Annotated in this window: 52 protein-coding genes and 2 pseudogenes (1 of these 54 running past the window's edge); 19 read left to right on the top strand and 35 right to left on the bottom strand. The window is 48.0% G+C overall.

Annotated features, from left to right (window positions below):
* The 6 genes from NTW12_07115 to NTW12_07090 form a co-directional block, all read left to right on the top strand.
* Window positions 1-838, top strand: partial view of an FAD-dependent oxidoreductase gene (locus NTW12_07115; protein MCX5846113.1) — the 3' portion only. 362 nt of this gene lie to the left of the window's left edge; the window shows 838 of its 1,200 coding nt (coding positions 363-1,200); its start codon lies beyond the left edge, outside the window; the stop codon is at window positions 836-838.
* A gap of 161 nt (window positions 839-999) precedes the next feature.
* The gene (locus tag NTW12_07110) at window positions 1,000-1,770 is read left to right on the top strand and encodes an RNA methyltransferase (GenBank protein MCX5846112.1); all 771 of its coding nucleotides are present in this window, start codon (window positions 1,000-1,002) and stop codon (window positions 1,768-1,770) included.
* Window positions 1,771-1,795: 25 nt separating this feature from the next.
* Complete coding sequence (locus tag NTW12_07105) at window positions 1,796-2,119, top strand: divalent-cation tolerance protein CutA (protein MCX5846111.1); 324 nt, start codon at window positions 1,796-1,798, stop codon at window positions 2,117-2,119.
* A 30-nt stretch (window positions 2,120-2,149) separates the two neighbouring features.
* Complete coding sequence (gene glk, locus NTW12_07100) at window positions 2,150-3,142, top strand: glucokinase (protein ID MCX5846110.1); 993 nt, start codon at window positions 2,150-2,152, stop codon at window positions 3,140-3,142.
* 41 nt (window positions 3,143-3,183) lie between these two features.
* On the top strand, window positions 3,184-3,870 hold the full coding sequence (locus tag NTW12_07095; protein ID MCX5846109.1) for a LytR C-terminal domain-containing protein: 687 nt from the start codon (window positions 3,184-3,186) through the stop codon (window positions 3,868-3,870).
* A gap of 82 nt (window positions 3,871-3,952) precedes the next feature.
* Window positions 3,953-4,162: an SAP domain-containing protein gene (locus NTW12_07090; protein ID MCX5846108.1), complete on the top strand. Its 210-nt coding sequence runs from the start codon at window positions 3,953-3,955 to the stop codon at window positions 4,160-4,162.
* 6 nt (window positions 4,163-4,168) lie between these two features.
* On the opposite strand, the gene NTW12_07085 is transcribed toward NTW12_07090, so the two are convergent.
* From NTW12_07085 to NTW12_07060, 6 genes are all read right to left on the bottom strand, one after another.
* Window positions 4,169-5,098: a patatin-like phospholipase family protein gene (locus NTW12_07085; GenBank protein MCX5846107.1), complete on the bottom strand. Its 930-nt coding sequence runs from the start codon at window positions 5,096-5,098 to the stop codon at window positions 4,169-4,171.
* A gap of 21 nt (window positions 5,099-5,119) precedes the next feature.
* Window positions 5,120-5,248, bottom strand: coding sequence for a hypothetical protein (locus NTW12_07080; protein ID MCX5846106.1), 129 nt, complete (start codon window positions 5,246-5,248; stop codon window positions 5,120-5,122).
* Window positions 5,249-5,376: 128 nt separating this feature from the next.
* Window positions 5,377-6,087, bottom strand: a complete 711-nt coding sequence (locus NTW12_07075; GenBank protein ID MCX5846105.1) for a TVP38/TMEM64 family protein — start codon at window positions 6,085-6,087, stop codon at window positions 5,377-5,379.
* Window positions 6,088-6,110: 23 nt separating this feature from the next.
* The gene (locus NTW12_07070) at window positions 6,111-6,311 is read right to left on the bottom strand and encodes a twin-arginine translocase TatA/TatE family subunit (GenBank protein ID MCX5846104.1); all 201 of its coding nucleotides are present in this window, start codon (window positions 6,309-6,311) and stop codon (window positions 6,111-6,113) included.
* 153 nt (window positions 6,312-6,464) lie between these two features.
* Complete coding sequence (locus NTW12_07065) at window positions 6,465-6,782, bottom strand: hypothetical protein (GenBank protein ID MCX5846103.1); 318 nt, start codon at window positions 6,780-6,782, stop codon at window positions 6,465-6,467.
* 69 nt (window positions 6,783-6,851) lie between these two features.
* Window positions 6,852-7,190 (bottom strand): hypothetical protein, encoded by a 339-nt coding sequence (locus NTW12_07060; GenBank protein ID MCX5846102.1) that lies wholly within the window; start codon window positions 7,188-7,190, stop codon window positions 6,852-6,854.
* A 202-nt stretch (window positions 7,191-7,392) separates the two neighbouring features.
* On the opposite strand from NTW12_07060, the gene tkt reads away from it, so the two are divergent.
* From tkt to NTW12_07040, 4 genes are all read left to right on the top strand, one after another.
* On the top strand, window positions 7,393-9,447 hold the full coding sequence (tkt, locus tag NTW12_07055) for a transketolase (GenBank protein ID MCX5846101.1): 2,055 nt from the start codon (window positions 7,393-7,395) through the stop codon (window positions 9,445-9,447).
* A 99-nt stretch (window positions 9,448-9,546) separates the two neighbouring features.
* Window positions 9,547-11,247: a glucose-6-phosphate isomerase gene (locus NTW12_07050; protein ID MCX5846100.1), complete on the top strand. Its 1,701-nt coding sequence runs from the start codon at window positions 9,547-9,549 to the stop codon at window positions 11,245-11,247.
* 9 nt (window positions 11,248-11,256) lie between these two features.
* A complete protein-coding gene (locus NTW12_07045) occupies window positions 11,257-12,141 on the top strand; it encodes a metallophosphoesterase (protein ID MCX5846099.1) in 885 nt (294 codons plus the stop codon).
* Window positions 12,142-12,154: 13 nt separating this feature from the next.
* The gene (locus NTW12_07040) at window positions 12,155-14,272 is read left to right on the top strand and encodes a thioredoxin domain-containing protein (GenBank protein ID MCX5846098.1); all 2,118 of its coding nucleotides are present in this window, start codon (window positions 12,155-12,157) and stop codon (window positions 14,270-14,272) included.
* On the opposite strand, the gene NTW12_07035 is transcribed toward NTW12_07040, so the two are convergent.
* The 8 genes and pseudogenes from NTW12_07035 to NTW12_07000 form a co-directional block, all read right to left on the bottom strand.
* On the bottom strand, window positions 14,269-14,859 hold the full coding sequence (locus NTW12_07035) for a MarC family protein (protein ID MCX5846097.1): 591 nt from the start codon (window positions 14,857-14,859) through the stop codon (window positions 14,269-14,271). The genes NTW12_07040 and NTW12_07035 overlap by 4 nt on opposite strands.
* A 215-nt stretch (window positions 14,860-15,074) precedes the next feature.
* Window positions 15,075-18,746: an AAA family ATPase gene (locus NTW12_07030; protein ID MCX5846096.1), complete on the bottom strand. Its 3,672-nt coding sequence runs from the start codon at window positions 18,744-18,746 to the stop codon at window positions 15,075-15,077.
* 77 nt (window positions 18,747-18,823) lie between these two features.
* The gene (locus tag NTW12_07025) at window positions 18,824-20,053 is read right to left on the bottom strand and encodes an exonuclease SbcCD subunit D C-terminal domain-containing protein (protein ID MCX5846095.1); all 1,230 of its coding nucleotides are present in this window, start codon (window positions 20,051-20,053) and stop codon (window positions 18,824-18,826) included.
* A gap of 148 nt (window positions 20,054-20,201) precedes the next feature.
* The gene (locus tag NTW12_07020; protein MCX5846094.1) at window positions 20,202-20,483 is read right to left on the bottom strand and encodes a type II toxin-antitoxin system Phd/YefM family antitoxin; all 282 of its coding nucleotides are present in this window, start codon (window positions 20,481-20,483) and stop codon (window positions 20,202-20,204) included.
* Window positions 20,484-20,672: 189 nt separating this feature from the next.
* Entirely contained in the window at window positions 20,673-21,236 is a 564-nt protein-coding gene (locus tag NTW12_07015) for a DNA-binding protein (GenBank protein ID MCX5846093.1), read from the bottom strand.
* 2 nt (window positions 21,237-21,238) lie between these two features.
* Window positions 21,239-22,372 carry a helix-turn-helix domain-containing protein gene (locus tag NTW12_07010; GenBank protein MCX5846092.1) on the bottom strand — a complete coding sequence of 378 codons (1,134 nt, stop codon included), beginning with the start codon at window positions 22,370-22,372 and terminating at the stop codon, window positions 21,239-21,241.
* 1,398 nt (window positions 22,373-23,770) lie between these two features.
* Window positions 23,771-25,222: pseudogene (locus tag NTW12_07005) on the bottom strand (class I SAM-dependent DNA methyltransferase).
* A 17-nt stretch (window positions 25,223-25,239) separates the two neighbouring features.
* A pseudogene (locus tag NTW12_07000) lies at window positions 25,240-27,595 on the bottom strand (DEAD/DEAH box helicase family protein).
* Window positions 27,596-27,864: 269 nt separating this feature from the next.
* Here NTW12_07000 and NTW12_06995 point away from each other — a divergent pair.
* Window positions 27,865-28,029, top strand: a complete 165-nt coding sequence (locus tag NTW12_06995) for a hypothetical protein (GenBank protein MCX5846091.1) — start codon at window positions 27,865-27,867, stop codon at window positions 28,027-28,029.
* On the opposite strand, the gene NTW12_06990 is transcribed toward NTW12_06995, so the two are convergent.
* The 15 genes from NTW12_06990 to NTW12_06920 all read right to left on the bottom strand — a co-directional run bounded on the left by NTW12_06990 (window position 28,004) and on the right by NTW12_06920 (window position 43,222).
* Window positions 28,004-29,644 carry a glycogen/starch synthase gene (locus tag NTW12_06990; GenBank protein ID MCX5846090.1) on the bottom strand — a complete coding sequence of 547 codons (1,641 nt, stop codon included), beginning with the start codon at window positions 29,642-29,644 and terminating at the stop codon, window positions 28,004-28,006. The genes NTW12_06995 and NTW12_06990 overlap by 26 nt on opposite strands.
* Window positions 29,641-29,823, bottom strand: coding sequence for a hypothetical protein (locus NTW12_06985; protein MCX5846089.1), 183 nt, complete (start codon window positions 29,821-29,823; stop codon window positions 29,641-29,643). Before NTW12_06985 ends, NTW12_06990 begins: the two co-directional genes overlap by 4 nt.
* A gap of 1 nt (window position 29,824) precedes the next feature.
* Window positions 29,825-30,094, bottom strand: a complete 270-nt coding sequence (locus tag NTW12_06980; protein ID MCX5846088.1) for a hypothetical protein — start codon at window positions 30,092-30,094, stop codon at window positions 29,825-29,827.
* An 84-nt stretch (window positions 30,095-30,178) separates the two neighbouring features.
* Window positions 30,179-30,352 (bottom strand): hypothetical protein, encoded by a 174-nt coding sequence (locus tag NTW12_06975; protein MCX5846087.1) that lies wholly within the window; start codon window positions 30,350-30,352, stop codon window positions 30,179-30,181.
* A gap of 183 nt (window positions 30,353-30,535) precedes the next feature.
* Window positions 30,536-32,614, bottom strand: coding sequence for a PAS domain S-box protein (locus tag NTW12_06970; GenBank protein MCX5846086.1), 2,079 nt, complete (start codon window positions 32,612-32,614; stop codon window positions 30,536-30,538).
* Between the two features lie 333 nt (window positions 32,615-32,947).
* Window positions 32,948-33,169 (bottom strand): hypothetical protein, encoded by a 222-nt coding sequence (locus NTW12_06965; GenBank protein MCX5846085.1) that lies wholly within the window; start codon window positions 33,167-33,169, stop codon window positions 32,948-32,950.
* Between the two features lie 161 nt (window positions 33,170-33,330).
* Window positions 33,331-33,546 (bottom strand): hypothetical protein, encoded by a 216-nt coding sequence (locus tag NTW12_06960; GenBank protein MCX5846084.1) that lies wholly within the window; start codon window positions 33,544-33,546, stop codon window positions 33,331-33,333.
* A gap of 125 nt (window positions 33,547-33,671) precedes the next feature.
* Entirely contained in the window at window positions 33,672-34,802 is a 1,131-nt protein-coding gene (locus NTW12_06955; GenBank protein MCX5846083.1) for an ATP-binding protein, read from the bottom strand.
* Window positions 34,803-34,804: 2 nt separating this feature from the next.
* On the bottom strand, window positions 34,805-35,197 hold the full coding sequence (locus NTW12_06950; GenBank protein MCX5846082.1) for a response regulator: 393 nt from the start codon (window positions 35,195-35,197) through the stop codon (window positions 34,805-34,807).
* 178 nt (window positions 35,198-35,375) lie between these two features.
* A complete protein-coding gene (locus NTW12_06945) occupies window positions 35,376-36,719 on the bottom strand; it encodes a sigma-54 dependent transcriptional regulator (GenBank protein MCX5846081.1) in 1,344 nt (447 codons plus the stop codon).
* Between the two features lie 29 nt (window positions 36,720-36,748).
* A complete protein-coding gene (locus NTW12_06940; GenBank protein MCX5846080.1) occupies window positions 36,749-38,755 on the bottom strand; it encodes a cache domain-containing protein in 2,007 nt (668 codons plus the stop codon).
* 169 nt (window positions 38,756-38,924) lie between these two features.
* Window positions 38,925-39,314, bottom strand: a complete 390-nt coding sequence (locus NTW12_06935; protein ID MCX5846079.1) for a response regulator — start codon at window positions 39,312-39,314, stop codon at window positions 38,925-38,927.
* A gap of 16 nt (window positions 39,315-39,330) precedes the next feature.
* Window positions 39,331-40,347: a 4Fe-4S dicluster domain-containing protein gene (locus NTW12_06930; GenBank protein ID MCX5846078.1), complete on the bottom strand. Its 1,017-nt coding sequence runs from the start codon at window positions 40,345-40,347 to the stop codon at window positions 39,331-39,333.
* The gene (gene fdhF / locus NTW12_06925; protein MCX5846077.1) at window positions 40,344-42,380 is read right to left on the bottom strand and encodes a formate dehydrogenase subunit alpha; all 2,037 of its coding nucleotides are present in this window, start codon (window positions 42,378-42,380) and stop codon (window positions 40,344-40,346) included. Before fdhF ends, NTW12_06930 begins: the two co-directional genes overlap by 4 nt.
* Window positions 42,380-43,222, bottom strand: coding sequence for an FAD/NAD(P)-binding protein (locus NTW12_06920; GenBank protein MCX5846076.1), 843 nt, complete (start codon window positions 43,220-43,222; stop codon window positions 42,380-42,382). The genes fdhF and NTW12_06920 overlap by 1 nt, the downstream gene beginning before the upstream one ends.
* A gap of 436 nt (window positions 43,223-43,658) precedes the next feature.
* Between NTW12_06920 and NTW12_06915 the strand changes: the two genes are divergently transcribed.
* Window positions 43,659-45,296, top strand: a complete 1,638-nt coding sequence (locus NTW12_06915; protein ID MCX5846075.1) for an ATP-binding cassette domain-containing protein — start codon at window positions 43,659-43,661, stop codon at window positions 45,294-45,296.
* A 216-nt stretch (window positions 45,297-45,512) separates the two neighbouring features.
* On the opposite strand, the gene NTW12_06910 is transcribed toward NTW12_06915, so the two are convergent.
* Window positions 45,513-45,836, bottom strand: coding sequence for an HU family DNA-binding protein (locus NTW12_06910; protein MCX5846074.1), 324 nt, complete (start codon window positions 45,834-45,836; stop codon window positions 45,513-45,515).
* A gap of 219 nt (window positions 45,837-46,055) precedes the next feature.
* Between NTW12_06910 and NTW12_06905 the strand changes: the two genes are divergently transcribed.
* The 6 genes from NTW12_06905 (at window position 46,056) to NTW12_06880 (ending at window position 50,719) form a co-directional block, all read left to right on the top strand.
* A complete protein-coding gene (locus NTW12_06905) occupies window positions 46,056-46,889 on the top strand; it encodes a sterol desaturase family protein (GenBank protein MCX5846073.1) in 834 nt (277 codons plus the stop codon).
* Window positions 46,890-46,899: 10 nt separating this feature from the next.
* Window positions 46,900-47,580: a TIGR04282 family arsenosugar biosynthesis glycosyltransferase gene (locus tag NTW12_06900; protein MCX5846072.1), complete on the top strand. Its 681-nt coding sequence runs from the start codon at window positions 46,900-46,902 to the stop codon at window positions 47,578-47,580.
* Between the two features lie 6 nt (window positions 47,581-47,586).
* Window positions 47,587-48,273 carry a TIGR04283 family arsenosugar biosynthesis glycosyltransferase gene (locus NTW12_06895; protein MCX5846071.1) on the top strand — a complete coding sequence of 229 codons (687 nt, stop codon included), beginning with the start codon at window positions 47,587-47,589 and terminating at the stop codon, window positions 48,271-48,273.
* Between the two features lie 169 nt (window positions 48,274-48,442).
* Entirely contained in the window at window positions 48,443-49,693 is a 1,251-nt protein-coding gene (locus tag NTW12_06890; protein MCX5846070.1) for an IS256 family transposase, read from the top strand.
* A gap of 212 nt (window positions 49,694-49,905) precedes the next feature.
* The gene (locus tag NTW12_06885; GenBank protein ID MCX5846069.1) at window positions 49,906-50,385 is read left to right on the top strand and encodes a hypothetical protein; all 480 of its coding nucleotides are present in this window, start codon (window positions 49,906-49,908) and stop codon (window positions 50,383-50,385) included.
* Between the two features lies 1 nt (window position 50,386).
* Complete coding sequence (locus tag NTW12_06880; GenBank protein ID MCX5846068.1) at window positions 50,387-50,719, top strand: hypothetical protein; 333 nt, start codon at window positions 50,387-50,389, stop codon at window positions 50,717-50,719.
* 367 nt (window positions 50,720-51,086) lie between these two features.
* On the opposite strand, the gene NTW12_06875 is transcribed toward NTW12_06880, so the two are convergent.
* The 5 genes from NTW12_06875 to NTW12_06855 form a co-directional block, all read right to left on the bottom strand.
* The gene (locus NTW12_06875) at window positions 51,087-52,640 is read right to left on the bottom strand and encodes an SDR family oxidoreductase (protein ID MCX5846067.1); all 1,554 of its coding nucleotides are present in this window, start codon (window positions 52,638-52,640) and stop codon (window positions 51,087-51,089) included.
* A 568-nt stretch (window positions 52,641-53,208) separates the two neighbouring features.
* A complete protein-coding gene (locus NTW12_06870; GenBank protein ID MCX5846066.1) occupies window positions 53,209-53,775 on the bottom strand; it encodes a Yip1 family protein in 567 nt (188 codons plus the stop codon).
* Window positions 53,776-53,976: 201 nt separating this feature from the next.
* Window positions 53,977-54,636, bottom strand: coding sequence for a TVP38/TMEM64 family protein (locus NTW12_06865; GenBank protein ID MCX5846065.1), 660 nt, complete (start codon window positions 54,634-54,636; stop codon window positions 53,977-53,979).
* A 59-nt stretch (window positions 54,637-54,695) separates the two neighbouring features.
* Window positions 54,696-55,268, bottom strand: a complete 573-nt coding sequence (locus NTW12_06860; protein MCX5846064.1) for a flavin reductase family protein — start codon at window positions 55,266-55,268, stop codon at window positions 54,696-54,698.
* 35 nt (window positions 55,269-55,303) lie between these two features.
* A complete protein-coding gene (locus NTW12_06855; protein MCX5846063.1) occupies window positions 55,304-56,362 on the bottom strand; it encodes a DUF2332 domain-containing protein in 1,059 nt (352 codons plus the stop codon).
* Window positions 56,363-56,638: 276 nt separating this feature from the next.
* Between NTW12_06855 and NTW12_06850 the strand changes: the two genes are divergently transcribed.
* Entirely contained in the window at window positions 56,639-57,463 is an 825-nt protein-coding gene (locus tag NTW12_06850) for a DUF2971 domain-containing protein (GenBank protein MCX5846062.1), read from the top strand.
* Window positions 57,464-57,671 lie beyond the last annotated feature (208 nt).

Genomic DNA, 57,671 nt, shown 5'->3' with positions numbered 1-57,671 from the left:
AACCAGCGGCATTGAGACACAGGTTATTGACCTGGTACCCCGTCCGGCTGCCAGGTGGGATCCTGAATTTTCAAACATGGTCATGGAGGAACTGAACCGCCATGATGTAACCTTTTCCGGGGATACCGGAATGGTAGCAATAGAACAGGGAAAGGATTACGGGCTCCGACTGAGCACAAGTAAGGGTGAAAGGGAAGCAGATATGATCCTGATAGCCATCGGGATCAGACCGAACGTGAAACTGGCAAGCGATTTTGGCCTGCAAATCGGGAAAACGGGAGCCATACAGGTTGATTTCTCCCAAGGCACGTCAAAAGAAGGAATATACGCAGTGGGCGACTGCTGCGAGGTGTATCACCGTGTGAGCCATCGCTGGGTCCATATCCCCCTCGGTGATGTGGCGAACAAACAAGGGCGTGTGGCCGGTCGCAATATCGGGGGAGGTTCCATGATCTTTCCGGGTGTAGTCGGTGCACAGTCTTTCAAGATATTTTCTCTTGAGGCTGCTGCAACCGGACTCGATGAGTCGGAAGCGATAAGCTCAGGATATCATCCTGTCAGCACCATTATCTGGGGAAATGCCATCGCCCGATCTATGCCGGGAGAAAAGAGACTGGGAATAAAACTGGTGGCTGACAGAGCGACGGGAAAACTCCTGGGCGCCCAGGCAGTCGGCACGATAGGTGCGGTCAGCAGGATCAATACCCTCTCCTGTGCCCTTTGGACGGGTATGGGTCTTGATGAAATCGCGTACCTCGACCTCGCCTATTCACCTCCCGTCGGTCCGGCGTGGGATCCCATCCACATTGCGGCGCAGGAGTTAATGCGAAAGTTATAATATAAAGTTCATTGCCAAAAAAGTTGATGGCATCTTCAGGATTCAAGGAGTCCAGGGGTCGAGGATTCAAGTGAAATGCTTAAAAAAACCCCTTGAATCCTCGAATCCTCTTTGCAATGAAATGGGAAAAGAACCTAATATAAACGGGATATGTACTTGATGTGAAGCTGCTGAGACCACTGAGATCACAATTGAAATTGTGGGAAAAGTTAAGTCAGGTCAAGTACCGCCATCAGGAAGGTCTCTTTCTGGCGGAAGGCTACAAGGTAGTCCAGGAGTTACTCAACAGTAAATGGCAAACCAGCGCAATTCTGGTGATCGAGAAAAAAAGGCCACAGTGGGATACTCTCTTATCCACCGTTCCGGAAGGAATCGACGTTTACGGTTTATCAGAAAGGGGGTGGGATACACTAAGTCAGGATAAAGCGCCGGAGGGAATCATGGCTGTCGTTGCCATGCCTCCACGCACCGATGTTGTCGAATTGCTGGAGCATAATACCGGTCATATTTTGCTGCTGCATCAGATCAGCAATCCCAACAATCTGGGCGCCGTGGTACGCACAGCCCACTGGTTTGGCTTCAGAACAATCATACTCAGTACCGGTTCGGCAGATTTTACAAATCCCAAAGTTGTACGGTCCGCCATGGGAAGTCTTTTCCATCTGACCGTGATGCCGGACGTCAATTTTGCTGAAACCCTGCCGGTAATCAAAAAACGTTATTTTCTTATCGGCAGTCACATACGGAAAGGGATAATGCCACATGCGTGTACTCAAAAAACAGCCCTTTTGCTGGGCAGTGAAAGTCACGGCCTGCCGGAATCACTGATCCGTTTGACTGACGAACAATGGTACATCGCCGGTGCAGGAAAGGCGGATTCCCTCAGTCTGCCTCAGGCGGCGGCAATTATGATGTATGAATGCACAAAATAGGGGTCAGGGGACAGGGGTGAGAAAAATGGGGTCGTATATTCAGGTCATTACAACGACGGAAAAGAAGGAAGATGCCGAAAAAATAGCCATGACCCTGGTTGAGAAAAAGCTCGCTGCCTGTGTACAGATTGCGGGACCCATTACCAGCAACTATCGCTGGAAAGGAAACATAGAAACGGCCGAGGAGTGGCAGTGCGTGATAAAAAGCAGGGGTGACCTGTATGAAGAAATTGAAAGGGTCATTAAATCGGTTCACCCTTATGAGGTACCGGAAATCATAGCGGTACCCATTGTCGCAGGCAGCGGAGATTATCTGGAATGGTTACAGGGTGAACTCATCGAAAAATAATGCTTTCACCGTAATTATGTGATGCGAAAAATGACCTTACTCCTTGCCGGTGACATTGGTGGAACAAAGACTCGCCTGGGTATTTTTTCCCGTGAAAGGGGTTTACGTTTACCTCTGGCAGAGGCAGACTATTCCAGTGCACAATTTCCAGACCTCACAACCATCGTCAGAGAATTTGTCGATAGAGTGAATCTCCCGGCAGATGCCGCCTGCTTCGGTGTAGCAGGGCCGGTTGTAGGAGGTCGCTCCAGAGTTACCAATCTGCCGTGGATCATCGATGAGAAGCAACTTATCCAAGATCTGAAGCTGTCGTCTGTAAGACTGTTGAATGATCTGGAAGCGATTGCCTGTGCAGTGCCATTGCTTGAGTCATCGGACCTCTCTACCTTAAACGAAGGCAGGCCGGTTTCCCGGGGAAATTTGGCTGTTATTGCCCCGGGCACCGGTCTTGGCGAGGCATTTCTGACCTGGGACGGAAAACGATACAGAGGACATCCCTCAGAGGGTGGTCATGCGGATTTTGCACCAAACGACGTTCTTGAGACTGAATTGCTGAGTTACCTTCGAGAGAAACTCGGCCACGTCAGTTATGAAAGTGTTTGTTCCGGATTGGGAATATTTAATATTTATTGCTTTCTCCGTGAGAGGCGCTATGCCGAAGAACCATCCTGGCTGTCCGAAACGCTGGCCCGCGAAAAGGACCCTGTACCAGTTATTACAAATAACGCTTTAGATCATGAGAACCGGTGCGATCTCTGCGTAATGACTCTCAACCTCTTTATTTCTATTTTAGGAGCAGAAGCAGGAAATATCGCCCTCAAAGTACTTGCCACAAACGGGGTTTATATAGGGGGGGGCATTCCCCGCCGCATATTGCCGCTTCTGGAAAAGGGACTGTTTATGAAATCATTCAGGCATAAAGGGCGCCTGTCTGACCTGGTTTCACAAATGCCGGTTTTCGTTATTCTTAATCCAAAAGTTGCTCTTTTCGGTGCAGCATGTTATGGTTTTGAATACTGTTAAACCTTTCATATCATAGCACATACTGGAGGTGAACAATGTATATGAGAATATTATGTATTTTTGCTCTGGTATTTTGTTTAACAACTTCGGGCTGCATTTCGCCGAGATATTCCGACAGGAGCGCACGAGAAGAATTGCGAAAGTCCAAGGCGTCAATCGATCAGATCAATGAGCAGATGTCAGCATTAAATAAGGAACTGGAAGCGTTAAAGAAGGAATTGCAACAGATAAAAGAGGTAAAACAAAAAGAAGAGGCAAAAGCGATAACGGAAGAGGAGTCCCTGACCGACCAGGAAGCGCCTGTTAAAGAAAAGCAAGTTGCCGTCAAAGAAAAGTCTGAGGAGGTTTCTGTTCCTGAACTGAAAAAAAAGAAGCAGATCCGAGAGGCAGATATTTCAAAAAAAGATGAAGCAACGAAAATACCCGATAAAAAACCCGCTCTTCAAAGGAAACTGATCGATCTCAAGACTTTTAAAATAAAAGTCTTGAGTGGAAATGGCAAATTGGTTCCTGCACGAGACATGTCAAAGAAACTTATCGGAATGGGTTACAAGATTGAAGACATAGGTATAGCTGCTCGCACAGATTTTAGAGAAAATACAATTTATTATGCTTCGGATTATCAGAAAGAGGCGGAGCAACTGGAGGCCCGGCTAGGAGGAGATACGGTCTCCAGACCTTTAACGTGGACTTCAGTTTATCATATCATTGTTGTGGCGGTGCCATAGCTTCACGGTTATACGTTAACATACTATACGCCTGTTTAGGGAATTTTCGAACAATACTGATTAACGATATCAGGAGGAAATTATGATGAAGTACAACGAAATTCAAAAGATGGCCAAAAAAATGGGCGTCAATACTTTTCAGATGAAAAAAAGGGATATGATCCTGGCAATTCAGAGGTCAGAAAATAATATTGAATGCTTTGGATCCTCCAGAGTGGAACACTGTCAGGAACTAACATGCCTGTGGAGGGATGATTGTGTACCTCTGAACGAAAGCAACAAGACTGCTTAGTCATCATTACTTTTTAATGATTCCTATGGGGGTTACCATATCCTTAATGGAGTTGATCCATGATTTAAAAAAGGACCGTTTATTTTGGATACTGGAAAGCATTTCCCTTGCTGCCTTTTCGCCTTCCTTTACAAGGTCGATAGCCTGAGAAAAACCAGCCCAATGTAGATTCTTTACATCGGGCCGAATAATAATGTCGGCATCCATCAACTCATACTTTTCCAGTTTGCCGGATGTTATTTCACAGGCCCTGGAGTAGATGTCTTTTACTGTTTTTAATTCTTCATCAGTGCGGATGTCACGATCTACGGCTACGGCAATTACAATGTCGGCCCCTTCTTTCCTTGCGACATTAACGGGAACCAGGCTGACGATACCACCGTCGGAAAGAAGTCTTTTCCCCTCCCTGATAGGTTCTATAGCCCCGGGAACAGCGCAGCTTGCCATAACCGCCTGCCTGAGAGACCCCTTAGAAAAAACTATCTGTTCGCCGGTTATCAGATCCGTCGCCACGGCACGAAACGGGATACGGGTGTCCTCTATTTGTATGTCAGGAATGAAATAATTAATCATGAACCGGAAATCGTCGGTTGAAAGGATCCCGGGTTTGAACAACATCTGAACGATATAAAACTGATTCTTCAAAAAACTTTGAATCTTCTGTGTCAGACTCTCCTGCTCCCTGCCATATATATCTGCCATGGCTTTAATAGTTGAAGCTTGAAATTCGGCGCCGTTAACATACTCGTGTACTTTTCGCTCCAGCTCTTCAGACGCAACGCCGCCGGCATAAGCCCCTCCCACCATAGCGCCAACACTGGTCCCCGCAATAACATCGATAGGGATACCTTCCTGTTCAAACACTTTTAACACACCGATATGGCTGAGCCCCCGTGCTCCTCCACCCCCAAGTGCAAGACCAATGCGTTTTCTCAACAGCTTCATTCTCTGATTTGTTTATTTTGTTTTCGGTACGGATTTGGACTGCTGCAAGCGCTGTTTCGCTCTCAGTTTCAGACTTTTTTTCCGTCTGCTCCGTTTGCGGTCAAGTTCTTTTCTCCGTGCGCTTTTCTTGTGTCCTCCCATGCTCGCTCCTTCAGTGTTTATTTGACGCCTGTGAGACGGTGGTAAGGATAGAGGAAGAGTGCTTCTGTGTCAAGTACTAAGGATAACTGTTGAAAGTGGCGTTCGTTATAAGGTTGTATCCGATCTTCTTATTGATCCTGATCATCGTGAGGTTTCTGAGGATTTTTTGAAAGAATATGTCTCTTTTTCAACGCTTCCAACCATTTGTCCTGGTAGAAATAGGCAACTATGACAAAAATACAGCTAATGACGGCAATGATTACAAGTCCTGTATATTGATTGTTGCGGGCACAACTGCCGCTTACAGACAGTAAGATAGTCCCGAGCAAACGCCCGACCGTCGAAATGCCTAAAAAATGCCATGTCTTCATATGGCTTAAGCCCATGATGTAGCAGAGGTAATCTTTGGGAAAACCAGGGATAAGAAAGAGGAGAAAGGAGACAAATAATCCCCGGTGTTCCAGGAAGTGGTCGTATTTCTGAATGATCGCAGGCTTTACAGCCTTCTCGACAAGGGGCAGACCAAAAAATCGGGCAAGCACAAAGGCCATCCAGGAGCCGATTGTGAGACCGATAGTAGAGTAAATCATACCCGGGACGGGACCATAAAGGTACCCGCCAATAAGGCCGGTTACTTCTCCGGGTATTGGGGCAGCTACTACCTGCAGTATCTGAAGGGAAATGAAGATAAGTTCGTCATAGGGATAAGAGCGGATAAATGTTATAACTTTTTGCTTATCTACAAAGAAGAGATAAAGGTCATAGTGAATAAAAAGATAGGTTGTCAGAATAATGGATAGGAAGAAAAATATAATTTTAAAGGCGAGACGTCCATTCATCAAGAGGATTCCGGTGTTCCTTTTTATTCTTTCTTTTCTTCGATCTTCTTAGCTTCTGAGATATTTCCTGATTTCTCTTCCGGCTCGGCCATAGCCTTCTTGAAGCCCTTTATGGCTTTGCCGAGGGAGTTTCCCAGTTCAGGAAGTTTGCCCGGCCCGAAGATAATCAGAACGATCACCAATATCACCAGAAGATGCATTGGCTGAAAAAGACCTTCAAACATGGTCATTGCCTCCTATCGGAGATTAAATAACCCTTGCAATATAGTACGGGCAAGAATTCTTACATATCGCGTTTTATACTCATACATCGTATCGGATGTCCAGAATTTTTCGCAGGCTTAAATAAACGACAATATTTTGCGATGTTAATCAATTTATCGCGGAGAGATTCTCTTATTTAACTTCTCCAGCTCTTCGTCTATTGCCTCGATCTCTTTGGGATCCGTTGTATGATCTCGCAAAGTGGTCAAATATGCATACGCGGATTCGATATCTCCGAGGTTCCGTACTAAAACCGCGGGAAGTATGCGAACAATGGGAGGCGCATAGGGTGCGTTTGCCGCCTTGAGGGCATAGTGATACGCGAGATCGTTGTCCTTGAATTTGATTTTCGCTATGTAAGAGGCCTGCCAGGGCAGTTTCCAATCCTCAGGAAATTTTTCCCGCGACTCATCCAAATAACTGAAAATCAAGCGTCCATCAGAATCGGTTCTGTAACTCAACTTTCGCAGGTGCAAAAAGTTTGTAATATGTTGTATTTATTAATAGTATAGCGTCACAAAGTGTGGCATGAAGGGTTTTATTCGCCAATAAAATCCATTAACCGCAAAGGTGACGCTATGAGCCGCATTGTAACAGAGATTGTTTCCTGTGAAAACCAGATTCATCAGTTCTTTCTCAATCAAAAAATCGGCAGTCTGTTGAAGCGAAGCAACATCAACAAGGAGAAGGGGATTGCTCCCGTTGTCGTGTTCTGTACGCTGTTCACCACGGTCTTTACCGGAAAGAACCTTTTTCGCACGATGGAATCTTCCGATGGAACCTGCTGCCTGGAAGAATTGCAGCCGATTTATAAAGCCCGGTTGCTTCTTCCAGGGCATATACAGACTGTTTCTTGTTAATTATCAATAATGTGGACACACTCAAGGGTGTGCGAAAGTTGAGTAAAATAACTGATCTTGTCAAGTTTTGTAATTCTAATCTTCTTGTCTTACTGTTTGCGTTGTTATATACACTTCGAAACAGGAAAAGGGACTGCCTTCTTCCCGGGAAGAAAATTGTGATTATCAATGGAGATATAAAATGCCTGACCAGAAGATATTAGAAGAACAATGCATTAATACCATACGCTTTCTCGCCGCTGATGCCGTAGAGAAGGCTAAATCGGGACATCCCGGTATGCCCATGGGCGCGGCGGCAATGGCCTATAGTCTCTGGACAAAACACCTGAAACATAATCCTGCAAATCCCCTATGGGCAGATCGGGATCGCTTCGTTCTTTCGGCAGGGCACGCCTCGATGCTCCTTTATGCGATGCTTCATCTCACCGGGTACAATCTGTCTCTCTCAGATTTGGAGTCATTTCGCCAGTGGGACAGCAAGACCCCCGGCCACCCGGAACGTGACAACCGGACAGGCGTTGAGGTAACTACAGGACCCCTCGGCCAGGGTCTCAGCAATGCGGTGGGCATGGCTATCGCAGAGGCTCACCTTGCGGCACGATATAATCGTCCCGGTCACAGGATCGTCGACCACTTCACGTACGTATTTGCCGGTGACGGAGACCTGATGGAAGGTGTTACATCCGAGGCGTGTTCACTGGCCGGGCACCTCGGCCTTGGCAAACTGATCGTCCTATATGACGACAACTGCATTTCGCTTGCCGGGTCAACGGCGCTTACTTTTACCGAAGACGCAGGAAAAAGATTCGAGGCGTACGGGTGGCACATAACCTGCGTTGAAGACGGAAATGACGCCACGTGGATTGATTGCGCCTTACAAGATGCGAAGGCGGAAACGACCCGTCCTTCAATTATTTTTGTTCGTACCACCATCGGTTGCGGGGCGCCGCATAAAGAAGGCACGTTTGAAGCCCATGGCTCACCACTTGGTACGGAGGAGTTGCTGGCGGCAAAGAAATTCCTTGGCTGGCCTGTCGAACCCGCTTTTTTCATTCCCACTGATGCACTTGCCTTTTTCCGGAATTCACTTGAACACGGCCGGGAATGGGAAGGGCGCTGGGCGAAGGATTTCAGCCGGTATCGCGATGACTTTCCCGATCCGGCCGCCGAATTTATGCGCGTCATGGAAGGACGGCTTCCCGACGGGTGGGAATCGCAGCTTCCTCTCTATCCGGACGGATCCAAGGACATAGCGACCCGCAAGGCATCAGAAACCGTAATGCAGGCACTTGCTCCCCTCATGCCGGAGCTTATGGGAGGCTCGGCAGATCTCAACCCGTCTACCTTTACCTGGCTCAAGGGGTTTGGCGATTTCCAGCGTCCCGGTACGCCGGATGGGGATATGCAGGGTGCTGTCGGCGGTGAATGGGGCTACGGCGGCCGTAATATCCATTTCGGTGTGCGTGAACACGCCATGGGCGCCATTGCCGTCGGTATGGCCCTCCACGGAGGGTGCATTCCCTATACGGCTACGTTTTTAACATTCTCCGACTACATGCGGCCGCCTATCCGCCTGGCCGCCCTTATGGGGCTCCGCGTGATCTTTGTCTTCACGCATGACAGCATCGGTCTCGGAGAAGACGGCCCGACACATCAGCCTGTCGAGCAGATCATGAATCTGCGCGCCGTACCCAACATGACCGTTATCCGTCCCGCTGACGCCAATGAAACAGTAGAGGCATGGAAGAACGCACTTCTCAATCAGAAAGGCCCTACCGCGCTTATCTTTACCCGTCAGAACCTCCCCGTCCTGAGCCGGGCAGAACTCTCACCGGCAAGCGGCCTCCAGAGGGGGGGTTACATACTCCGGGATTCCACCCCCGGTAAGCCCGATATACTATTGATCGGTACCGGATCGGAAGTGCCGATCACCCTGGAAGCAGGCAAAAGGCTTTCTTCTGAGGGCTTACGGGTAAGGGTTGTTTCCCTTCCGAGTTGGGAACTGTTTGACCGTCAACCGGCAGAATACCGTAATTATGTGCTCCCTCCCGATGTCAGGGTCAGGATTGCCGTAGAAGCGGGTATTAAGCTGGGCTGGGAACATTATGTGGGGCTGGATGGAGCGGTTGTTGGGATGGACAGTTTCGGCGCCAGCGCCCCTTCCAAGGTGCTGTATGAGAAGTTCGGTATCACTGCTGAACATTTGATGAAGGTAGTAAAAGCATTGATGAAATGAAACCTTCGACACGATCATTTATCCGTGAATCCCGCATATTCACAATAGCTCTATTATGTTAATTGTTCTGTTGAGAACAGTAAAGGAGGAGATCAGGATATGTCAACAGTAACGGGATCGATCAGCCTGGGTTCATACGAGGCTTCAGTTGATATTGCGTTAGATGAAATAAAGAAAAACCGGATCATGGAGCGCATATGGAAAAAAGACCACACCGTCTGGAAACCTGATCCTGCGGAAATCACCAACCGCCTGGGATGGCTGTACAGCCCAAAGTACATGCTGGAGAAGGTCGATGAAATAAACGCCGTCGTGGATGCGGTTCGTGCGGACGGTTACACGCATGCCCTGCTCCTTGGTATGGGAGGGTCAAGTCTGGCCCCTGAGGTCTTTCGCAAGACCTTCGGTGTAAAAAAAGGATTTCTGGAACTGGAAATTCTCGACAGCACCAATCCCGGTGCAGTGCTCGCCTATGCCGAACGGTTCGATGTCCATAAGACGATCTTCATCGTTTCTACCAAATCGGGGGGGACCGTAGAAACCTTTTCCTTTATGAAATACTTTTACAACATCGTGGCGGAAGCCCTGGGCCCCGACCAGGCGGGCAGGCATTTTATCGCCATCACCGACCCGGGAAGCAAACTGGCGGATATCGCGGAGATGTACCACTTCCGCACTACATTCCTCAATGATCCCGACATCGGTGGGCGGTACTCGGTACTTTCATATTTTGGTCTCTTTCCGGCAGCGCTGATCGGGATGGACGTAAAGACATTCATTGAACGGGCTATAATGGTTGCCGATAAGGAATCTTTATACAATATACCCGATACTGATGAAATAAATGGGGCTTTCCTGGGAGCGATGTTAGGAGAACTGGCAAAGGCCGGGAGAGATAAGGTTACTTTTATCTTCTCGCCGCAAATCGAAAGTTTTGGCGACTGGCTGGAACAGCTCATAGCGGAAAGTACAGGCAAAGAAGGCAAAGGAATCGTACCCATCGTCGGTGAATCTGCAGGAATCAACGATGTTTACGGTGATGACCGGGTCTTTATATGCCTGTACCTTGAAGGTGATGATACAGAAAGCGGAAAACTCCTGACACTCGAAAGGGCAGACCATCCCGTTTTGTGTGTAAAGCTCCGTGATCCCTATGACATGGGAGGGCAGTGCTTTCTCTGGGAGATGGCCACGGTGGTTGCCTGTCAGCGGCTGGGTATCAATCCCTTTGACCAGCCCGATGTGGAGGCGGCCAAGGTGCTGGCCCGGAAAATGTTATCCCTGTATGGAGAAAAGGGAGAGCTGCCCACAGAAGAACCTGTTCTCTCAGGTAACGGTATTGCCGTCTATGGCGATATTCAGGCCCGAAATCCTGCGGAAGCCCTGACAGCATTTTTAGGAGCGGCAAAACGGGGTGCATATGTAGCGCTCCAGGCCTACATTCAGCCAACGGCCGAAACGGATGCGGCGCTGTTAACACTCCGTACAAAATTGCGGGATCGATACCATGTGGCTACATCAGTGGGTTACGGCCCCCGTTTCCTTCACTCCACAGGCCAGCTCCATAAAGGCGATGGGGGAAAGGGAGTTTTTATTCAGTTCACCGCCGACGATCCCTGGGATACTCCAATCCCTGACGAACTTGGACTCTCCGATTCATCCATAACCTTCGGTGTCCTGAAAAACGCCCAGGCCGCCGGGGACAGACAGGCGCTTATCAATGCAGGCCGGCCGGTGGTTCGGTTCCATCTTGGCACGGACGTCGCCGGAGGTATGAAAATTTTAACGGAAGCACTCTGAGAGGTGTGAATGATGAGAATATTTAACCGTTACCGTTTCGTCGCCCTGTTAGTCCTGCCGGTGATCCTTTTCAGCCTTGCCTGTCCGTTGACAAGTCATTCTTCGACCCTCCATGAACGGTCGCTTCAAAAGCTTGAAAAGAATCTTCAAACTGCCTCTCCCGATGATTTCATATTCGTCGTATTAGGCGATAGCAGGGACAATGATGAGGTTTTTCAAAAAATCCTTGTCGAGGCAGCTAAATTAAGGCCTCTTTTCATTTTACACGGCGGTGATACTGTCACCACAGGCATAGAAAAAAAGTTCAACCACTTTCTCGATATCGTGGAAAGCACTATCCCTGATACACCGATATTTGTTGTCATGGGAAATCATGAACTCACGCATACTATGAAAAGCGATAAGGGGAAGAAATTATTTCAGGAAAAGATAGGCCCCCTGAACTATGCTCTCGACATGAAAAAACTGGGCATGAAGGTTGTAGGGCTTGACAACTCCCTGTATGAATTGACGCCGACCCAGTTGAAATACCTTGAGGAGCAGCTGACTTCGGCGAGAAAATATAAATTTGTCATTATGCACGCACCGCCGGAAACGCAGAAATGGAAACACAGTCATTGTTTTTCAAAAGGCGCGGACAGGCTCATGCAGATCATGGCGGAAAAAAAAGTAACGGTAGCTTTTTTCAGCCACCTGCACCTCTTCGCTCAGGATGAAATCAAGGGTGTGAAATATATCATCACCGGGGGTGCTGCTGCCCCACTCTATACAAAAATGGCTTTCGGCGAGGCTGTTTATCATTTCATTGTTGTCAGGGTGAAAAACGGCAAAGTCTCAACCGAAGTCATTCGCATTCACTCCGATGGAAAGAAAGCCGCCCTGCCGATACGATAAAGAGGGATTGCATATGAATGAAAATCAAAATACAGCCGGAAATATTCCGAATCGCCTGATTAATGAGAAAAGCCCGTATCTGCTCCAGCACGCCCATAACCCCGTGGACTGGTACCCGTGGTGTGAAGAGGCTTTTGAGAAGGCGCGTACTGAGAGCAAGCCGATATTTCTGTCCGTAGGATATTCAACCTGCCACTGGTGCCATGTCATGGCCCATGAGTCCTTTGAAAATGCCGATGTTGCCGGCCTTCTCAATGAAGTCTTCGTCTGCATAAAGGTTGATCGTGAGGAACGGCCGGATATTGACAAAGTTTACATGGACGCCTGCCAGATGATGACGGGGTCCGGGGGATGGCCGCTGACCATTGTTATGACCCCTGATAGGCAACCTTTCTTTGCAGCGACGTATATTCCCCGGGAGAGCCGCTTCGGTAGAGTGGGGATGCTGGATTTGATCCCCAAAATTCAGGAGGCATGGAAGGAACGGCGTGATGATATTGTGATATCGGCCGGTCAGATCGTTGCTTCAATGCAACAGAAGGTATCGGAAGTAACAGGCGAGGCGCTGTCGAAAGACATTCTCGATGAGGCATATAAAGAGTTGAAGGGACTCTATGATGAAAAAAATGGAGGATTCGGCTCCGCACCCAAATTTCCCATGCCCCATCAGCTCCTTTTTCTTCTCCGGTATTGGAAATGGAGCGGCGAAAAAAAGGCTTTGGAGATAGTCGTAAAAACATTGCGGGCCATGCGTTGCGGCGGCATTTATGACCACATCGGATACGGTTTCCATCGATACAGCACCGATGAGAAGTGGCTGGTGCCCCATTTTGAAAAGATGCTCTACGATCAGGCCATGCTGGCCATGGCATATACGGAGGCGTACCAGGCTACGGGACATGAGACTTTCAAGAGAACGGCCTGTGAAATATTTAATTACATCATGCGCGACATGAAGTCGCTGACAGGGGGGTTCTATTCGGCAGAGGACGCGGACAGCGAGGGAGAGGAAGGGAAATATTACCTCTGGAGGCATGATGAAATCGAGCGGATACTGGAGCCGTCTGAAGCGGAACTGGTGCTCAGGGTCTTCCAGGTGAAAAAGGCGGGAAACTTTGTCGATCCATTAGCAGGAGGAAAAACAGGTCATAATATTCTGCATCTGGAAAAGCCGACAGCCGAACTTGCCTCAGTGTTGGGAATTTCTGAGGAGTCGCTCCGCCAACGGATGGCGGCGGTACGGATGCAACTCTTTTCTGCCCGTGAGAGGCGAACTCGCCCCCATAAAGACGATAAAATCCTGACTGACTGGAACGGCCTCATGATCGCTGCCCTTGCGAAGGGTGCGCAGGCCTTTGCAGATCAGGTATATCTGAAAGCGGCCCAAAAGGCCGTCAATTTTATCGTGAAGAATATGCGCGAGGTGGATGGAAGGCTGTTTCATCGTCACAGGGATGGAGAGGCTGCCATCACGGCCAGCATCGATGACTACGCTTTTTTAATCTGGGGATTGCTGGAGTGTTATGAGGCGTCTTATGATGTTACCTTTCTTAAGACAGCCCTGAGACTTCAGGAAGATCTGACGAGACACTTCTGGGATAAGGATAACGGCGGTTACTATTTCACGCCGGATGATGGTGAAAACCTCATCCTCCGCCAGAAAGAGATCTATGACGGCGCCGTTCCCTCGGGAAACTCCGTGGCCATGTTGAATCTGATCCGCCTTTCCCGGCTAACCGGGAATCATGAGCTGGAAGCACAGGCGGCAGCCATCAGCCGTGTCTTTGCCGGGTCTATCCGGCGTTCACCCGCTGGTCATGCGCAATTCATGATTGCCATGGGTTTTTTGACACATCCCGCTTATGAAATCGTGATTGCCGGCAGGCCCGGTGCGGAAGACACGGAAGAAATGTTACGCGAGATCGGGCGACAATATCTGCCTAACACCGTTGTCCTCCTTCGCCCGCCGGAGGAATTATCCTCCGATATTATCAGCATTGCACCATTCACAAAAGACCTTAAACCCATTGACGACACGGCAACAGCATACGTGTGTACCAATTTCACCTGCCACAGTCCGACAACGGATAGTGACGAGATGCTCAGGCTGTTAAATCTTCGGAAGCCTTAGTGTAAAAAAAGCAATTGCCTCGCCCCTTTTATGAACATCTCCACGGCAACTGTCGTTAACAGCATGCCCATTAAACGTTCAATTGCCGTCAATACTCTATTCCCGACTATATTACTGATATGATTGGAAAACAGGAGAATAATGGCTGAAAGGAACCATGCGCACAGAAGGGCTGTGAACCATTCAAGCCAACGCGATGGCTCTCTTGCCATGAGGAGCAAAACCGTTGCTATTGCGGACGGACCTGCGATGAAAGGAATTGCGAGAGGAACGATCAGGGGTTCTCCTTCAGGAGTATCTCCGAATAGTTTCTCCGAGCCAAGAAAGATCATTTTTAAGGCAATCATGAAAAGGATTATTCCTCCGGCTATGCTCAGAGACGGCTCAGAAATGCCCAGAAATCCGAGGATATATTGACCGGTGAATAAGAACAGAACAAGAATAAGGAGCGCGATCAACATCTCCCGCACAATTATTTTTCTTTGTTTCCGGTCATCAACATTTTTCAGGACGGATAAAAACAGCGGTATATTCCCAAAGGGATCGATAACCAGAAACAACAGAACTGCAGCCGAAAATAACGTCATAGTGATATTTGAATTCTCGTATTATCCACCACTAAAGGCGTTCAATAAGAAAATCCCCTCATAGATTCCCCCATCACGAATAATGGTGAGTTTTTTCGCATTAACGTCTACTCTTGAATGCGACAATCATTTTATACGTATAAATGAAAGTGAAGTCAATCCGGTTTGTGCCTTTTTGAAGACGTAATAAATTCAAGGATTGCTGGTAGAAAGTCTCAAATCCTCCGGCATCCGGGACCGCTCAAGCTGCTGCGGCCTCCTGTCTCAGGAGTTACCTGTATCTGTGTACTGATGCGCTCCTTGAGCGCCGTGACATGTGATATGACACCGATCAGCTTGCCGTCCTGCTGTAGTCCCGCAAGAGTCTCTATGGCTGTTTCAAGTGCATCTTCGTCGAGGGTACCGAATCCTTCATCAAGAAAGAGCGAGTCAACCCGCACATTCCGGCTTGCCATATGAGAAAGGCCGAGCGCCAGGGCAAGGCTCACAATAAAGCTTTCGCCGCCGGAAAGATTTTTCGTCGAACGGATCTCACCTGCCTGGTAATTGTCGATGACATTCAATTCCAGTGGTTGAGATGAGTCGCGTATGAGCAGATAACGATCCGACATCTTCCTGAGCTGGCGGTTGGCATGCGCCGTCATCATTTCGAACGTCAGACCCTGTGCAAAATTCCGGAATTTCTTTCCGTCGGCTGAGCCAATGAGGTCATGCAGGTCATCCCAGCGTGCGCATTCCTTTTTCCGGGCTTCAATGTTCTTTATGCGTTCCTGCTGCTTTTCCCTTAGTTTTTTGTTTTCACTCAAGATCCTTATGATTCCGCCAATATCAAGGCTTATCTTTTTAAGGTCTGATTCACAGGCGCTTAGGTTTTCTTTAAGCGTTTCACTGGATTGATCCGACAGATTCTTCTCTCTCTCAGATGCAAGCGCCTCCGACCTGTCCTTCCGGCGGGCGTCAAGTTCTGTTTTTTCCTTGATCAGGGATTTCTCTTTGTCAGCAAGGAGTTCCCGCTCTTCTTCACTCAGGCGTGATGACAGGTAATCAGCCTCATCTTCGAATCCTGCCCCTTTGATCCGCTCCGTCAGTTTCTGTTCGGCCTGCACCAGTTCCTTTACCCGATTTCCTGTTTTTATTTTCAATAAATCTATTTTCTCTTTCAGAGCGCTGATCTCTTTTTCAATTTGTCCATATTCTTCGCGCGCTTTTTCAAAAGCTTTACCCGCCTTATCCACGGCGTCCACCAGATGTTTTTCCTCCTGATCAGCGTTTTTCTCTCCGAAGAGTTCCCGTCGTGAAGCGCTCAGGGCTTCATACGCCATCTTCAGATCGTCATGATCTTTGCGTCTTGTCGCCAGATCTTCTTTGAGGTTACCCAACAAGGCATTGTATTTCCCGATATCGGCTTTCAGTTCATCGATCTTTTTCTCCTGGGCGGTTTTTTCATTACTCTTTGTCTGCCATGTATCCTTCCGCGCGGTGAGGTCTTTCAGTATGGCGTCGAGACTGTCTAATGGAATCTGGCTGACTCCGAAGGGTTCAACATCCTTAAGGGCAGCAGTACGGGCATTTTGAGTATCTGCCGCCAGGGCGGCGCAATCTTTGATCAGCCGCTCATGCGTATGGCCGGCCGTCTCCAGTTTGTGTCTGGCGTCCTGTAAAGCCTTGCCTGAGTTGTCAAACTTCTCCCTTATTTTTTCCAGGGAAGTTTGCGCCGACTTCTCCTTTTTGCTATTCTCTTCGGCAATGGCGATAATACCGGATGTTTCGGCAATTTTCGCCTGAGTGTTCACCATATCTTCACGCACTTTCACGGATCGCTCGTACAGGGCTTCCTTGATATTCAGCATCAACATAGCTTCTGAGCATTGCTTTTCGTCTGTAGCCATGGCTGCCTTTTTCTCTACCATCCCTTTTTCCGCATGCTGAATTTCCGCTTCCGTCTTGGCCTGGTCGGCTTTCATCTTTTCCAGTTTCTCAGACACTTTTTTGAATTCGCTCTTCGTTTTTTTCAGCCCAGCCTCAGCCTCGTTCAACTCAGGGACATTCCCCTGTGCATAGGGATGATCGGGAGCGCCGCACAGCGGGCATGGCTTGCCGTCTTCAAGCCGTTTCCTTTCTTCCTCAAGGTTACGGATACGGTTGAGGAGTGACACCTGTGTTTCAAGGGTTGTAATATCTTTTTCCAGAAGCGCTTTTTTATCGGCGCAGGATTTTATCTCATCTAAAAGTTTCACATTGCCGGTTTTTAATGTTTCAATACTCGATTTCAGGCCCTCCAGTGCAGTGTGTGTCTTATCAATCCGGGCAATGGTTTCGCCTGTCTGAATCAAAAGACGCTCGCGGCCTTTAAGGGCATCTGTATCATGACGCCACTGGCTGATTTCACGTCTCTTGAGAATGGCCGTGATTTCATCAGTCAGGCGCTTAAGTTCGCTTTGTCCTTTCTCATATTCCTGGAGCGATTTTTCATGATCGGCCTCTATCTTGGTGCGTGAGGCCAGGGCAAACTCTTTTTCCCCAGTTGCCGTGAAAAGCTCTTTGCATGCCTTGGTATGCTTTGCTTCATTATCGCGAAGCAAAGCATATCCCCTGTCGATTGCGGCAAGGTTGGTAAGCAGCGCTGCATCGGCAGCGTGTTTTGCCTGGTAATTATGGACGGCTTCCAGGGCAGTCTGGGTCTTCTTCAGTTCCTGTTCACCATTTTCGATTTGGCTTTTATAGGCGTTCCCCTGCTTCTTGATCTCCCCTATCGCCTTATCCTTCTCCTCAACCTGCCTTTTCTGCTCACTCAGCCTGGCATCAAAGTCGCGTACCTTTTTGATGACAGCCGCTTCAGACGTCTGCCTGGTTCGTGCCTCGGCAAGCAGGGTCTCTGCGCTCTGTTTTATGGCAACCGCATCCGCACGGGATTTATCTTTTTCGGGAAACACTGCGATTGCGCCGTCAAGTTCCTTTGTCTCAGCTTCCTGTTGGACACGCACGGCAACGATACCTCTGTAATCTCCTTCAAGACTGAGGGCCTTGCGGGATTTTTCCAGCTTTTTTGATTCCGGATCAAACTCCTGCCGGCGCTTCTCGAAATCCTGCTGCTTCTTATCCAGTTCACCCAGATCTTTCTCAAGGGCAACCATCCCATCGAGCCAGGCTATGGACTTGCGTATGTCGTTCATTTTTCCGGCAAGTTCCTTCTCCCGGCCTTGCTTTTCTTTCAGGCCGGATTGCAGCTCCCTTTCTTCATCTTCGTTTAAAACCTGGATTCCTTTCAGCTCGGCCTGCAATATTTCAAGTTTATCCCGTTCTTCTGTACGCCGCTCGTGAACCTTCACAGATATCCGGCTGTAGATCTCGGTGCCGGTAATCTGTTCAAGGATAGGAGCCCGGTCATTCGGCGGGGCTTGCAGAAATACCGCGAATCCCCCCTGAGCAAGAAGCATCGAACGGGTGAAGCGCTCAAAATCCATACCCGTGGCCTTCTCGATGAATTCACCCACCTGGTTTATTTTTGATTCCAGAACTGCCCCGGAATCTGCATCGGCTATTTCATGCTTTGCCTGTTGTAATGCTCCATCGGATCTTTTCCGGGCGCGATACTGGCTCCAGTGGCAACGGTAACGGCCCTTCTGCGTCTCAAATGTAACCTCGGCAAAACATTCACCTGTCTGACGCGACATGATCTCATTGCTGCTTTTCGTAACCTTATCCAGGCGGGGCGTCCTGCCGTAAAGCCCAAGACAGATAGCGTCCATGATGGTCGTCTTTCCTGAGCCCGTAGGGCCTGTGATTGCGAATATGCCATTAGATGAATAGTCCGGGTGGGTGAAATCAACATGCCATTCGCCCGTGAGTGAATTCAGGTTCTTGAACCGAACACCAAGTATTCTCATGCCATGTTCTCCAATGCTCCTAAGAAACTTCCCCTCCCTGGGTGGGAGGGGATTGAGGGGAGGGGGTTAACGATATACTATTCCGCCATCTGGTCCGCTTCATTCATTGAAACGATGATTTCCTGATATGCGCTCAAAAGCTCCGGACGCTGATCCTCCGGGACTTCATGCGATTCAAGGCAGCGTTTGAATACGTCCGTCGTGTCCAGATCATCGAGCGTTTCTTTAGCATCCATCCCGCTCATAGCGCGTTCCAGCACCCGGTTATTCTTAACACGGAGGATCTCTATGCCGGTACCTGCGATTGCCTCATCCAATCGCTCTCGCAAATCGCCGGCTATCTCATCTCCTTCATATACTATTTCCAGCCAGGCATTGCTCTCTCCGGACTTCAGTTCTTCGATATTGCGAGCGATGGTTGGCCAATCCCCTTGCAGGGTTTTCAGTTCCTGGAACCTGGGTACCGGCACAATTGTTACAGTAGGTGCATTACCCGAAAATTCAACAAGAACGACGCTCTTTTCCTGTCTTGCTTCTCCGAAGCCAATGGGCAGAGGCGAGCCCGCATAGCGTATGAAATCTGAACCGCCCACCGTTTGAGGGATATGAAGATGCCCCAATGCAAGGTAGTCGATATGTTCGGGAAACACATCTGTTCTGACCTGTAAAAGGGAGCCGATATACAGTTCACGCACCCCATCGCCGTCAACGGTTTGGCCGCCTGCGGTGAAAAGATGCCCCATAGCGACAATCGGAACAGACTTTTTCAACATGGCGCGTTTCCGTTCGGCCACTTCATACACCATCCGGTAATGATCCCTGATACCTTCAATGATTTTCCTCTCCTTGTCCTCAAGGCTTTCACCTGCCTCGGCGGTGCGGATATCGCGGTCTCTGAGATAGGGGATGGCGCAGACAATAAGCCGTGGCTCATGATCCGGCCCGGATAGCACAATCAGTTCATCTTCAGGAGAATCGGATGCGCAGCCAACAACATGGATGTTCAAAAATTTCAGGAGTTCCCTGGGGGCATTTAAAAAAGACGGCGAATCATGATTTCCTGCCGTGACAACCATATGACGGTGTGAAGCGGCCGCCACACGGTTCAAGAAACGGTAATACAACGTCTGTACATAGTTGCTTGGCGTGCTGTTGTCGAACACGTCCCCCGCCACAAGCAGTACATCGATGTTTTCGTCCTCAATAAGCCCAGCCAGCCAGTTCAGGAAAGCTTCGAACTCCTCGTATCGCTTGCGGCCATAAAGCGCGCGGCCAATGTGCCAGTCGGATGTGTGCAGAATCTTCATGTATTTCCTTTCATCTCTTGTGTAGCCTCGTGGCGCACTTACGAATCGAAAGAGAGTAATAGATGAACTGTGCGGCGACTATCAGACGTCCGCACAAGTGGTTATGTCGAAATGTCGTCTACCGGTAAAATCTGCTTCCCAATTACTCTCATTTCGAAATCAGTTTCAGCAAAACTGCTTTTGCATCATTATTTTCGATTCCAGCGCCGCTTTCTAACTGACTAATTGATGTTTGAATATCCTGGAGGAGTTCTACTTTTTCTTGCATGGCTTCGTATTCGCCTACGTCAACTAAGACGGCTACGCTTTTACCATGTTGTGTAATGATGAGAGGTCTTTTGGTATCACGTACTTGTTTGAGAAAGGAGGCGATCCCCGTTCTGACCTCCGACATTGGTCTGATATCTTGATCAATTTTTATTCTTTGCATATGGCACCTCGTATAAACTATTTCGTACATTATAACGTACAATATATAAAATATGCAAATATTTATTTAGTGGAGAATTTTAGAATTTGGAGTCACCATACCAGCTTTTTCTTGACAGGAAATTCTTACACCTCAGCAAGGTGGTAGTCGGATGTGTGGAGAATCTTCATCGTTTTCAATTGTTTCAGTTTATCTTGGCGGTGGTTCTTTAAACAGTTTTTTATAATCCGTTGCAAATGATTTGGGTTTATCGTCATCATAAATCCAATATGATGCAATTTGTCTCACAATGGTGATATCTATCCGACGGCAATCCAGCATCAGTTTCAGCAGTTCCAGCGTCTTCAATGTCTTGATGTTGAACTCTACGGCCAAATCCAGCATGTCGGAGTCGTCCGTAACGATTGGTATATCCAGCACATAGGCATGAGCTAAGGCTGTGATATCCACCTTTGAAAGTCCCGGATATGAATATTTGGCATGGTTCTTAATGAAATCATGGACTCGTGTTATCTGCTGTTGGCTCTTTCTCGGAATGTTCAGCCTACAGTCCCGATTCTTCTTGTATTCAGGCTCATTCACCCAATAGAAAGTATTCTTGAGTCTTGGATTCTTCTCGTATTCTTCCTGAAGCCCCTTGATCACATAAAGGCAATATTTCTCTTTTCCAAATTCAACCTGAAGAAGGGGACGAATGCTTTGGGCCAGACGAAAATAAGCATTGGAGTCTATCAGAATCTTTGACTGAGGCATGCTTAGAGCGCCTCATAAATATTCCTGGCATCAAGCAAGGACATTCTAAGGACGCTCTGGACAAAGCTCGCCGGTTTCCTGTTTTCCTTCACATATGCTTTGAGGGAACTAAAAAAAGGACTACCGAAATGCTCCGTGGCGGATAGGATATATTGATCTGAATCGGGAACCTCATCATCAAAAAGAAATTCACTTGTGGTTTTGAATGTCTTATTGAAGTTGGTGTTTGCCTTGTATATTTCCCGATTCTTTTCCAAATCAATAATCGGAAGTTTACTCTGTGCGGCATATTTATTGATTTCCAAATAAACCGTTAGCGGGGAAACGCGCAATTTTTCGGCCACTGATTTTATATGATTTAGTTGAAGAGGAATTTGATCTGTCCTTCTCAGGTATGGGTATTCGCTTGAAGCAATTTCCTCGGGAACGAGCAGCGCTCCCGCAAACGCATCGGCAAAATCTTCTCCCTCATCTTCGCGCAACTGAGGCGCAAGGACGTGCCCCAGTTCATGCGCCATCCAGAATTTGAAATCATGTAATTTACAGTCCAGATTCAGATATATCCACGTCGTCATTGACTCCGGCAAATAGATATGGAGCGCGTTTTCATGCCTGTCTTTACTTCCCCACAGTACGGGAATAATGACAGCGTTTAGGTCATTGAAAATATTTATAAGTTCTTCAAACTCGATTGATTCTTTTGGAGCTTTTCCGATCTGCTTTCTTATTTTTGTTGTTACCTGCTGCATATAAGAATAATCCTGCCGGGGGCGGATCAATGTTTTAGGCTGGGAAAGGTTATCAAATGGAAGATACGGTACAATATCCGATAGGGTCCGCCCTGTGTCGCGGGCTTCCTCAAGATATTGATCCGTGATCTTGTGACTGCCCTTTTTTCTGAATGCCACAATTGGTTCATTTGCAGAGGGAGAGGTTGAGACAATCTCGTTATAACTCATCCCCAGCGCCATGGACAGCTTCAATAGCTTGTCCGGGCGCGGGAATTTTTCACCCTTGAACCATTGCGACACGGTTTCTCTCGAAACGTCAAGGTTATCTGCCAGCTTGGACTGACTCAATCCCTTTCGTTCGGCGCATTCTACAACTTTCACTATGTTAAGTTTACGAGTTTTCATAATCATACCATAGACACATGTGTCAACTATTGTCAACTATATTTTGTGCATTATAAGACAAACAGAAAAAAGTGATGGGAATGGTTCCTTTGGTTGTAATTGTCATAGTTCCCCTTTGAAAGCTCTATCGAGGAGGGCAGGCAGGAGGGCGTCGAGTAACGGCGGCGGTCTTGGCTTACAAGTGCTTGATTCTCCCCTTCTCCGCTCTCATAGCATATATCTCGGCACGAATTCCGCAGACAGTGTTTGCGGAATTCGCAATACCCGGCAAAATGTTCTCATCTGGTCAGGATTCCTTGTTGCGCTACCGAGGACTCCTCGGCAGTTGGGTAGTCCGAATCTGGGAATGTGCATTTTTTGCACTTTACTATCTTCGTCCAAATAGCTGGAGGCGAAGATGTTTCTTAAATTTTTGGAAATCACATTACGCTCCGCAACGAAAACTCGTTCATTTGTTTCTCTGTTATCCAACAGGCAGTTTATGCAAAATTTGCACAAACTGATTTCGTCAGCTTTACGGTGACTTCCGGTGTCTGATACAAAATATTACATGACGAAATTCTTTCACGGCCTTTTCACCAGAAGTGCCTTGATCCTCCCGACAATCTCGGCGATGCGGTACTCTTGTCGAGGATGCTGGCAATAAGTTCCATCAGTGGCCTTTAGATGATGCAATACCTATCGTTATGGGTGGTAGCAACTCACTGGGATATCTCATCTAAACATGAAGTTCGCGAGGCCAGGAATCGCTTTTTCTAACACGATTCCTGCAGAAGCAATCTCTCGTTGAACCAATTCCAAAAGGGATACGAGCTTTATAATAGAAGTCTGTAAAGTTTTTCCAGGAAGCGGAACAACCTCCTCCAAGAAAAACTCCTCCTTCAAACGCTTACGGTTTGTAGTGCCCCTGCTTGCGCGTTTACATGCCTCAAGAAATGTATTTGAGCGCAGTAAAAATGCAAGGAACTCAGGATAGACAACATCACGGTTCACGTTAAAAAGAGGAAAATCTTGTGTGACCACAGCACCGTCAAGTTCAATTGGAACGATGGCAAATGCTCCGTTTCGTGCATCTATCCTGCTCATAATGAGCTGTCCAGCCCGCGCGACAAACTGTGGCCGGGTTTTTATTTCAACGCCAAGAAGAGTCTTACGGAGTACTGCTCCTTTACCGTAAAGCCTGACTGTGATCTGCTTGTAAACCACCGAGTCCTCCAGTTTCGCTTCCTCGCGTGTTCGTACTAAAAATAAACTCAAGGGTTTCTTTTCCGAATTACTTGAAATGATTGGTTGCTCACTATTGACATTCTTCTCCACATTGCCAAGCAGATCGACCGCTCGCCCCAGCGGGCCTTCGAGATTGGAAATAATTTGCTGCACAGTGGTTGACTGCCCCGCTTGTTTTCTAGGGTTTCGGAAATCAAAGGTATATCCGGCTTCAACAACCTTCTTTTTCTCCACATACCAACTGGCAGCGCTGCTTTCGCGCCTTTGCCACCAGTCAAGGATAGGCTGTAATTCTTCAAAACGAAGGGGAATGCTCTGGGTGTAACAAGGATTTTGCATATTGCGCCGTTCAATAGGAACTTCGTGTTCAAAAAACCAAACACCCTCATTTGTTCCAGAACGATCGAAGAACAGCAGATTAGTTTGGATATCGGAGTAAGGTTCGAATACACCTTTAGGCAGTCTCACGACCGTGTGAAGATTGAAATCGCAAATCAGCTCTTCCCTGATCCTCGCAGCCACTCCTTTGTCACTCATCACACTTTCCGGGACGACCACGGCGGCCCTGGCGGATCGATCTGCCGATGTGGGTCGGCGCCGCAGTTTCCGCATGATGAGTTGCAGGAAAAGGAGCGCCGTTTCTGCGGTTTGCTTGTCGTCGGGAAAGTTCCCCTGAATGCCTTTTTCCTCCTCACCGCCGAAGGGTGGATTGGTTACGATCACGTCCACCCGGTCCTTCTCGCCAATTTCTGTGAGCTTGAAGCGCAGGGCGTTGCCAGGGTCGATTCGTGGGGCGTCGAGGCCGTGCAGCAGCAGGTCCATCTGGCACAGGAGATACGGCAGGGGCTTGGGTTCGCAGCCCAAAAGCGTTCGTTCCTGCAAGGTCCGATGATCGGCGACGGTCTTGACCTGTCTGGAAAGATGGCTGAGCGCTTCGACAAGAAAACCGCCGGTGCCGGATGCGGGATCGAGAACCGTTTCAGCGAGTTGCGGGTCCGTGACGGCCACCATGAAACGTACGACAGCGCGGGGTGTGTAGAACTCGCCGGAGTCGCCGGCAGCGTCGCGCATCTCGCGGAGCATCGTTTCGTAGAGGGCGCCCAGGGTGTGCAGCTCGCTCGTGGCGGTGAAATGGATGCCGGCAACCTTGTTGATGACATCACGCAGGAGATAGCCGCTGACCATGCGGTTCTGGACACCGGAAAAGACGGTGGCGATCACATCGCGGCGGTCGTCGCCGGTGGCGCTGGTGAGTTTACGGAGATACGCAAAGAGGCCAGGGCCTTTGCTGCCGTCGGGGCGGGTGCATTCCTCCTGATTGATAAAGGCTAATAGTTCATCGCCGGTGACGCCCTGGGGCCTGGCTGCCCAGTCGCGCCAGCGGTAAGGCGGTTCGATGGCCGGGCGGAATTTCTTCCTGGCAAGGGCCGCTTCTTCCTCGCGCTGAATCTCCAGATCATCGAGGAACTTGAGAAACATGATCCAGGTAAGCATCGGCAGGCGGTCGAGATCGCCGTTCAGTCCTTTGTCCTTGCGCATGATGTCGCGGGCGGTCTTGAGAAGGCTGCCGAGGGACTGGGCGGTGGTCTGAGGCTGGTCGGTGGTTTTTCTGGTTCGTATCATTTACATCCTCATCCTCTCTATGCTGCATACAGTAGATTTTGCAACTCTGCCACGGCGTTGCGGAGCTGATCAGGACCGCCGAATAGGGTGATTATTTCAGAAGGTTGTCCGTGATCGGAAATCGGAGGAACCTTGAGGACGTCCGGCAGGATGAACTGCGCGTCACCGTGTTCCGCGTATTTTTCCAGCAGTTCTTTCAGAATCGCGCAGGCTTCGGGGCTAAATCGGTCGAAGAAGTCTTTTCTCTCGCTCTTCAGCCGCTGGGCACGTTCGCGCCGGGTGCGAAGAGGGGCGTTGAAGGCGAAGTGACAGAGTAGATCGAAAGGATCCGCCTCCGGCTGCCGGGCGGCGTCGGCCAGTTCTTCAAAATTTACGCCGCGCTCGGCTAATCGCTCGATGATCTCGGCTCTCTGGACGGGGTCGGCCCATTTGGCGCGCAGTTCCGGTGCTGAGGGACAGAGTGTGCGTACTTTTTCCGCTGCGTAATCGGTGTAGCGCACGACACGCAGTTGTTTTCCATCCGGGTCGAGTTCGTAAACAAGGTGTGTCGCGATATCGACATAGCTGCCGTCGAAGTAGAATTTGCGCCTTTCTTCGGAGGGCGGATCGATGATTTCAGGACCATGATCCACCGCCACTTCCGGCGGTTCACTTTCCTTTATTTCCTGGATGATACCGTTTTCTCTCAACTCTTCCTCGGTTAGCCTGACCGGATCGCCGTCAAAGTCCGGGTCGGCAAACATCCGCGTGGCGGCGCCGGTGTAATCCACGATGCTGAACCAAAGCTTTCCGTAATCGTCGCGCACCCGGGTGCCGCGCCCGATGATCTGTTTGAAGTCACACATCGATCCGACGACGCGGGCCAGGACGATGTTTTTACAGGTCGGCACATCCACACCCGGTCGTGAGCAGTTGGGAGGTGGTCAGGATGACGGGGGTACGCGATTCGACGTCTTGAAAACGGCCCAGATGACCGCGTCCGATCTCCTTTTCGTCGGAGGTGACACGGCAGACATAGTCCGGGTATTCCTTTACAATATCAACGTTGAGGTTGCTCAGGGCACGGCGCATCTCGTCAGCATGCTCCTGATCCACACAAAAGACGATGGTCTTGGCGAATCGGTCGGTTTTCTTGAGAAAATCCGTAAGGTGTCGGGCGATGGCTTCTGTGCGGGCCAGGAGGGCGACGATCCTTTCGAAATCCTGGGTTTGATATTCTCCATCGGGAATAATACGTCCGTAACGGTCCAGGTCGTTTTTCGAGGGTCGCCATCCGGCGGCGTCCCATTCCGTGATAACGCGGTGGACGCGATAGGGCGCAAGGAAGCCGTCTTCAATGCCCTGCCGGAGGCTATATTCGTAGATCGGATTGCCGAAATAAAGATACGTGTCCCGATTGTCTTCGCGCAGGGGCGTGGCGGTCATGCCGAGCTGATAGGCGGGGTCGAACCAGGTGAGGATCTCCCGCCAGTTGGAATCGTCGCGTGCGCTGCCCCGGTGGCATTCGTCCACGATAATGAGATCGAAAAAGTCCTGCGGGAACTCTCTATAGAGACCCGGTCGGCGTTCATCGCGGGCAATAGCCTGGTAAATGGCGAAATACATCTCCCGGCCCAGGTTTACGACGCCTCCCTCGATTTTCCAGCGGGCGTCACCGAAGGTGGCAAACATACCGTCTTTGGGTTGATCGATGAGGATGTTCCGATCAGCCAGGTAGAGGATTTTAGGCCGCCGGTACTCACCTGCACGATTCCAGCGGGCGGTCCACAGCTTCCAGCAGATCTAAAAGGCCACGGCGGTCTTGCCGGTACCGGTGGCCATGGTGAGCAACTGGCGGCGATGACTGGTGAGGATGCCTTCAACAGCCCGGTTGACGGCGATCTCCTGATAATATCGCTCGCCCTTGGCAACGATGTGATTCATCGGGGTCAGCAGGCGTGTTGCGAGGGTATCGTCGGCTATCCCCTTTCCGGCCCGATAACGCGTCCATAATTTGGCGGGTGTCGGGTAAGTATTGACGAGCAATTCTTTTCCCGTGAAGTAATCGAACTCGATAATATCTCTACCGTTGGTTGCGAAGGCGAACTTCAGACCCAGCATCTCGGCGTATTCCTTTGCCTGCTGCAATCCTTCGCCGACCGTTTTCCAGGCGGCCTTGGCCTCAACGACGGCGAGGGGAAAATTGCGCTCGTACCGAAGGAGATAATCGACGCGTAGTGGCGGCTTGCGGACAAATCCTTTACCGGCCGGGATGATGCGCCCATCTGTTATGGAGCGCTACTCCGCTATGGAGTGCGGGTCGTCGTCCCAGCCCGCAGCCTGCAGTTTTGGAATGACGAATTTCCTGCAGGTGTCGGCTTCCGATAGAGACATGGATCATCCTTTGTTAGAACTTGTTGTCTGATAAGAAATCCCTAAAGTGTGAGAGGACTATAGAGGAAAGCGGTCTTTTTGGTCAAGGTTTTTTAAGCCTCAAGATAAGCATTACTAATTGAAAGTACAAATATTTAAGCAATATAAGCCGATGTGGACATTAGGAAGTCATTTCTATATCTCTTCTCAGTATAGCGCGGGCTTAAGTCTCAGGCCGTCAAGGGGAATAGTGAGCGCTTACCTGAAACTCAAAAAGCAGGAGGTGCTTTATGAAAACCACGTCAGAAGAAATCAGGTTATTCAATCATGATGGGTGTGGTGAGGGATTTCTCGCCTTGGCGTATCAGGCAAAGAGTATAAGTCAGTTAGAGCTGAAGCAGATAGCGAGTTTTTATCAAATCATGCTTTTTAAACAAGGGGATTCCCACTGTTAAGCCTTTCGTACAATCGTATATATTCATCAACCATAATGTCTAAATCATATTTCTTCCGTGATTCCCTCATGATTCTTTTGATCTGGTGCTCTCTTATCTCCATAGGTTTCCGGTGAAAATTGACGCTTTTAGCCAGCCCGTGCCACAGGCCGCCGGGATCATAATTGTTGAAGAGAAATCCGTTTCCCTCATCCCTCGAAGCGCCATCAATCTTCAATCTCAATTCTTCTATTTTGTCATGATATCCTCCGGTATCTCGATTCGTTGCTGTAGCTCCGAAAAGATTCCCGATCTGATCTATCTGGCCGCATGGCTCATACAGTGAAGCTCCAAAGACATCACCGGCAGCAGCGTAACCGAGCATGGAAAGCGCTTCACTGAAGCGCTGGTACGTTATCTTACCGCCTGATGCATATGCGATCCTCCCCATAATTTCCTCATGGGTCTGATCTCGCCCGACACCGTTTCCCACGACAGCAATCTGTACATCGCCGTGTTCAATGACAAATTTAAGGGCGATCTCTTCGATAAGTTCAATACCTTTTTGCGATGGGTCTAATCTCGACGGCCAGTAGAGAAGAATCGCATCGGGATTGACGATGAGCCCTGTCCTCTTTTGAAATTCCACGAGGTTTTCTCTCTTTGCAGTGATGACGTCATCATCAGGACCGTACATTCTTGCAAGGTGTTCACAGTGCTCAGGATAAATACCAGGGGATGGCGCATTCATGATGGAGAACGCCGAACCGCTATAATACTTCGCCTTGACTTCCTGCCGCACACTCGCTGGAATGAACGATCTGTCCATAAAATAATCCTCAATGATCTCTTTTAAAAACTTTTCCCCGACAAAGTTGACCAGAGTGGCGCTCTTAATCGCTGTTGCCTGACTATCTATGCATCTTCTTCCCTGTTCGTCCGAGAAGTAGATATTCCACGTGAGGCTGTCAACATCAATGCCAAAAAGCATATCTACAGGAATATGGCCCGTATGAACATTGTGAACGGTATGCAATACCGGACACCCCCTCGATTTCGCATATGCCGTAACCGCACCGCCCGCCATCCAGTCATGGGTATGCAGAATCAGCCTTCCTCCATTTTTGGCCCGGACAGTCTTGATGATGTTGTTGACCACTTCTTTTTGAAACTCGGCAGCATTGAGTATCGGGTTCCCCGAATAGGCGCAGGAGAGGTTTGCAAAAATGGATGAACTTACTAAGTGGACCTTGTCGGGATCGACCTTATATCTGATTTCCCGCCAATCATGTTCATCCATGTTGCTCTCTCGCTGAAAACGCTTCTTGAGATTCAGCGTTGCCAGGTGGCAATCAATCCCCCTTTCCCGGAGGCCTTCGCATAATGTGGAAACAACTTCCCCGAGGCCGCCTGCCTTGCCGGAAATGTATCGGGCAAGACTCCCCATACCGTCCGGCAGCCTGCCGGTCTCCGGTGACACGAGCAGCACGGCCGTCTTTTCCGCCTTCTTCAGGATTTCAAACCGCTTTACGGTCCTCATCCCTTTCAGCGGATCGATTATACGCCGTCGACTGCTCCGGTCTTTTATATAAATTCCCGGCAATTTATCAATTTTGTAATTTACGCGTAAATTCATTTGCTGTTTGTACAGTCCTTCTTCCAAAGACAATCACTCTCGCATGTTTCTATTGTACGAAAACATGGTGAATTCCCCTCACTCATCTGAATATCACGAATGATATCCTGCTTGGAGCGGCCGACCTTTGTATCAACACCCCATGACTTTGCGATCTCACGTATCTCCTGAATTGTCATTTCATAATCCTCCCTTAATTTGCTTATAGCCCCATCCTCTATAGATATTTTTTTCAATGGCGGACTCATCTTCGGTTTTGACCACCTGAGATAATCCCAACCCGAGAAAGAATTGAGTACTTTGACTCTGATTAGGTAATTCCTCTTCCATTCCAGGCACTTGCTCCTTCCAGCCTCTACCTTTTTTCATCTCTTCCAGTTTGTTAATTTGCCATCGCAACTCAGCGAGTTCTCTTACATTTTTATGTTTTGTAAACACCTTATCTGCCATTCCCGTAAACCTTCAAAACCTTCTAAAATAGATCGCCGTGTAAGCCATTTCCATAATTGGTGGATTCCACAATTGTAGTGACTTTCAAGAGTTGCCTGTAAGATACCTGATGACGGTATCGTAAAGAACAGACTCTTCACCCTCAAGGTGACAATGAGCCTCTGGGCTTCCCTTGAAAAATTTCATATGGGCAGAAAGAATCGCTGTCTCTAAAACTCCCAATGTCTCCATCTTTTTTTTAAGTTCTGTTTTCTCCATGTTATTCCCCACTGCGATAGTTTCTTCTTAGAGTGTTTCATCACCCTTCATCTGATGGTGGAAATTCTTACAGTTTTGTTTGATGTCAGGTCAGAGTGTATACTGCTGCTTAACTAATAGAAAATCTTGATGGGATATGCAATGGGGATATATTGCATGGATAATCAAGGGGAATACCCTGCATTATGACAATGTCAAAAGATAGGATCGAAGGTTGTCTTTTTTATTTTTAAGATTAAGTTTTCTTCTGATATTTTCCCTGTGAAATTCAACTGTCCCTGGCGATATATTCAATAATTCGGCAGTGTCCTTACTCGTCTTACCTTCTTTAATAAGATTAGCTATTTGAATTTCTTTGGGAGTGAGTTTTAGGTATTTCGAGGACAGTTTGTTTGAAAATGGAGAAATAATGTTTATCAGATTTGATTCGAGGATGTTTACATAGTCTGCTTCTTTGTCCTTTAAGCGGCTCTTTTTCAATCGTTCAATATAGGGCATAGCGAGTTGCTTGACGTTAGCCAGTACCTGCTCTTCAATTTCGTCCTTGTCTTTTTCCCTCTGCCTCAACAGGACTTTCAGGGCAGCATTGAGTTCCTCAAGGTTACGGGACTTGATTTCCAATTCCCTTTCTCTTTTTTTCAATATTTCTTCTGCCCGCTTGCGGTCGGTGATATCACGGAAATACCAGACTCGACCATAGTGTCTGCCATCCCCTCCGATCATTGGGGCTGAGTGGCGATCGAATAGCCTGCCATCGGCGAGCGCCAGTTCATCATCAGATGTCGCGTTGATATCGTCGTAAAGGCGCCGCACTCCGGCCAGGAATTGCTTCGGGTTAACCAGTTTGCCCAACACAGATTCTATGGCGAGTTCGTCAGATTGTGCTTCCAAGACATGTGAGGGAATGTCCCACATATCAATAAAGCGTTGATTCCATGAGATCATCTTGCCTTCCGGATCTACTACGAGTATTCCATCATGCGTCGTTTCCTGTTGAGTCGAAAGGATAAGGTTGCTGAATCGCAGCGCCTCCTCCGCCTGCTTGCGGTCGGTGATATCCCGTATAGACTGAATGGCCCCTACGATATTCCCCTTACTGTCATATAAACATCTGGCTTTCCCCCAGAGGACTCGATTTTCCCCGTTCATGATCACATCGGTCTCGGCTAAAATGATGTCTTTTTCTTTTTTGATAAAAGAATATTTTTTTTCGATCTCTTCATCGGAACTGAATACCAGATCAATCAATATCTGCCTCCGTTTCCCGTAAAACGGCAGGGCATATTCATAATTCCCTTTTCCCAGCATGTCGGGAGCCTTGACGCCGGTCATCTCTTCAATGGCACGGTTCCATGCGATAACCTTACCATTAAGATCGATAGCAAATGTTGCATCGGGTAAAAAATCAATAATATCGGATAATCGCCGTTCCGACTCCCGCAGTGCCTCCTCAGCCCGCTTGAATTCACTGATATCGGTCATAACGCCGGTAAGACCGACCAGGCGGCCATCGTCCCAGAGCGGGCGGCTGGACGTGCGTACATGAAATATCGCTCCGTCTTTTGCAAACACCCGGAATTCATACGGCTGTAAATTTCCGTCCAGGGTTTTCTCGAACCTGGACAGCAACGCGGGCAGATCATCGGGATGCACAAATCGGGTGAAAGGAACTCCGATGATTTCGTTCACCGTGTATTGGAGAAACCGCTCTACGGCGGGGCTGATGTAGGTGATACATCTCCGGGTATCCACGGAAAAGATGACATCGTTGATGTTCTCTATCAAATTGCGGTATTTGGCTTCTGATTCCTGTAATCTTTCCTGAACCTTCAATATTTCGGTAAAATCGTCCACCATCTCGATGGCAGACAGGACGTTGCCATTTCTGTCTTTTATAGGAGACGCAATAATCCTGTAATGTCTTATTTCGTTGCCTGCCGGTGTTTCTGTGATAGATTCGTGTACCTGACCATCCTGCAATGTCTTTACTGTTGGACAATAGGAACATATCGTTTCTCTTGGCGGGTTATTGAAAGCTTCATAGCAGAGGGGTTTTTTTGAAACATCGATATCGGGAAACCATTTCTTCATCTGGTCGTTAAGGGTAATTATTTCCATGTCCGGACTGATCAGGGATATGCCGATGCCGATATGATCCACGACACTTCTATACCTTTCTTCGGACGCGCGGAGCGCCTCTTCCGTCTTCTTCCGCTCTTCAATCTCCTGCAAGGCCTCTTCAGCGCGTTCTTGATCCGTCATATCCCCTGCTCCTGTATCTTGACATTTTGTTCAAAGGCCCCTCTGTAGGTTTCACAGTCATAAAATATCTCCAACTGTTTTATTTATGATACTATTCAATCAATGTCATTGACTATTCAATAATGATATCCTAACAATATCTTCATATTTAAAGCATTTAACCGCATTGTCTCTGAATTGTCAAGATCGTCTCTTTTCTTAACCGCAAACGCCATTCGAGGAATCTTCGCAAAAATAGGGACAAAAGAATCCATAGAATTACGTTTATGGAAGAAAATAATGGAATACGAAAAGAAGGCGGGAATTTCAGTGAATCGGGGTTATAAGGAATGATTAAAATTTGCCTTTCTCGCCGAGCCAGGGCCTTGTGTTATCCAGAAGATAGTCTGCCATATTTTCACAAATGCAGTCCCGGCACAGATGAACGAGCTTCATGCTTGCGATGTGCCGCAAGACCAGCAGAGTCTCTGTGTTGTTACTACACGTGAAACACCTGTCAGGGGCGTCTTTCTCGTGAAACTGGTAACTTCTTGCGTCATCGTATATTATGGGCATAGGTCGTCTCTTCGGTAATAATTTAGCAGGATCAAGCCTATCCAAAATGAGAGAGCTTATCAAGTAGATTTATCGAAACGCCTGAGAAACTTTTCGCACTGAAGGAAGTTATACGGGAAATTTTCATGGTCCCTTTTTAAGGGGTTTTTACTACAAAAAAATTAGATTTTGTCCTTTTCGCTGAGCCAGGGCCTCGTGTTGTCCAAAAGATAGTCCGCGATATTTTCATATACACAGTCCCGGCACAGGTGAACAAGCAACATGCTCTCGATTTGTCGAAAGATCAGCAGTTCCGCTGTGTCTTTGCTGCAAATGAAACACTTGTCAGGGGCGTCTTTCTCTTGAAATTCGTAAAATTTATCGTCATCGTACTTCATGTATCGTCTCTTGTAACTTTTGTAGCTAAAATAGATTTTATTTCCTGCTGATTCCCTTTAAAAAATCCCCTAACCCCTTTTACAAAAGAAAGAGTTGTGTGTTTGCGCTTTGCACATCTCTTAACTTAAGAAGGAGTCTGAGAAGCCGTTTGTGGTGTGGACAACTGTATGGGGAATTTTAGCACAAAGGTTGTGCCTTCTCCTTCTTTTGAAGTGGCCCAGATCTCCCCTCCATGAGATTCCATGATTTTCTTACAGAAGGTAAGACCGAGTCCGGAGCCTCTATGACGTTCATCCTTTCCCTTTACTCTGAAAAACGGCTCGAAAATAAAGGGAATTTTGTCGTGGGGAATGCCGCTCCCTGTGTCCGATATACTGACAGTGATGTAGTACTCTTCGCTCTGGGCCGATATTGTTATTTTCCCGCCCTCCGGAGTGTATTTTGTCGCATTGCCGATGATATTGGTAAATACCCGTAACAAGCCTTCCTCATCTCCGATTATATTTGGTAAGTTATCGGGGACATGTGTTTCCAGTAAAATTTCTTTCCCCTGGCAAACAGGAGCCATATCTTCCGCGCTTCGTGCAATAATGCGGGATAGACTCAAAATATCTTTCTTTTGTGCGAAAGTTCCGTCTTCTATTCGACTTAAATCCAGCCAGTGTTCAATCATTTCCTCAAGGCCTTGAATGCGTATCCTGCACCTTTCGATAATGTCCGTAACATCTTTATCAAAGCGATCACCTGCGATTGCTTTAAGAGATTCAATGTATTGCCGAATGACAACGAGTGGGGACCGCATTTCGTGGCTGACGAAGGTGATGAAACTCTTCTCCATCCGCTCCTTTTCTTCCCTCAATCTTCTTGTTTCAATTTTGAGGTTACGATGATCGAGACCCCGTCTGGCTTCAGCCCTCAACTGGTCAGGGCTGAAGGGCTTGGGAAGGTAATCGTAGGCTCCTTTCTGTATGGCTTCAACTGCGGAGACAATTGTTGCATAGCCGGTGATCATTATCAGGACAACGTCGGGTATTTCCCTGGAAAGGATCTCAATGATTTCCATACCCGACATACCCGGCATTTTAAGATCAATAAAAGCTATTTCCGGTTTATTCTCCCGCGCGATCTTGATGCCTTCGACTCCCTCCCCTGCAGTTAAAACGGTGTACCCGGATTTCTCCAGCGTCTGCCTGCACCCGTCCCGTAAGGATTCCTCATCATCGATTATTAAAATAAGCGGTTTTTGAGCCTTCATCTCTATTTGTTACCTAGTTCCCGGGCGATATATCCGAGAAGATCATCAGCCTTCACCGGTTTTTGCAAAACCATGTTTACCTTCGGAAACTCCGGAGGCGGTTCAAATGATTGGTATGGACCCTGCAGGTCAACCGCGCTCAACATAAAAAGCGGCGTATCCTTACCCGTATCCGTGGCCCGGATCTTTTTCAATACTTCGAATCCTTCACCCCACGTTTCCATCATCATATCGATAATGGCAAGGTCAGGAGCTACCGACTTCCACATCTCCACACCGCTCTTCCCATCTTCAGCGAGAAATACCTCGTACCCGCCCTTCTCCAAGATCAGTTTAGTCGCAAACAGGAAATCTTTGTCATCGTCGATTAAGAGAATTTTTTTCTTTGCTGTCATGGCCTTTCACCTCCATTTTTTAGTCTTTGTATAATTGTATGAGCAAGGATGATGCCAAGTTGTAATCTGTTGATTTATTTAAGGAAAATATAGATGGTCGAAGGGGAAAAAGGATTTTGAGGGGTAAAACTCCCCTTCCATGAGGCAGATAACCCCCTGAGGGCGCCGATGTTTTTTACTAATGCTCTATTTTTATACCGTAATTACGCATCTTTATCCGCAGGGTCTTTCTGTCGATACCAAGGAATTTTGCCGTCTTGTTGATCTGGAAGTGAAAGTGATCCAGGGCTTTTAAGATATGTTCTTTTTCCACATCAATCAGGGTCATCCTGCCTGTAGAAGAATCAACGACAGGGGTCTTTGTATTATCGTTTTGCCCATAGTAAAATATATCGGATAGGTCGACGACCTCGTGGTCGCACAATACACAGAGACGCTCTATGGTATTCTTCAGTTCCCTGACATTACCAGGCCATTTGTAAGATATGAGAGATTTCTTTGCCTCTTCCGAGAAGCGCCGTACCTTGCTTTCGTATTTTGTTGTGAACATATCCAGGTAATGCTGGGCAATAGCCAGAATGTCGGATTTATGTTCTCTCAACGGTTTTATATTAAGGGGTATGACTGAAATCCTGTAGAACAAATCCTCCCTGAACCTCCCCGCTTCAATTTCTAATCGGATATCTTTATTCGTCGCTGTGATGAGCCTGACATCGATCTTCTCAGGTGATGATCTTCCAACCTTGGGCACCTCCTGTTCCTGGATTACCCGCAATAACTTAGCCTGAATGTTGAGGTTGATGTTGGAAATCTCGTCAAGAAACAATGATCCCTTATCGGCCATCTGGAAACGACCCTCGCGTGATTCGGTAGCCCCGCTGAATGCCCCTTTGACATGTCCGAACAGTTCGCTTTCCATCAGGGTTTCTACCAGTGAGGAACAGTCAACGGGAATAAAAGCTTGATCATCCCTTTTACTGAGGTTGTGGACCGTGCGCGCTACGAGTTCCTTCCCTGTGCCGCTCTCTCCTGTAATGAGGACTGTGCTGTCTGTCTGTGCTATCCGGTTAATGGAATCCTTAAGTTCTTTCATGTAGTCGCTGGTTCCGATCAGTACAGAAAGATCCTTTTCTGCATTATGCGTATCATCCTGCTTAAGGGCTTTCTCAACCGCTTCTCTGAGATCAGGTGCTGAGTAGGGCTTCGCGAGAAAATTAAAGGCGCCGTGCCTCATGGCCTCGACGGCCAGGGGTATGCTGCCGTAACCGGTGATAATAATGACTTTTGCGGAGATGTTTTTCTCCACTTTAAGCTTTTTAAGGATCTCCAAACCATCCATTTTGGGCATCCGGACATCTAACAGAATGATGTCATAGATATTCCTGAGAGCCATCTCAAGTCCCTGGAGTGCATCTCCGGTACTTTCGACCTGGTAACCTTTACGCGACAGGACCTGCATGCATCCGTCCCGTATGGATTCTTCATCATCGATAATGAGGACTTTTTTATTTTTCGTAGTCACTGCTTCTCATTCCCTTCTTCAATTAAAAATCAACTATAAAAAACATCCTCGTCCATACCGCTGTATTTACCCATATACACAGGCAGGAAAATAATGAACGTTGTTCCCTTCCCGGGCCCACTTTCCGCATCGATGGCGCCATTGTGTTTTCTTATTATACCGTAAGCGATGGAAAGTCCCAGACCTGTACCCCGGCCGGGCTCTTTTGTCGTAAAGAAAGGTTCGAATATATGAGGGAGGTGTTCCTCGTCTATCCCTGTGCCTGTATCTGATACCAAAATCTTCACAGAATTATTAGTACCCGGCATGGTGGTTATCGTGAGCTTTCCTTTGCCCTTCATGGCATCGGCGGCATTGACAAACAGGTTCACAAAAACTTCTTCCAGCCTTGACTTGTCGCCAATTACTTCAGGGAGATTCTCTGCAAGCCGGGTGTCTATTTCTATGCCGTGGAACATGGACTGGTCCTTTACCAGATTAAGGGATGTCTTGATCACATTGTTTATATTGAGAGGGAGCATCTCGCCCGTCGGTGTTCTGGCAAAGTCAAGCAGGTTTTGGACAATTTCTTTGCACCTGTTCGTCTGGTAGATGATCTTCTCCATGTTTTCCCGTGCCGGAGAATCTTCAGCTATATCCTCGAGGACAAGGTTGCTGTAAAGAAGTATCCCCCCCAACGGGTTGTTTATCTCATGGGCCACACCCGCTGCCATTCCACCGAGAGCGGTCAATTTTTCTGTCTTTGCCAGTTGCTGGTGTGCCTTATGTAACTTTTCATCGTGGTCCTTCAGGGATTTGGACATATAATTGAATGCTTCATCCAGCATGTCAAATCCTGAGATTTTATCCGGGGACAGTTTGTAGTCTAAATTGCCGGCAGCGATAGACTCCGCGGCTTCCTTCAGCATGCGTATCCGTTTTATGATGGTATTGCCCAGGTAAAAGGAAATGACAAAGGCTATGGCCATGCCAAGAGACGTTATTCCCAGGTTTATCCAGATAGTATTCCATTTTATGTCCCTGTATTTTGCCTCCAGCAGCCCTACATAGAGGATGCCTATGAGATTTTTATTCATATCGTAGATCGGGGTGTAGGTAGTTATATACCAGTCATCCACCACAAAGGCCCTGCCAACCCAGTCTTTACCTTCCACTATGACCCTGTCATAAACCTCCTTTGACAATGTAGTGCCGATAGCCCTCTTGTTTTCCTTTGTCATGACGTTGGTAGATATTCTTACACCACCCTGAAATATGGTTGCCACACCCATTTCACGGCCTTTGTACTTTTCCCCCTGGTATACGGTTTCTTTTACTTTGTCCACGATGGTATAGTCTTTATTCAGGAGAACACCTCCGACGATAGCCCCCAGCAAATTCTTTTTATTATCAAAGAGGGGATACGCCGCCATCATGACCATACCGTCGGAAAGTTGTTTTTCCCCGGGTTCATAAGAGAGCGGTATTTTTGTGATTTCCATTGTGACCCGCTCGGCAATGCCCGGATTCTCCCTGAGAATTTTTTTTGTGGACATGAGTTCGGTAGAAAATTGCGGCGATTTTTTTTCAAGACAGTTTTTTATGACCGGGGACCAGAGCATACTGTCTCCCCTGATATCCGGGTTCGCCGCCCTGTACAGGACATTCCCGCGGGCATCCACCACCGTGATCATATCAAGGTATATATCATCATCCTGTGTCTCTCTTTTATGTTCATGCCGGATTAAGCCCCGCAAATTTTCCATTTTGGAGTAGTCGCGGCCGGCCATTATCACCTGCAGATCCGATCTCTCTGCAGTAAAGAGAATATGGGAAGCTATCTTCTCCAGGGTCTGATTATAGATCAATTTTGCGGTATTGATGTCCTGCCGAACTCTGTTTTGCACCTCGTCTATGGTACTTTTATTGATCGTCCATATACTAATAAGGGTTGCCACGAATCCTGTAAGAAATGTGGCTATCAAGAACCCCACGACAAGGCGACTTTGGAGATTCAGCTTAAAAAGTTTACCTACGAACCTGTCGATAATTTTCATGGTGTATTTCATGTCTGCAAAATAGTAAATTTGCTTGGATTATATCACGATGGGAATATTTTAATCAATCGGTCTTTGGTAAAACTGAAGATAGGGTATAAAGCCTGCGGTACAGCTCTATATTATTGGAGCACCCCGCCCATAGGGCGGGGTTTCCCGGCCGTCGGGTTCAGCCGATGAGTTTGTTAACCCTGGCGAGGAGTTCCGCAACAGGGATTGGCTTTGCTACGTAATCATCGGCCTGTAAATATTCTCCATCCGTCTCCGGAGAAAACTTGAATCCTGTTTTTTCCGTAACTGCGGTGAGCATCATTATGGGGATCTTTTTGCACTCTTCATCGTGCTTCAGATTGTAGCAGAAGTCGAACCCATCTGTATGTTTATCCATCATCACATCTAAGATGATGAGGTTCGGTCTCTTTTTTTCCACAGCTTTACGCCCGTCATCGATGTTGAGTAAATGATCCACCGCGTAGCCGTTACTTTCCAGCACGATCTTCAGCGCCTCGCCGTAGTCTTTATCATCGTCAATGATGAATATCTTTTTTTTCTCAGACATGGGGACCTCCGAAATTTTATTTTGCAGCAATTTCTTTTACGACTTCAAGGGTTCCGATATGGACAGGGCAATAGTCGGAGCAACGACCACAACCCACGCAACCGCACAGACTCTCCTGGATATCGGTCTTATTGTAGTAAAGGAGCTTGTGTTCATGCCGTCTTTTCAGCCTTGATGCCTGGGTAGATCTGGGGTTGTGGCCGGAAGCCTCGCGGGTAAATCCGCCATAGAGGCATGCATCCCACGTTCTGGCTCTCACACCACGGCCCGGTGCTGTCTCGTGGTCATAGACATTAAAGCACGTGCATGTAGGACAAACAAAAGCGCAGCCGCCACAAACTATACACTTCCGGCCGAAGCGCTCCCAGACTTTCTCATCTGCTGTGCCGTCTTCGAGCCTGTTCATGGCTTCGTTGACCTCATCGACGAGCGGTATGCTCTGGACGGCTTTTTTCTTGAAAGCCTCTATTTTCTCCCTGGCGATGGTATCATCCACATCGATAAACTGACCTGATGACAGTAAATCTTTGCCTTGCTGACTGCCTGCCTCTATCATGAAAACATCATCCATGTCGTAGAACAGTAAATCAAAGCCTTTCTCTGCAACCGGGCCGCTGAATGTTGTGGTGCAGAAACAGGTCTCATTCTGTGGCCCGGGACATGCCATTACAGCAGTTATGGCCGTATCTTTTTTCGCGCTGTAGTAGATATCCTTGCGATCACGGGTCATAAAGCTCACACACTGAAGCAACCCCATCATGTCGCAGGACCGTATCCCGAACAGGATTGTATTGTTTGCCGATACAATCTCACGGAATTCATTATTTACCACTTGAAAGATCACCTCGTTATGGGGAAAGAAAACCGACTTCGGAGGGAGCGGCGGCTTCTTGTAGTCAAGGGTAAATGAATCCTCCTGAAAGGTATCGAATATACAATCTCCCTGGGTTGTTCTCGTTGGGACCAGTACCTGATATTGTTTTGTCCACAACCTGAGCAGATCCTTGACGTTTTCTTTCGCTATTGTCTTCATACGCATCTCCTGACTTTGACTGCACACCCCTTGTATTCAGGTATCTTCGCAACAGGGTCATGTGCCGGGTTCGTGAGCAGGTTTACAGGTGCTTCGTAAAAGTGGAATGTGGAGAATACAACCCGTCTTGGCACCCTCGTGGTAACCTCTGCTTTGGCCTTTATCGAACCCCGTCGCGATGTAAGTTCCACCATATCATTACTCCTTATGCCGAGCCTTTTCGCATCATCGGGATTGATCTCAATGAGCGGTTCGGGAGCTTCCCTTTCCAGTATGCTTACGCGCCGGGTCATGGTGCCGGTATGGAAGTGGTAGGCGATACGTCCCGTGGTAAGCACAAAGTCGTATTCCTCGTCAGGCTCCTCAGCAAGGGGTTTGAAATCACAGGGCAGGAACGTTCCCAGTCCCTTGGAGAACCTATCCCTGTGCAAATACGGTGTGCCCGGATGTTCTTCATTGGGGCAGGGCCACTGAATACCATGGCATTTTTCAAGCCTCTGGTAGGTAATGCCCGCATATGATGGAGTCAGGGCATTGATTTCCTTCATGATATCGGCGGGCGAACGGTAATTCATGGCGTAACCTGCTAACCTGCTTACTTCGCACACGATCTCCCAGTCGGGCCTGGCAAGCCCCGGTGGTGATAGTGCTTTTTTCGAGAGCTGGACCCTTCTCTCTGTATTGGAGTAGGTCCCTTCCCTTTCGGCAAATGATGCGGCGGGAAGCACCACGTCCGCCCTGGATGCGGTTTCAGAGAGAAAGATATCCTGCACCACGAGAAATTCAAGATTGGAGAGGGCATGCTCAATGTGTGAAGTGTCGGGGTCACTCACCATGGGGTTTTCTCCCATGATATAGAGGGCTTTGATGTCTCCTGTCCGCGCAGCTATTATCATGTCTGTGATGGTCAGGCCGGCTTTGTCATCAAGTCCCTGGACACCCCATGCATCCTCGAACTTTTTCTTAATTGCGGGATCAGTAACCGGCTGATAGCCGCTGTATACGTTGGGCAGCGCCCCCATATCGCATGCGCCCTGTACATTGTTCTGCCCCCTCAGCGGATTGACTCCCGTGGATGGTCTTCCAATGTGTCCTGTGAGCATGGCCAAATTTGCACAGGTTTTCACATTATCGGTACCCGTTGTATGCTGGGTTATGCCCATGCAATACACGATCATGGCCTTATCTGCTGTAGCGTATATTCGAGCCGCCGTTTCCAGGTCGTGGGCAGGAACACCGGATATCTTTTCCACTACCCGTGGGGTATAGCGGCTAACCACGGATTTCAGTTGATCAAAACCCTCTGTTCTTGTTTCGACAAACTCCTTATCGTAAAGTTCTTCTTCGATGATGATGTTCATCATACCGTTTAATACGGCCACATCGGTGCCGATATTTTGCCTCAGATGCAAATCGGCAAACTGGGCAAGCTGTATCTCCCTCGGATCAATGAGAAGAAGCTTTGCCCCCCTCTCTTTCGCATTGATTATGCGTGATCCTATCAACGGGTGCTGCGCCGTTGTGTTTGAGCCTGTAACAAGGAACAGATCGGCATCATCAAATTCATTGATGGAATTTGTCATTGCCCCGGATCCAAATGTAGCGGCCAGACCGACCACCGTTGCGCTGTGTCAGAGCCGGGCGCAGTGGTCTACATTGTTGGTGCCGAATACTGCCCGCGCCATCTTCATGAAAAGGTAGTTCTCTTCATTGGTTACTTTTGCGGAACTGAGAAAGGCTAAAGCACGGGGACCATATCGTAACTTTATATCCGTCAATCTCTCAGCGACGATCCTCAATGCCTCGTCCCATGTGCTTTCAACAAGAGTTCCTTGTTTCCTTACCAGCGGCACGGTGAGCCTGTCGGGTGAGTGGATGAACTCATAAGCATTCCAGCCCTTCGCGCAGAGCATCCCCTTATTGACCGGGTTTGAGGGGCTTGGCTCTATACCTACCACCCTTTCGTTTTCTGATACCAGAGTGAAGCCGCATCCGCACCCGCAGAAAGGACATACTGTCGGTGTTCTGGTCATTAAATTGCCTCCTGTATACTTTCGATTTCGGTATAGGGAAAGACGGGACCATCCATACAGCAGTATTTGTCACCGATGGCGCAGTGGCCGCATTTCCCGACGCCGCATTTCATCATCCTTTCTAAAGACATATGGATGTGATCTTTAGAAAATCCCAGACTTAAGAGTTTTTGCAGAACAAAACGGTACATGATCGGGGGACCGCACATAACGGCATACGTGTCTTTCGGAGACAGGGCAGCCCTATCGAACAGTCCCGTCACAACACCCACATACTGCTTCCAGATTCCCTCTTCATCTTTGTCCACACTATAGAGGTACTTAATGTCATCCCTGTCATAAAAGCTTAACAGTTCATACTTGAACAGAACGTTATCAGGGTTGTTCGTTCCATACATCAGGATGATTTCATCGAAATCATCCCTTTTATCAAGGGAATAGAGAAGAAGGGAGCGAAGAGGGGCAAGTCCGAGACCGCCTGCAATGAGCAGAAGCTTGTGACCCTTTAGTTCCTCCACGGGAAAGCCCCTGCCATAAGGGCCGCGAATGTGGAACGTAGACCCTTTTCCCATTTCGAAAAGTGCATTGGTCACTTTTCCGGAGCGCCGAACACATATCTCCAGGGTATCAAGCCTTGTGGATGGCGATGATATACTGATGGGAGCCTCTCCCTTTCCAAAGATAGAGACTTCAATAAACTGTCCCGGTCGATGGCCGAAACTCTCCCATGTTGTTCCGTCCTCAAGCTTCAACTGGAATAACCTGTGATCATTTATTTGAGGTAATGTCCTCACAATGGACACAGGTCGAAGTTCATATATGTTAGCGGTATTACCACCCATAGCCTTACCTCCTCGTCCCGAAAGTTTAGGTCTTTTTTCTAAAGACCGGCGCTCAGATAGGCAATGTATCGCAATTTTAATACCAAAATCATAAATAATTGATATTATATACTATTTAAGTTTGCAGGCATTGCATCACCCATGGTGACGGGGTAAAACACCCCGTCCGCGGGGAGATATCGCCCCGGAAGTCTTCTTGTATTTATTTTGGTTTCACCCTGCAGCTATTTATATATTTTATTGCCGGAGTAATAATTCGGCACCCCGATACAGCTCTTTTATAATCATCAGCTCTAGCCCCCCCATTAGGCGTCCGGTATTTCTGTTAAGAAAAAGGTTGCTATGCCAAGCTTTATAGTATAGATACCAGCCACCTGAAACCACAGGGACCCTCCTTGTGGTTTTATTTTTTTTTGAAAAGGAGTCAGATCAAAGCATGATAAGTGCATCAAACATAACCCTCGCCTACGGCAAGAGGATTCTCTTTAAAGACGTCAACATCCAGTTTACTTCGGGAAACTGCTACGGTCTCATCGGCGCCAACGGCACGGGGAAATCTACCTTTCTCAAGATTCTCTCCGGTGATGTTGAGCCGGACAAGGGTGAAATCGCTATCGGCCGCAGAGAGAGGCTGGCGGTATTACGGCAGGACCAGTTCGCATTCGATGAGGAGACGGTTTTCACCACCGTCATCATGGGTCACGCCACGCTCTATAAAGTGATGGCCGAACGGGAGGCGATCTACGCCAAGGCAGATTTTTCGGATGAAGACGGCATTCGCTCCGCAGAGCTGGAGTCTGATTTTGCCGAAATGAATGGCTACGAAGCCGAAGCCGAGGCGGCAGTGCTTTTAAACGGCATCGGGATACCGGAAGAGCTGCGTAGCAGAAAGATGAAGGAACTGGAGGGTGGTGACAAGGTACGGGTGCTTCTGGCCCAGGCGCTTTTCGGTAATCCGGATGTACTGCTCCTCGATGAACCCACCAACCATCTCGACCTGAAGTCTATCGCCTGGCTGGAAGAATTTCTGAGCCGCTTCCAGAACACGGTGATTGTTGTTTCTCATGACCGACACTTTCTGAATCAGGTTTGCACACATATTGCGGATATCGACTTTGGCAAGATCAAGGTCTACGTGGGAAACTACGACTTCTGGTATCAGGCCAGCCATCTCCACCTGAGGCAGAAGCAGGAGGAGAACCGGAAGGCAACCGACAAGGCCGACGAGCTCAAAGAGTTCATCCGGCGCTTCAGCTCCAACGCCTCCAAGGCGAAGCAGGCCACGTCACGGAAAAGGCTACTGGAGAAGCTTACCCTGGAAGACATACCCATATCTTCAAGGAAATACCCTTATGTCGTCTTCAAGCCCGAAAGACCCTGTGGCGATATCATCCTGGAGATAAAGGGGCTTTCCAAGTCTATCGACGGGCTACCCGTCTTGACTGACATCAATCTGAACGTCCGCAAGGGTGATAATATCGCCTTTGTCGGTGTCAACAGCCAGGCCAAGACGACCCTTTTCCAGATCCTGGCCGGAGAGCTTATGCCGGACAGCGGGAGCTTCCGATGGGGAGTAACGATAACCCCCGCCTATTTTCCGAAGGACAGCAATACCTACTTTGACAATGACTTGAATCTGGTCGAGTGGCTCTGCCAGTATTCACCCCCTGCCGAGGGAGAGAGCTTTGCCAGGGGATTTCTCGGCAGGATGCTTTTTTCCGGAGAAGAGGCGCTGAAAAAGACGCGTGTCCTTTCCGGGGGCGAGCGGGTCCGCTGCATGCTCTCCAGAATGATGCTTACCGGCGCCAACGCCCTCATCATGGATGAACCTACCAATCATCTGGACCTCGAATCGATTACCGCCCTGAACAACGGTCTCGTCGCCTTCACGGAGGTGGTGCTCTTCAGCTCCCACGACCGTGAATTTGTCTCCACTGTGGCAAATCGGATCGTGGAAATTACGCCGGGCGGGATTATCGACAGGATAATGGGATTTGAAGAATACCTGGAAGATCAAGAGATTGCACGGGTACGGGATGAGCTTTTCCAGGGCCGCCATGTCGCTGCTCTCTGATTTAAAAATCTTCTGCCGATAAATATTTTCTTTCCAGAAGCTATACGTATGTAGCGCTCGCAAAAATTCGAGGGTTTGGTCTTAGAACCCCTACGGAGCCCCCAACATTACTGATTATCTCTAACACGACAGCAAACCACAACGAAAAAAGACCCGTTCCAATATTCATGGAAACGGGTCTTTTTGAGAAACTCGCTTTAACAGGTTTCTGCGGTTCTATTTCTTTTTTTTAGCTGGGGCCTTTGCTTTCGGTGCAGCCTTGACAGGCTTCGCTTTCAGATCCTTGAGCGCTTTCCCTGGTGCGAATTTGCCGTTGGTCTTGGCAGCTATCTTAAGTTCTTTGCCGGTCTGAGGATTCCGGCCTATACGGGCGGCACGGGTTACCGCACTGAACGTACCAAAACCGATCAGAGTGACCTTGTCGCCAGCCTTGAGAGCAGCCGTGGTTGCAGCGATGAAGCTGTTGAGTGCCTTCTCAGCTTGAACCTTTGTCAGTTCTGCTCCTTCTGCAATCTTCGCTACGAGTTCTGCTTTTGTCATAATTCCTCCTAAAATTTGATTTGTCTATATATACAGCAAATTAGCCCAGTGTCTACAATAAAATCTTCAATAGGAAGAAATACGCATTAAACGGATGAACCTTTTTTCTATTTTATAATTTGTATCTTTCGATTAAGATATTTGCGTGCATCTTGAAATTTTAGTGTCGTGCCGGGGAGATTGGTCTTGTTTTTTTCAGAAAATATAATGAAGGACGCGATGGCTTATGAGGTCCCCTTACGGGTCGGATGCTTCATTGCCATTTTCATCAGCATGTCCATTTTTGAGTTGTTCTCGCCGCGCCGTGTTCTGACGAGTTCAAAGTCACTCCGGTGGTTCAATAACCTGTCTATCCATGCTTTAAATTCCATTGTGGTCAGAGGTATCTTTCCCTTAATCCCTTTATCTATGGCGGTTCTCGCCGCTGAAAACGGTTGGGGGCTGCTGAACTACTCCATTCTGCCTAAGTGGCAGGCGATTATTATCAGTGTCATCGCCCTCGATTTCATTATTTACCTCCAGCATGTTGTATTTCACGCTGTTCCCCTATTCTGGCGTTTGCATATGGTACACCACACCGACCTGGATATCGACCTGACGTCAGGGATACGCTTCCACCCTGTGGAAATAATCCTTTCTATGATCATCAAGCTGGCGGTCGTTGCCATTTTAGGAGCCCCGCCTCTCGCTGTTTTGATTTTCGAGGTGGTTCTGAACGGCGCCTCCCTGTTCAGTCACAGCAATATTTATATCCCTGAGGGTGTTGACCGTGTTCTCCGGTTGTTCCTCGTGACTCCCGATATGCACCGCGTCCATCACTCCGTCATCATACGCGAAACAAATACCAATTTTGGCTTCAACCTCCCCTGGTGGGACCGTCTTCTTGGAACCTATCAGGAAGAGCCATCGGAAGGGCATGACAAAATGACAATCGGTCTGGGTTATTTCAGGGATGTGAAACGATTGTCCCTGTGGTGGCTTCTGATCATGCCTCTTACGAGAAAAAAGATCGGGAATCTCATCAATCCGGAAAAGGTGGAGAAAAAGTTATAAGAGGAAGAACATGATTTCGATGACAGAAGACAGATGCCTCGTTATGTTTGTTAAATTCCCGGACCGCGGGGAGGTTAAATCCAGAATCAGCCGAGGTTTGGGTGAAGAGATCGCGACTGATCTTTACCGCTGCTTCATAGAAGATTTACTGGAGAAGCTTGCTCAAGGGGCCTACCGGTTCCGAATGGCCTTCCATCCCGAAGGGAAAGAACACGAGATCAGGGAAATGTTCGGGGGCGGGTTTTCCTATATGCCGCAGGAGGGAAAGGATCTGGGTGAAAGGATGAAGCATGCCTTTATCCGATGCTTTTCAGAAGGGTTTTGCTCCGTTGTTGTCATCGGGAGTGACAGCCCCGATCTGCCGGCACAGATTATCAAAAAGTCTTTTCTCGCCCTGGAAGATCACGATGCCGTAATCGGCCCTTCTGCTGATGGGGGTTATTACCTGATCGGATTCACAAGGGAAGCATTCAATCCGGATGTTTTTACCGGTCTTGCGTGGGGTGCAGAGACAATTTATCAAGAGACTATGGACATTTTACATAAAGCCGGAGCCCTGGCACATATACTGCCGGTATGGCAGGATGTCGACAGACCCGAGGATATAACGATTCTCATCAAAAACAGCAAAAAAACAGGATTCGCCGGCTCCAAAACGATTGCATATCTGCGGGACAGGGGGCTTGCATAATACCTCATGATTCCAAAATTTTCTTTCATCATCCCTGTCTTGAACGAAGGAGCGATCATCACCCGGACGATTGAGCATATTTGGTGTTTGCATGCATCCGGCGGCGCTGAGATAATTATCGTTGATGGAGACCCCGAGGGGAAAACAATCGATGTTGCCCGTCATATGGGTGTCAAAGTGGCCATCTCCGAGAAAGGGCGGGGAAACCAGATGAACCGGGGGGCAGCTCTCGCTGCCGGAGAAATCCTCATTTTCCTGCATGTGGACACCACTCTCCCCCCTGATGCCCTGGAACTCATAGAAGCCACAATGCGGGATACATCATGTACGGCAGGCGCCTTTGATCTGGCTATCGATTCAGAAAAACCTGTATTTAGATTAATTGAGAGGGCCGCTTCTCTCCGTTCCCGTGTAACACGCATCCCCTACGGAGATCAGGCTATCTTCATGAGAAGAACCGACTTCAGGGATCTGGACGGTTATAAAAATATCCCCATCATGGAAGACGTCGAAATCATGCAAAGAATCAAGAAAAGGGGAGGGAAAATTTGTATCATCGACAGAGCGGTCCGCACATCTTCACGGCGCTGGGAAAGAGAGGGAATCATTTACACAACCCTCCGGAACTGGCTGCTGCTGACATTATACCTGTCGGGGGTTAAACCGGAAAAACTGGTCCGATTTTACCAATAGGGGAGAAACGGGTTGGCTCATTCCGGCTATCGTAACCATCCGAACCACCGGGTCAATCGTAACGAGATATAACCCAAAGTTGTGAACAGGATAAAAAGAAGGCGTATCCTAATAAGTGTAGTTTAACTTAAAGCCCCCTTGGCAAGAGGGGAGAAAGAAGGATACGCCCATGGAGGATAATGAACGAGATTATCTGGAAAAGCAAGTTAAAGAGGAATCAAAAAGCGCATTGGAATTGATTATTCGGGAAGGCGCCTGTCGGATGTTGCAGGCGGCCATAGAGAATGAGATAGGTGAGTACATTGAGCGTTTCAAGGATGCAAAAGATATTCGTGGTCGGCGCTTGGTTGTAAGGAACGGGTCATTACCGGGAAGAGAGATTGTGACTGGAATTGGGCTATTGGAAGTGAAACAGCCCCGCATTCACGACAAGAGAGAAGGCGAGGCTTTTACCAGCACTATTTTGCCGAGATATATGAGAAGAGTTCCATCAATAGACTCTTTAATACCGGCACTCTATCTTAAGGGGATCTCCACTGGAGATTTCAGCGAGGCATTGGAATCCATATTAGGGAAGAACGCAACGGGGCTTTCTGCCACAAATATTGTTCGATTAAAGAAGCTCTGGGGACAAGATTATGAAAACTGGGCGGGGCGGGATCTTGCCCATAAGCGATACGTTTATTTCTGGGCAGACGGCATTTATTTCAATGTTCGTTTGGGAGATGTGGAGAACAAGCGGCAATGCATCTTGGTCATTATGGGGACATTGGAAGACGGGAAGAAAGAACTTGTTTCCATTCTTGACGGATACCGGGAGAGCAAACAGGCTTGGCAGGAGATGCTGCGCGATCTCAAGCAAAGGGGGCTTAAAGAATGTCCTAAGTTGGCGGTTGGTGACGGCGGCTTGGGATTCTGGGCAGCCCTTCGGGAGGATTTTCCGGAAACGATAGAGCAGCGTTGCTGGGTTCATAAGACTGCCAATGTCCTGGATAAAATGCCAAAGAGCGTTCAACCGAGAGCCAAGGTTCATATCTGCGACATGTATATGGCTCCGACCAGGGATGAAGCCTTTAGAGCCTATGATTATTTCTTATCTCAATATCAGGCAAAATATGAAAAAGCCTGCGAGTGTTTAAGAAAAGACAAAGAAAGCCTTTTTGCTTTTTATGATTTCCCGGCAGAGCACTGGCGTCATATCCGATCTACAAATCCTATAGAATCAACCTTTGCCACTGTGAGGCTTCGCACAAAACGGACAAAAGGTTGTGGCTCAAGATTGGCAACACTTACCATGGTTTTCAAATTGGCCATGGAAGCAGAAAAGACTTGGCAGAGAATCAGGGGGCAGAACCTTATCTGCAAGGTCATTGAAGGAATCAGATTTGTTGATGGTGTAATAATGAAACAGGCTGCTTGAATTTGAAAAGGGTTAGGATACGTTGAAAAATATCTCATCCACAACTATTGACAATATCCCTCGTTGGTTGTTGACATATGTTGATTGAATAATTATACTAAATACCAACACGCGATGTGCTCCCCTTGTTTTTTCTCGATTATGATGTGAGCGGAGTTGTCTGGAGGCAAAAAGATATATTCTAATGCAGCAATGAACAAGGAGGTTTGATTATGTTCAAGGAATTAATGACAATGCCTCATGTGGTACTCGGCGTATTCGGGATTCTCGCTGCTATCTGGGTTGTCGTGGAAGCGGCAAACAGTAGCGAGGCGAATCAGCACAGATTGAAACTGGCCAGTATCGGTACAACGCTATTCATGTGGCTTGCCTATCTGATGGGCGGCTGGTGGTATATCGTCTATTACGGAGCTGCCGAAAGTAGCAGCGATAAATCGATCATCCTGGCCGGTCCATGGAAATGGTCTCACTCGTTTTTCATGGAGGCGAAGGAGCATATTTTCTTCATGATAATCCTTTTGAGCATCCTGCTTCCCATCGTCACTTTCCGCAACCAGATTTTCAAAGACAAGAAAATCAGGAATTTGACCATCGTGATCGCATTGACGATCGTTGTTCTGGGACTGGGAATGGAAGGTTTCGGTGCAATGATCAGCAAAGGGGTCAAAATGAGCCTGATGGGAGGGAAATAACATGGAAAAGCGATCTGAGAATCAAGCATGGGACAAGTTGTCCGTCGGGTTTGGGGTATCGTTTCTGATCGCAAGCATTTTCAACGCCCTGCTGATCGTTGCCAAAGAAACCTATGCCCCTTTGAAGGCCTGGATGAAATCCCTTTTCGGCCATCACTGGACGACCCACGGGATTTTTGTCATCGTCCTGTTTATCGTTCTGGGATATATTTTTTCCAAAGCCGACCTGGACAAGAAGATCGATGCGGACAAAACCTCCGGCATGGTCATTGCCGGAACGGTGTTGGGGGGATTGATCATTGTAGGATTCTTCTTCAATCATCTTTTTGAATAACCGGTTTCGTCTGAAGATTTTACGGGCGACAGAGCGACGAGTTTCTAATGGTGAATAAGGACGGATTTTATTCTTGAGATAGTTTGTTTGAATCAAGTAGACCGGTTTTCCCCGATACTAGATGTAGGGGTTTGTTTTCTGTGTTAATCTCCTTTTTCTGATGAATATTCCGCATTCCTATCATAAATATCGAACAAATAACTCAATGATTACGTATAGAAATCATTTGCCTTCGTCGAGGTTGACGATTTGTGGATAACAGGAAGGACTGAAGTCCTCGATAGTGCTGCAGACCCCGCAGTACCGCACCTTCTGCTCTCCCCTGTTCGGTATGTGCGAGCACATGGTGGCCAGCCATTCAATTGCATCAAAGATCTTCTTGCCTTTCCGATCTGTCGCTGTATAGACTTCTTTTTTCAATTTGCTTTATCAGGCCGTTAAAAATTATATTATGAAGCGGAAGGAAAATATACCAGTATGACATTCCTGCTAACGTATCCGTATCATAATATGCCGTGATCGACAGCTTGTTTTTACCGTCATCCTGAGGCATTATCATGAATTCAAGCCATCCCCTTCCAGGCAGTTTCATTTCCGCCCGGAGCAAAAGTCTCTGGTTTTTCCTGATATCTTCAACACGCCAGAAATCTATGACATCATTTATTTTCAGATTTACGTCGCTGCGTCGCCCCCGCTGTGAACCGACTCCCAGGAGCAACCTGTCGACCATCCCTCTGAGCCACCACATCCAGTTGCCTTGGAACCAGCCTTCCTTACCTCCAACCCTGCACAAAGATTCAAACAGCGCTGATGCGCTTTTTTCTGTGATGATCGAATACGATGCAGTGTAATAGGGAAGTTTCCCCAGTTCATGGAGTTTCAGGGCAAGGCTGTGGTTCTTTGGATATGCATCGGACCATCTTGTGTATACTTTGTCCTGTTCTTCCCTCAGCAGCGCCCGCTCTACCGCCTCCCTGTAGGTTAAGGTTTCAAAGGGGATAATTTCCCTGATAGAATCATTTTGACAGATTACTTCATTTTTTAATCCTTCAATGAGAGAATGGATGATCGGGGCAGGAACAGGGGTAATCAGGCTTGCAATATATGAGTAGAAGCGCAGGTTGGAAAACGGGAGACTGGCAAATGTCCGTTTTTTACCCATAACCATGGCAAACAGTTCCAGCATCTGCCGGTAGGTTAAGATATTTTTCCCCCCGATGTCGAATGATTTACCCGATGTTGCCGGCGTCTCCAGGCATCCTACCAGGTATTTTATAACATCGCGGATGGCAATCGGCTGACACCGGGTGTTGGTCCACCTGGGCACATTAATGACGGGAATCTTTTTTACGATGTGCTTGATAATTTCATAGGAGGCGCTTCCCGATCCAATGATGATTGCAGCCCTGAGGACGGTGACAGGAACAGTCCCTTTTTTGAGTTCTTCCGCCACCTGGATCCTGCTGTGCAGGTGGTCGGACAGGTTAGTGGTAATGTCTCCCAGCCCTCCGAGATAGATGATTCGTTGTACGTTGTTTTCCTCGGCAACCCGCATGAAATTATGTGCGGCATGGTTGTCAGCATCATGAAAACCCTGCGGTCCAAGGAGCAGAGAATGTATCAGATAAAAGGCCGTGTGTATGCCATTGAGTGCAGTTCCCAGAGTTTCATATTTAAGAGCATCGGCAATGACCACCTCGGCGTCCGGCCAGAGGTTTTGGTACTGAACGGCATTATCTCGCACCATCATCCGCACCTGATAGCCCCGTGCACGCAGTTCATGGATGAGCCTCCCCCCTATGTATCCGGAGGCGCCGGTTACCAGAATTTTTACATTTCCCGACAGCGGCCTGGTGGGAAGATCCGTACAAAAGAGGTCTTTCTGATCAGGGGAAAAGGACTGTTCCATATATGGTTCCATTTAATGGTTTTTCCCTTGTTGTTGTTTTTGAGCCGAGTAGACCGGTTTCTCCAGATACAATGGGTTAAGGTTTGTTTTCTCTATTGCCGCCTGGTTTCTCGGAGGTACGTCACGATTTGAACCATGTATCGGTTGGCCCACAGCCCCCAAAGAACAGGTCATTCATATCATAATCATTGAGAAAATAATATCAATGATTACGTAATGAAGTCCTGCATATTCATCAAAGTCGACGGTTTGTGGATTTCAGGAAGCACTGTAGGCTCTGATAATGTTACAGAATCTTTAGCACCACACCATCTGCTCATCCATGTTCGGTATGTGAGAACACATGGCGGCCAGCGACTCCAGGGCATACCCCGTACTTAATACGAGGGTGCCCAAGATTCTGCATCAGTCCGGCCAGTTTATTGAAAGCCCGGGCCATATAAATCCGTCAAGAATCGTCGGGGTCATTGCGAAGAGTATCCCACAATGTGCAAGGGTGCGTCGTAGAGTCTCTTTTTGTCAATACGCTGTAGATGCGGCAATTTTATCTCATCACAGGCATAGTCATATTTGGTGTATGTCAGGAAATAAAGACTCGTGAGATGGCGCCTATCACGACAAAAATAATGATCGCTGCGATGATTACGGCAACCGTGTACCCTATGGATTTTTCTTTTGGAGATTTCATGAGAACAGGTAACCCTACATAAAGGAGATATAGACCATATAACCCCAAAATACCGAGGATCCCAAAGACAGGGATGAGCGCGAAAATACCGACCAACCAACCCGGTGTATAAGAATACGTGGCCAGCTTGAAGGCCTGGTCGATATTTTTCTCCCCTGAAAAGGTAGGGGCAAGGGCATCGATAATGAAGGCGAGGACATATACACCACCAAGGGTGAGACCGTACTGAACGATCGCATGCAGAATACCTGTTGTTATCGGTACCCTGTAGGTTCCTCCAACAGGCAAGCTCACGCCCACAAGAGACAGACCTATAAAAGCGGCAACCGGTCCGATGGCTGCCAATAAAATAATATAGTTTGTATATAGCTCGGCAATAGGTGTCGTTTCCCCCGCAATGGTCTGCCATTCCTCTTGTGGCCTAAGCAAAATTCCTTTGATACGTTCAGTGATATTCATGTTTTCCCCTCCTAGGTATTTGTTAATAAAATCCAAGAAGAACTTCCTCTTTGCTTGGGGCAGTATAAGTAGAACAGACTTTTATGTCAATGAGATATTGGCTGACCATCAGATACTGTTTGCCATCTGAAATCAGCAACTTTTCATGACTCTGCCGAATTGTGGATAACAGAAGTACGCATGAACCGGATGAACCTTATTTTATTGTTTTTCCTGAAGCTTTTTGCGGGCAATCCTGACGAGGACGCCCACAAGGACAACCGCGGAAACAAAGACACCGATAAGCGCCCAGGGGACTCTTCCCTGACGCAATCCGCTGATCACTGCGTCCGTTCCGACGACATACAGGAGTGTTCCCGGCAGCATGCACAGCCATGACCAGAAGATGTACGTCCCGAGGCGGACTCGTGTCAACCCGAACCCGTAATTGAGGAGGTTGAAGGGGAAAAGAGGAACGAGACGGGTGAGGGCTACAATGATTGCCCCGTGTTCCTCTGTCATACGGTCGAGTTTTTGAAACTTCTTATTTTTCGAGAGCCACTCGGTCACGATATTCCTGGCCAGATAGCGGGCGATAAGGAAAGCCAGAGTGGCCCCGATGGTTGATGCAATACTGACCCAGAGTACACCGAAAACCGACCCGAAAAGGGCGCCGGCAGCGACGGTAATGGCCGAACCGGGAATAGCGGCGACCGTAGCGACTATGTAAAGCGTAATGAAAGCCACGGGCCCCCAGTAACCAAGGGAGACAATCCAATCCCTTATGTCTCCGAGTTTCTCACCGATTCCCCATATCCTAACCAAAATTAAGACCACAGCGACGGCCAGGATAATTATTCCTTTTTTCCAATGAGGCGACATTCGAAAGCTCCGGGATCAGCCTTTTGACTGAGGATTTTTTGTCCGATACATCCACGCTTCTATTCAGACTGTTTCCTGAAGTTATTTCCTATACTCCAGGCCTTACCTGCATTTTCACCGACCCTCCAGTAATTATTGTCAGGCATGGTTAAAGTAAAGGGATTCATTTTTTTGATGTCAGGTTTGCCGTCGGTCAGATAACGCCCTTCGGTATATGTCTCGATGATTTCGCCGATGAACAGGGTATTTGAAGGCAGATCTACAGCATTAAATAGTTTGCACTCCATGCAGAGGGGACATTCTCGTATCATGGGGGCAGCGGGTAGATTACCGTAAAAAACATCAAACAATTTCGATTTGTCGACTTTTTCTCCGGAAACCAGTCCGCAATAATCCACTTTTTCTATAAGGTCGATACCCGGAATGTTCACACTGAAGGTTTTGTTTTTATGGATACCTGCATTCGTATAATGAAATTTACCCAGTGCCACGGCAATCATGGGAGGATTGAAGTTTACCCGCGACACCCAGCCTACGGCCATGAAATTAGCCCGATCATCGATAACCGTGCCGACCAGAACCATGGGCATGGGATACACGAAAGGATTGTTCCCGATTTTGACCTTATTCATGACTTACCTCCTTATTCATTTAATTGTTTTTTTTGTTAGACAGGTTCAAGCCATTCCAGCCAGCGGGAGTGGCCGCTGCAATTCGCAAGATGCCGGTGAGCTTTCACACCATCGATATATGACAGTAGTTCAAGCCGCGGATACTTATATTTATCCGACAAGTCTATTGAAATGCAACAGATATCACGTTGTGATCCGTAATCTGCTATGATGTTCGCAATACCATTGCGTGCTTCCGGTGACATCTGATTACTGACAAAGGTATGGAACAGGCAAGGAAGCGCTTCCGGGGGTACGGTCTCCATGATACCGGGCAAGAGTTCGAGGGCGTCACCCTTACACAACTCCGGGGGGCTATTCCAGGCTGTCTCTATGGCGCGATGAAGAAGCTCAAAACGGGCAGCATGTTCAGGCCAGATGAAGGCCCTAAGCCAGTTGACTGCCGATTCGTCCCGTATATCGATGGGGTTTAAGTCAATGCCGATACGTGAGGTTATCTGCGGAAATGTTTTTGAAAATGGGGGTCTATTGTCTCCGCGCAACGTACAGGTTAACTGGAGGAGCGATTCCCTTTTTCCATAGAAAAGCCCGTTTCCGTAATCATACCCGTAGTGATCCCAGAGAAGGTTAAGCCCGGCGCTGGCTCCGATCTCCACAAGAGCCAGCGGGAGCCCTTTTGCCTGTCGGGCAACAATGCCGAACGCGGGCAGGAGACATGCGCACCGCCGGACCTCATTGGTCTGTACGTGATGCGTTGTGATGAGATTCTCGATCTCATCCTGATGCTGAAAACAAAAATCGCGGAAGACAGGGTAAATATCCGTTTCGGTGGTACAAGGTTCAGGATTTATGTCGGGATACAATGCCGCAAGCGGGTGGGTTGCACCATCGAGCAACAGGTAATGAACTGCCGCCAGAAAAATCATCGGTACGGGTTTCGAAATGGCGCCTGATGCAAGCGTAAGCAGTTCCGGGTCTGTGCTGATGCCCATAGATAATTTCTCGTACAGCGGTGAAGCTCCGCGAAACTCGTGGATAGCGCTGTGGGCAAAGCTCGTTGCAATCTCTTGTAATTGTGGTTTCCCGATGGGCATTCATCAGTCTCCAGTAAACCGTTCTATTGCTTGATCAATGTCTTTGACTTAAGAATATTATCTCTTTCAAGTCCCCCTTTGTAAAGGGGGATTCAGGGGGATTTTAATTGCATTCCGTAAAATCTCCCCCCACCCCTCTTTAGAAAAGAGGGGGGCCAAAGTGCTTAAGTCAATGACATTGATTGCTTGATAACATATGATAAATACAGTATATACGTCAACCGGAATGGTGGATGAACATAAATAAAAGCATAGGAAGATATTAGGTGAGAGAACATGGCTGTGAAAGGCGATCAGGAAATTTCTTTCACGGTTGAGGAACGCATCACACCGGAATTCTTATATAAATATTGTAAACTCGATCCGAAAAATAAAAAGAACCTTCAGCGAATATTTACGCACAACGAATTGTACTTTTCTTCTCCACGGCAATTCAACGATCCTTTCGATTGCCGGGTTCAGGCATCCTTCGATGCGACTGATGACGATTGGGAGGATTACCTGAACGGCATGCTGAAAGACAGACATCCGGAATGGGATTATGAAGAGCGGCAAGCTTTTGTCAGTCAGCTAATCAGGGGCGGGTGGCGGGAAGATCCCGGGACAAAACAAAAAATAGTAAATGACGTCCAGGACGCAGTCAATAAGATCGGGGTATTTTGCCTTTCGGAAGTTCGGGATAATATACTCATGTGGTCTCATTATGCTGACGGTCACAGAGGTTTTTGCCTCCAATTTCACATTAAACCAGCGTTTTATCCTTTTGGAGAGTTGCTGTTTAAAGTAGAGTATCCATCATTATATCCACAGATAAACATCGTGAGAAATCGTGAAGATCAGACGCGAACGGTTCTTTGGACCAAGTCGGATTTTTGGAAGTATGAGAAAGAGTGGCGAATCCTGGACCCTGACAAAGGGCCGGGGAAACACATCTTTCCGGCGGAAATGCTGACAGGTGTACTATTCGGTTGCGGGATGCCGCATGAAGACAGGCAATTGATCAGGGAATGGGCGAAAGGCAGAAAAGTTCCTCTGAAGTTATATCAAACAACGAAGAAAGAAAAAGAATTCGGGTTAGAGATAATAAAAACGATCGGGTAAGGCAGAGGTAACACGGAAGGGAAAATATACATCGCGCTCATTTAAACAAGTATCACCCTCACCCCAACCCTTGTATGTTAGAGTTATCCACAACAAAGAGAGCGTACATGCCAATAGATTTTCTTATTCTCGTGGCATGTACGGGCTCTTTGCTGTGGGTAACTCGGCAAGTAAAAAACATAATGTAAGATCATCGGTTCCTTGTTAT

This window comes from Deltaproteobacteria bacterium (genome assembly GCA_026388545.1).
In the GTDB taxonomy this organism is placed as follows: Bacteria; Desulfobacterota; Syntrophia; order Syntrophales; family UBA2185; genus JAPLJS01.
This window is presented reverse-complemented; position numbering and strand designations above follow the sequence as displayed.

Excerpts from the sequence above, each read along its gene's own strand:
- NTW12_07105 (MCX5846111.1), top strand. The coding sequence starts at position 1,796 with ATGGGGTCGTATATTCAGGTCATTACAACGACGGAAAAGAAGGAAGAT.
- glk (MCX5846110.1), top strand. The coding sequence starts at position 2,150 with ATGACCTTACTCCTTGCCGGTGACATTGGTGGAACAAAGACTCGCCTG.
- NTW12_07095 (MCX5846109.1), top strand. The coding sequence starts at position 3,184 with ATGAGAATATTATGTATTTTTGCTCTGGTATTTTGTTTAACAACTTCG.
- NTW12_07090 (MCX5846108.1), top strand. The coding sequence starts at position 3,953 with ATGATGAAGTACAACGAAATTCAAAAGATGGCCAAAAAAATGGGCGTC.
- NTW12_07080 (MCX5846106.1), bottom strand. The coding sequence starts at position 5,248 with ATGGGAGGACACAAGAAAAGCGCACGGAGAAAAGAACTTGACCGCAAA.
- NTW12_07075 (MCX5846105.1), bottom strand. The coding sequence starts at position 6,087 with ATGAATGGACGTCTCGCCTTTAAAATTATATTTTTCTTCCTATCCATT.
- NTW12_07070 (MCX5846104.1), bottom strand. The coding sequence starts at position 6,311 with ATGTTTGAAGGTCTTTTTCAGCCAATGCATCTTCTGGTGATATTGGTG.
- NTW12_07060 (MCX5846102.1), bottom strand. The coding sequence starts at position 7,190 with ATGCCCTGGAAGAAGCAACCGGGCTTTATAAATCGGCTGCAATTCTTC.
- tkt (MCX5846101.1), top strand. The coding sequence starts at position 7,393 with ATGCCTGACCAGAAGATATTAGAAGAACAATGCATTAATACCATACGC.
- NTW12_07050 (MCX5846100.1), top strand. The coding sequence starts at position 9,547 with ATGTCAACAGTAACGGGATCGATCAGCCTGGGTTCATACGAGGCTTCA.
- NTW12_07045 (MCX5846099.1), top strand. The coding sequence starts at position 11,257 with ATGATGAGAATATTTAACCGTTACCGTTTCGTCGCCCTGTTAGTCCTG.
- NTW12_07040 (MCX5846098.1), top strand. The coding sequence starts at position 12,155 with ATGAATGAAAATCAAAATACAGCCGGAAATATTCCGAATCGCCTGATT.
- NTW12_07035 (MCX5846097.1), bottom strand. The coding sequence starts at position 14,859 with ATGACGTTATTTTCGGCTGCAGTTCTGTTGTTTCTGGTTATCGATCCC.
- NTW12_07030 (MCX5846096.1), bottom strand. The coding sequence starts at position 18,746 with ATGAGAATACTTGGTGTTCGGTTCAAGAACCTGAATTCACTCACGGGC.
- NTW12_07025 (MCX5846095.1), bottom strand. The coding sequence starts at position 20,053 with ATGAAGATTCTGCACACATCCGACTGGCACATTGGCCGCGCGCTTTAT.
- NTW12_07020 (MCX5846094.1), bottom strand. The coding sequence starts at position 20,483 with ATGCAAAGAATAAAAATTGATCAAGATATCAGACCAATGTCGGAGGTC.
- NTW12_07015 (MCX5846093.1), bottom strand. The coding sequence starts at position 21,236 with ATGCCTCAGTCAAAGATTCTGATAGACTCCAATGCTTATTTTCGTCTG.
- NTW12_07010 (MCX5846092.1), bottom strand. The coding sequence starts at position 22,372 with ATGAAAACTCGTAAACTTAACATAGTGAAAGTTGTAGAATGCGCCGAA.
- NTW12_06995 (MCX5846091.1), top strand. The coding sequence starts at position 27,865 with ATGAAAACCACGTCAGAAGAAATCAGGTTATTCAATCATGATGGGTGT.
- NTW12_06990 (MCX5846090.1), bottom strand. The coding sequence starts at position 29,644 with ATGAATTTACGCGTAAATTACAAAATTGATAAATTGCCGGGAATTTAT.
- NTW12_06985 (MCX5846089.1), bottom strand. The coding sequence starts at position 29,823 with ATGACAATTCAGGAGATACGTGAGATCGCAAAGTCATGGGGTGTTGAT.
- NTW12_06980 (MCX5846088.1), bottom strand. The coding sequence starts at position 30,094 with ATGGCAGATAAGGTGTTTACAAAACATAAAAATGTAAGAGAACTCGCT.
- NTW12_06975 (MCX5846087.1), bottom strand. The coding sequence starts at position 30,352 with ATGGAGAAAACAGAACTTAAAAAAAAGATGGAGACATTGGGAGTTTTA.
- NTW12_06970 (MCX5846086.1), bottom strand. The coding sequence starts at position 32,614 with ATGACGGATCAAGAACGCGCTGAAGAGGCCTTGCAGGAGATTGAAGAG.
- NTW12_06965 (MCX5846085.1), bottom strand. The coding sequence starts at position 33,169 with ATGCCCATAATATACGATGACGCAAGAAGTTACCAGTTTCACGAGAAA.
- NTW12_06960 (MCX5846084.1), bottom strand. The coding sequence starts at position 33,546 with ATGAAGTACGATGACGATAAATTTTACGAATTTCAAGAGAAAGACGCC.
- NTW12_06955 (MCX5846083.1), bottom strand. The coding sequence starts at position 34,802 with ATGAAGGCTCAAAAACCGCTTATTTTAATAATCGATGATGAGGAATCC.
- NTW12_06950 (MCX5846082.1), bottom strand. The coding sequence starts at position 35,197 with ATGACAGCAAAGAAAAAAATTCTCTTAATCGACGATGACAAAGATTTC.
- NTW12_06940 (MCX5846080.1), bottom strand. The coding sequence starts at position 38,755 with ATGAAAATTATCGACAGGTTCGTAGGTAAACTTTTTAAGCTGAATCTC.
- NTW12_06935 (MCX5846079.1), bottom strand. The coding sequence starts at position 39,314 with ATGTCTGAGAAAAAAAAGATATTCATCATTGACGATGATAAAGACTAC.
- NTW12_06930 (MCX5846078.1), bottom strand. The coding sequence starts at position 40,347 with ATGAAGACAATAGCGAAAGAAAACGTCAAGGATCTGCTCAGGTTGTGG.
- NTW12_06920 (MCX5846076.1), bottom strand. The coding sequence starts at position 43,222 with ATGGGTGGTAATACCGCTAACATATATGAACTTCGACCTGTGTCCATT.
- NTW12_06915 (MCX5846075.1), top strand. The coding sequence starts at position 43,659 with ATGATAAGTGCATCAAACATAACCCTCGCCTACGGCAAGAGGATTCTC.
- NTW12_06910 (MCX5846074.1), bottom strand. The coding sequence starts at position 45,836 with ATGACAAAAGCAGAACTCGTAGCGAAGATTGCAGAAGGAGCAGAACTG.
- NTW12_06905 (MCX5846073.1), top strand. The coding sequence starts at position 46,056 with ATGGCTTATGAGGTCCCCTTACGGGTCGGATGCTTCATTGCCATTTTC.
- NTW12_06900 (MCX5846072.1), top strand. The coding sequence starts at position 46,900 with ATGATTTCGATGACAGAAGACAGATGCCTCGTTATGTTTGTTAAATTC.
- NTW12_06895 (MCX5846071.1), top strand. The coding sequence starts at position 47,587 with ATGATTCCAAAATTTTCTTTCATCATCCCTGTCTTGAACGAAGGAGCG.
- NTW12_06890 (MCX5846070.1), top strand. The coding sequence starts at position 48,443 with ATGGAGGATAATGAACGAGATTATCTGGAAAAGCAAGTTAAAGAGGAA.
- NTW12_06885 (MCX5846069.1), top strand. The coding sequence starts at position 49,906 with ATGTTCAAGGAATTAATGACAATGCCTCATGTGGTACTCGGCGTATTC.
- NTW12_06880 (MCX5846068.1), top strand. The coding sequence starts at position 50,387 with ATGGAAAAGCGATCTGAGAATCAAGCATGGGACAAGTTGTCCGTCGGG.
- NTW12_06875 (MCX5846067.1), bottom strand. The coding sequence starts at position 52,640 with ATGGAACCATATATGGAACAGTCCTTTTCCCCTGATCAGAAAGACCTC.
- NTW12_06870 (MCX5846066.1), bottom strand. The coding sequence starts at position 53,775 with ATGAATATCACTGAACGTATCAAAGGAATTTTGCTTAGGCCACAAGAG.
- NTW12_06865 (MCX5846065.1), bottom strand. The coding sequence starts at position 54,636 with ATGTCGCCTCATTGGAAAAAAGGAATAATTATCCTGGCCGTCGCTGTG.
- NTW12_06860 (MCX5846064.1), bottom strand. The coding sequence starts at position 55,268 with ATGAATAAGGTCAAAATCGGGAACAATCCTTTCGTGTATCCCATGCCC.
- NTW12_06855 (MCX5846063.1), bottom strand. The coding sequence starts at position 56,362 with ATGCCCATCGGGAAACCACAATTACAAGAGATTGCAACGAGCTTTGCC.
- NTW12_06850 (MCX5846062.1), top strand. The coding sequence starts at position 56,639 with ATGGCTGTGAAAGGCGATCAGGAAATTTCTTTCACGGTTGAGGAACGC.